The sequence below is a fragment of the Nocardioides sp. JCM 18998 genome, assembly GCF_055391535.1.
On sequence record NZ_AP043886.1, the window covers coordinates 1,070,264 to 1,125,453 of the forward strand.

Below are 55,190 nucleotides of genomic sequence, written 5' to 3' on the forward strand. Positions count from 1 at the left end.
CGCGTCGAGCTCGGAGGTGATCGCGTCGGCCTCCTGCTTGCTGACGTCGTTGAGGTGCTGGGCGGCCTTCATCGCGCCACCGAGCGAGTTGAGCCGGCCCGGGATGGCGACGACCTCGCTGCGCCGGTGGCGGGTCGCCTCGTCGCGGGCGAGCGCCTTGGCCCGGCCGATGTGGCCCTGGCTGGCGCGAGCGGCGTAGGAGGCGAGCGCCGGGTCGACGCCCTGGCGGCTCACCAGGAAGCCGGCGACGTCCTCGGCGGTCGGCGTGGCGAGGGTGACCAGCCGACAGCGGCTGCGGATCGTGGGCAGGACGTCCTCGACGGACGGGGCGCAGAGCATCCAGACGGTCCGTGCGCCGGGCTCCTCGATCGCCTTGAGCAGCGCGTTGTTGGCCTGCTCGGTGAGCCGGTCGGCGTCCTCGACCACGAGGATCTGCCAGCGGTCGCCCACCGGGCTGAGCGCCGAGGTGCGGACCAGTTCGCGGACGTCGTCGACGCCGAGGGTGAGCTTCTCCGTACGGACGATCTTCACGTCGGCGTGGCTGCTCGCCATCACGGTGTGGCACTCGTGGCACACCCCGCAGCCGCCCTCGGCGCACTGCAGCGCGGCGGCGAACGCGATCGCGGCGTTGGAGCGGCCCGATCCGGGCGGCCCGACGAAGAGCCAGGACTGGGTCATGCCCTTGCCCCCGGCCGCCGCCCGCAGGGTGTCGATGACGTGGCGCTGTCCTACCAGCGCATCCCACACGGTCACCGGGCGGCCTGGGCGAGCAGCGGCTCGAGGCGCGTACGGATCGCGTCGTGGATCTCGGCGATCGGCGCCCGGGCGTCCAGGACGAGGTAGTGCTCGGGGTCGTCCTTCGCCATCGCGACGAACGCGTCCCGTACGCGCTGGTGGAACTCCAGCGACTCCCCCTCGATCCGGTCGCGGCCCTCGAAGCGCCCCAGCCCGGCGGCGGGCTCGAGGTCGAGGACGACGGTCAGGTGCGGGCGCAGGTCGCCGGTCGCCCAGCGGGCCACCCGCTCGACCTCCTCGACGGCCAGCGAACGGCCGGCACCCTGGTAGGCGAGCGTGGAGTCGACATAGCGGTCGGTGATCACGACCTCCCCGCGCACGAGCGCCGGGAGGACGAGGGTCTCGACGTGCTCGGCCTTGTCGGCGGCGTAGAGCAGGACCTCGGTCTTGTCGGCGAGCGCGCCCGTCTCCGGCGAGAGGACGATGCGGCGCAGCTCCTTGCCGACGCTGGTGTCGCCGGGCTCGAAGGTGAGCACCACGGTGTAGCCGGCGTCGGTCAGCGCCTCGTGCAGCAGCCGCGACTGGGTCGACTTGCCCGACCCCTCGCCGCCCTCGAGGCAGACGAAGACCCCGCGCTCGGCGTAGACCCCTTCGAAGCTCATGCGGGCAACCCTACGGGGCGCGGTCTGGTGGGCTCGTAGTCGTGTGGGGTGTCCGGGGACGGGCCGGGGCGTCGGTCGGTCGAGGTATGCAGATCAACCTGCACTTCCCGTGCGGAACGCACCGTGGGAAGCGTCGGTTCGGCTGCATACCTCGACGAACCAGCGCCCGCTCAGATCGTGCGCAGCCAGTCGGTGATCAGCGGTACGACCGGGTCGGTCTGCCGCGCCCAGCGGAAGTGGTCGATGCCGTGCTCGTCGACGTGCACGCGGGTCACCGTGGCGCCCGGGAGCTTGGCGACCAGGGCGTCGATCGAGGAGATCGGGGCGAGCCAGTCGTCCTCGATCGAGACCGCCAGCACCGGGAGGCGGACATCGGCCAGGCCGTCCTCGCCGCCGGCGAATCGGCCCGTACGGGCGAGGTGTCCCCAGTCGCGCATCAGCCCGCGGGCCTCGCGGCCGGCGAAGCGGAACCGCTCGCCGGGGAAGTGGCCGAGCAGCCGCGCCGCGAGCGGGAAGCCGTACCCCGCGATCAGCAGCTTCCGGCTGAACTCGCGCCAGTGCGGCGTGCCCGAGCCGACCAGGACCAGCCCGGCCAGCGAATCGGGATGACGGGCCAGGTGGAGCGCGGCGATCTGGCCACCGAGGCTGTGACCGAGTACGACGACGGGAGTCTCCGGGAGCTCCACCCGAACGGCGTCGACAGCCGCGCCGAGATCGTCCACGAGATCGGCGTACCGGAAGTCGTAGTCCCGTCCCGGGACGCGACCACCCGTCGCCTCGTGGCCGCGCTGCTCGCTCACCGCGGCGTGGACGCCCACGGCGGCGAGTGCCTCCAGCAGCTGCAGGTAGTAGCGGGCCCTCATGCCCATCGCGGGCTGGACGAGGACCGCCGGCGCGCCCGGTGCGGCATCGGGTGCGCGCACCAGCGTCACGGTGAACGAGGTGCCCTCCTCCCGCTCGAGGACGATCTCGGTGTGGCTCGTCGGCCCGGTGCTGGCGGGTGTGCCGGTCATGCCTTCTTCGCAGCAGCCTTCTTGGTGGTCTTCGCCGCCGTCTTCTTGGCCGCCGTCTTCTTGGCCGCCGTCTTCTTGGTGGTGGTCTTCTTGGCGGCCTTCTTCGCGGTCTTCTTGGCCGGGCCCTTCGCCCGCTTCTCCGCGAGCAGCTCGGCGGCGCGCTCGATCGTCATCGTCTCGATGGCGTCGTCCTTGCGCAGGGTCGCGTTGTACTCACCGTCGGTGACGTAGGCGCCGAAGCGACCGTCCTTGATCACGACCGGCTGGCCGGAGACCGGGTCCGGGCCGAGCTCCTTGAGCGGCGCCGCGGCGGCCGCACGACCGCGCTGCTTGGGCTGGGCGTAGATCGCCAGCGCCTCCTCCAGCGTGACCGTGAGGAGCTGGTCCTCGGAGGTCAGCGAGCGCGAGTCGGTGCCCTTCTTCAGGTAGGGGCCGTAGCGACCGTTCTGGGCGGTGATCTCCTCGCCGTCCTCGCCGGCGCCGACGACGCGCGGCAGGCTGAGCAGCTTGACCGCGTCCTCGAGGGTGATCGTGTCCAGGGTCATCGTCTTGAAGAGCGAGCCCGTACGGGCCTTCGCCTTCTTCGGCGCGTCCTCGGGCAGCAGCTCGGTGACGTAGGGGCCGTAGCGACCGGACTTGGCGACGACCTCGAGGCCGCTCTCCGGGTGCTTGCCGAGGTGGATCTCCTCGCCGGCCGGGTTGGCGAAGAGCTCCTTGGCCTTCTCCAGGGTCAGCTCGTCGGGCGGCAGGTCGTCGGGGACGTTGGCGCGCTTGCCGGCCGGAGCACCGTCGTCACCGGGGCCCTCGATGTAGGGGCCGTAGCGGCCGACGCGCAGCGCGACGCCGCTGTCCTCGCCACCGATCGGGAAGGTGGCCAGCTCGCGGGCGTCGATCTCGCCGAGCTCGTCGACGAGGCGCTTGAGCCCGTCGACCTTGTCGGAGCCGTAGTAGAACTCGGCCAGCTCGCCGACCCGGCTGCTGCGGCCGCCGGCGACCTCGTCGAGCGCACGCTCCATCTGGGCGGTGAAGTCGTAGTCGATGAGCCGCTCGAAGTGCTCCTGCAGCAGGCGCACCACCGAGAAGGCGATCCAGGCCGGCACCAGGGCCGTGCCCTTCTTGTAGACGTAGCCGCGGTTGAGGATCGTCCCGATGATCGAGGCGTACGTGGAGGGGCGGCCGATCTCCCGCTCCTCGAGCTCCTTGATCAGGGTGGCCTCGGTGTAGCGGGCCGGCGGGCGGGTCTCGTGGCCCTCGGCCGTCAGGCTCGCGGCGGTGACCGGGTCGCCCTGGGCGACGTTGGGCAGGCGGGTCTCGGCGTCGTCACGCTCGGCGTCGGCGGCGTCGGTGCCCTCCACGTACGCCTTGAGGAAGCCGTGGAACGTGATCGTGCGACCGCTCGTGGAGAAGACGACGTCCTCGCCGGTGGTCGCGGCCCCGCCGAGGCGGATCGTGACCGAGTTGCCGACCGCGTCCTTCATCTGCGAGGCGACGGTGCGCATCCAGATCAGCTCGTAGAGCCGGAACTGGTCGCCGGTCAGGCCGGTCTGCGCCGGGGTGCGGAAACTGTCTCCCGCCGGGCGGATCGCCTCGTGCGCCTCCTGGGCGTTCTTCACCTTGGAGGCGTAGACGCGGGGGCTGTCGGGCAGGTACTCGGCGCCGTAGAGCTCGCGGACCTGGCTGCGCGCGGCGTCGATCGCCGCGCCGGACAGCGTGGTGCTGTCGGTACGCATGTAGGTGATGTAGCCGTTCTCGTACAGGCGCTGGGCGACGCTCATCGTCACCGAGGCGCTCATGCCGAGCTTGCGGCTCGCCTCCTGCTGGAGGGTGGTGGTGCGGAACGGCGCGTACGGGCTGCGGCGGTAGGGCTTGGACTCGACCGAGCGGATGTCGAAGCTGGTGCTGTCCAGCGCGGCGACGAGCGCCTCGGCGCGGGTGCGGTCGACGTGGACGATGTCGCCCTTCGCCTTCAGCGCGCCGGTGTTGTCGAAGTCGGCTCCGCGGGCGATGCGGGCGCCGTCGATGCTGTGCAGCTTCGCCGGGAACATCCGCTGGTCCTGCTTGGCGCCGGCGTCGAAGGTGCCCTCGAGGTCCCAGTAGGAGGCCTGGCGGAACGCCATCCGCTCCCGCTCCCGGTCGACGACCAGGCGGGTGGCGACGGACTGGACGCGGCCGGCGGAGAGGCCGGACATGACCTTCTTCCACAGCACCGGGGAGACCTCGTAGCCGTAGAGCCGGTCGAGGATGCGGCGCGCCTCCTGGGCCTCGACGAGGTCCATGTCGAGCTCGCGCGGGTTGGCCGCGGCGGCGAGGATCGCCGGCTCAGTGATCTCGTGGAAGACCATCCGCTTGACCGGGATGTCCTTCTTCGGCTTCAGCTCGTCGAGGAGGTGCCAGGCGATCGCCTCTCCCTCGCGGTCCTCATCGGTGGCGAGGAAGAGCTCGTCGGCGTCCTTCAGCAGCGACTTGAGCTTGGTCATGTGGCTCTTCTTGTCGCGAGGAACCACGTAGTAGGGCTCGAAGCCGTTCTCCACGTCGACGCCGAGGCGGCCCCACGGCTTGTCCTTGATCTTCGCCGGTGTGTCGGCGGCGCTCTGCGGCAGGTCGCGGACGTGTCCGATCGAGGCCTCGACGACGTATCCCTTGCCGAGGTAGTCGCCGATCTTGCGGGCCTTGGCAGGGGACTCGACGATCACCAGCTTGTGTGCCACTTGGTCTTCGCTCCGTCCGCTGCTGCTGCTCTGTGAGGTGTGAGCCCGCCCGAGACGGCCCACGGCGAGACACGGTAGCGCGTGCTGTCCAGTCCACCGTCCGCGTGGGGCGGGCGAACGGGCCGGCTGTGACCCGGCGCACGTCGCCGCCCCGAAACTGTCGGTGCCCCCTGGCAACCTCTTCCTCGGACGGCGAGACCCACCCATCGAGCACCACCGGAGGTCTTGCAGATGCACTACTACGACTGCCCCTGCGACGAGTGTCGCCAGGCGGGCGACGGCGTTCTCTACGAGCGTTTGATCACCCTCGTCGAGCGACTCGAGCAGGAGCTCGAGCGTCCACGGGTCAAGGAGCACGACCGGGCGCTGTCCTGGCTCGCGTGCGTGTGCGGCGGGCACCGGGCGGTGCTGGCCCTGGACACGACACCGCTGCGCGGCGAGGTGCCGCTGCCCGCGGGCGCACGCGTCGCCGAGGTGGCGGCGCTGCTGCGCACGCTGGCCGCCGACCACTTCGATGCGGAGACGGAGGTGGCGTTCCTGTACGGCCTGACCCGGGTGTGGGAGGTCGACCAGGGCCTGGTGCTGGCGCCGGTCGCAGCGGCCTACGTCGCGGCCGGCGTCGCCTGGGCGGTCGGCGAGGCCAACGGGATCGTCGGGCCCGATCGCCCGATGACGTCCTCGCGGGTGCGGCGCGCGCTCGACACGCCGGGTGCGCCGGCGACGTACGCCCGGCCGATCCGGCGGGCGCTGATCGGGGTGTGGGCGTGGCGGGTGGAGTCAGCGGAGTGGGCGACCACGCTGCCCGCTCTTGCCGCGCTCGGCGACCCGGGCCTGCTCACCTCGCGCACCCGGCGGGCGCTGATCCGGGTGCGCGAGCACGCGCTCGCCGCGCGGGAGCTGGACCGGGCGGCGGCATGAGCGTCAGGCGCGGTGGAGGAAGCCCTCGCGGACGAGCTCCTGCGCGATTGGCAGGTAGGTCGCGCGCGTCTCCTCCGGGTCGCTGTCGAGGATGTCGGCGAGCGCGTCCAGGATCTGGCCGAGGGTGAGGTCGCCGTCGCTGGCGCCCACGAGGGCGGCCTCGACGGTGTCGGCCTGGCGGGCGCGGCGCAGGCCGCGCTGCTGGCGCAGCACGACGGCGGACGGGTCCTCCGCGCCGGGGGCGCCCACCGTCTCCTGCTGGATGTCGTCGGGCCGGAGCAGCCGGTCGCCGAGGCCGACCTCGGCGTGAGCGACCTCGCCCCAGGCTCCGATCGCCGGAGCGATCGGCTGCTCGACGTCGTAGGGCCACTCGAGGAAGTCCTGGCGCGGGGTCGCGGCACCGCTCTTGTGCAGGTTGATCCAGCCGAAGCCGACCGCCTCGATGCCCTGCCGCTCGAACCAGTCGAGCCACGTCTCGTAGCGGTGCCGGTAGTCGTCGATATGCGCGGCGCCGGTCGAGGGGTGGTGCCCGGCGTCCTTGAGCCAGAGCTCGACGTAGGCGGCCGGGTCGAGGATCTCGCGCTGCACGACGAAGGCGTCGGCCTCCTCCTCGTTGCCCGCGAGCCAACCGGCGAGACGCTCGTCCCACGGGGTGTCCTTGGCGATGATCCAGTTGGCCAGGATCTGGCACCAGCCGCCGTCGGCGAGCAGGCTGGGCGCGGCCCGGACGATGTCCTCGACGACCCGGTCGCCCGGGAGGCCGGAGTCCCGGTAGACCAGCCGCTCGCCGGTGGCCGGCGAGATCACGAACGGCGGGTTGGTGGCGATCAGGTCGAAGCGCTCGTCGGCGACCGGCTCGAAGAAGGAGCCGTCGCGGACGTCGACCTTGTCGGCGACGCCGTTGAGCGCGGCGTTGAAGCGGGTCACCCACAGGGCGCGACGGTTGACGTCGGTGGCGACGACCTGGTCGCTGTGGGTGGCTAGGTGGAGCGCCTGGACGCCACAGCCGGTGCCGAGGTCGAGGGATCGGCCGACCCGGTGGCGCAGGGTGAGCTGGGCCAGCGAGGTGGAGGCGGGGCTGATGCCGAGGACGTGATCGGAGCCGACGCGCTGCGGCAGGCCGTCGAGGCCGGGGGTGAGGTCGGAGACGACCCACAGGTGGGTGTCGTCCGCGGCATAGGGACGGACGTCGAGGCGGGCGGCGACCTCGCCGACGGACTGGGCCAGGATGCCCTCCACCGAGAGCTGGTCGACCAGGCCCGGCAGGGCGGCCTCGGCCTGCTCGTGGCTGACCGGCGCCTGGAGCAGGAAGAGCCGGACGAGCGTCTCCAGCGGGGAGCCGCCGCGGGTGCGGACCAGACCCGGAACCGTCTCGTTGCGGCCCAGCGCGGTGTGCGCGAGCGGGCCGAGCAGCTCGGCGACGCCGTCGTAGGTGAAGCCGGCGCGCTCGAGCGCCTCGCGAAGGCGGAGGGGAAGGTCGGTCAGGTCGCTCACCCGACCGAGCCTAGGGGACCAAGCGAGTAGCGGCTCAGCCGGCGGCGACGGCGGCGTCGGCGCTCTGGTGGATGTCGAAGACCTTGGCCAGGCCGGTGATCCGGAAGATCTTGAGCAGCCGGTCCTGGGTGCAGACCAGGCGCAGCGAGCCGTCGTGGGCGCGCACCTTCTTCAGCCCGCCGACGATGACGCCCAGGCCGGTGGAGTCGAGGAACTCGACGGCCTCGAGGTCGATGACGATGTCGTAGACGCCCGCGCCGACCAGCTCGGTGATCTTGTCGCGCAGCTTCGGCGCCGTGTACACGTCGATCTCACCGCCGACGGCGACCACGGTCGTCTCGCCGACCTCCCGGGTGGCAAGCGTCAGATCCACGTGAGCACTCCCTCGATGAGTCGTCGGCTGTCCTCAGCCGCGAGGTTTATGTAACCACGCAACGGCCGTGAGCGGGTAAAGGTACGAAATACTGCTCGGTAGCTGTGGAAAACCCGATACGACCCGCTGTTTGGCACAATTTCTGAGTGCCAACCCCTTCCACGCTGCCCGCCCAGGGCATGGGCGTGCTGCTCGACCGGCTGTCGGCGGTGCCCGGTCGCGAGGGCCGGCTCACCCACGTGGAGACGCTGCCCCCGCGCGAAGCGGTGGGTGCGGCCTGGCCGCAGTGGGCTCCGGTCGAGGTCGTCGAGGCGTTCGCAGCACAGGGCGTGACGGCCCCGTGGCAGCACCAGGTGGTCGCGGCCGAGGCGGCGCACGAGGGCCGGCACGTGGTCCTGGCGACCGGGACGGCCTCAGGCAAGTCGCTCGGCTACCAGCTACCGGGACTGAGCGCGATCCTCGCGGGCCGAGGCCCGCGCGGCGAGCGTGGCGCTTCTGTTCTCTATGTCGCTCCGACCAAGGCGCTGGCCCAGGACCAGCTCAGCCGGATCCGCGGCCTCGGCCTGGACGTGCGGGCGACTACCCATGACGGCGACAGCAGCCGCGAGCAGCGCGACTGGACCCGCGACCACGGCGAGTACGTGCTGACCAACCCCGACATGCTGCACCGCTCGATGCTTCCGGCGCACGAGCGGTGGGCGCCGTTCTTCGGGTCGCTGCGCTGCGTGGTGATCGACGAGTGCCACCACTACCGCGGCGTCTTCGGCGCGCACGTCGCGCACGTGCTGCGCCGGCTCCGCCGGATCTGTGCCTCGTACGGCGCCTCCCCCACCTTCGTGCTCGCCTCCGCGACCGTCGCCGAGCCGGAGGTGGCCGGCGAGCGCCTGACCGGCCTGCCGGTCCTGCCGGTGACCGCCGACGCGTCACCGCGGGGCACCGTCAGCCTGGCGCTGTGGCAGCCGCCCCTGACCAGCCATGCCGGCGAGAACGGCGCATCCGTGCGGCGCGCCGCATCCTCCGAGGCGGCCGACCTGCTCGCCGATCTGGTGTCGAGCGACGTGCGCACCCTGGTCTTCGTCCGATCCCGGGTGGGAGCAGAGCAGGTCGCGATGACCGCCGCCGCCCTGCTCGCCGACGTCGACCCGTCGCTGCCCGGACGGGTCGCGTCCTACCGCGGCGGCTACCTGCCCGAGGAGCGTCGCGAGATCGAGGAGCGGCTGCGGACCGGCGAGCTGCTCGGCCTGGCCGCCACCAACGCCCTCGAGCTGGGCGTCGACGTCAGCGGGCTGGACGCGGTCGTCCTCGCCGGCTACCCGGGCCGCCGGGCGGCGCTGTGGCAACAGATCGGCCGCGCCGGGCGCGGGGCGGGCGATGCCCTCGGCCTGATGGTCGCGCGCGACGATCCGCTGGACACCTACCTCGTCACCCACCCCGACGCCCTGCTCGGGGCGCCGGTGGAGGCCACTGTCTTCGACCCGGCCAACCCGTACGTGCTGGCGCCGCAGCTGTGCGCCGCGGCGCAGGAGATCCCGCTGACCGAGGACGACCTGCCGCTCTTCGGCGCGACGGCACGCGAGGTCGTCGCCTCGCTGGAGAGCAGCGGGCTGCTCCGCAAGCGGCCACGCGGCTGGTACTGGACCGACCGTCGCCGAGCCGCCGACCTGGCCGACATCCGCTCCGCCGGCGGCTCGCCGGTGCAGCTGGTCGAGGCCGAGACCGGACGGGTGGTCGGCACCGTCGACGGGGGCAGCGCCCACGGCACCGCCCACCGGGGCGCGGTCTACCTGCACCGCGGGGAGACCTACCTGGTGCACGAGCTCGACCTCGAGGAGAACGTCGCGGTGATCGGCCGGGCCGAGCCGGGCTACACCACCTCGGCCCGCGAGGTCACCGACATCAACATCGTCGCCGAGCACCAGCAGCAGCGCTGGGGCGACTGCCGGCTCGCCTTCGGCGAGGTCGACGTCAGCCATCAGGTCGTCGCCTTCCTCAAGCGCCGCCAGCCCGGTGGCGAGGTGATCGGCGAGGAGCCGCTCGACCTGCCCGAGCGGACGCTGCGCACCCGCGCCGTGTGGTGGACCGTCCCGGACGCCGTCCTGGAGGACGCCGGGCTGGCAGCCACCGACCTGCCGGGTGCCGCGCACGCCGCCGAGCACTGCTCGATCGGCCTGCTGCCGCTGATCGCGACCTGCGACCGGTGGGACATCGGCGGCGTCAGCACCGCACGTCATCCCGACACCGGCGTGCTCACCGTCTTCGTCTACGACGGCCACCCGGGCGGCGCCGGCTTCGCCGAGCGAGGCTTCGAGGCTGCCCGCGAGTGGCTCACCGCGACGCTCGAGACGATCGAGGCCTGCGAGTGCGACGAGGGCTGTCCCTCGTGCATCCAGTCGCCCAAGTGCGGCAACCAGAACAACCCGCTCGACAAGCATGGGGCGGCGCTTCTGCTCCGCGTCCTGCTCGGGGCGTCGTCAGCAGCAGGGCTCTAGACTCCGAGCGCGGTGGCCCTGGGCCTGGATCCTCGGCATCCACCCGGCGAGGAGCCGTGAGCCTCATCCCGGACCGGCCCGTGCCTCGGCGGTGAGGTCGCCACGGGCGCCCAGCCAGCGCGGCCCGGTGACCTGTGCACTGATCGTCACGTCGTCGCCGTCGACCGCGCACTGCGTCACGGCGGCGCCGTTGGCCGCGGCGACCGACGACGCGGCGCCGCACGGGTCCCGCGCCTGCTGGATCGCCTGGGCGCCGGCGAGCGCGGCCAGGTCCGCAGCCGCCTGCGCCCGGCGGTGCGCCACCACCATCGCCTCGCCGACAGCGATCGCCGCTGCGACCAGGAGCAGCAACCCGAGCATCGCGACCGCGAGCACGGTGATGGCGCCGCGGTCCTCGCGGCGGCTCACGGTGCTGCGCCCAGCTCGTCGGCAGCCGTCGCCGCCGCGTGCAGGTGGGCGCCGGGCAGGAAGCCGAGCAGACCGCCGGGGCCGTGCATCTCCACGGAGGCGGTCGCGATCACCTCGCCGTCGTCGTGCGTGATGACGATTGAGGTGCCGGCCGGGCCGACCTGCTGGCCCCGGCCGACGGCGGTGGCCGGGTCGTCGCCCCGGGCGATCGCCCGGGCTGCCTCGCGCGCCGCGTCGACCGTACGGGCCTGGGCGATGCCGAGACTCAGCAGCCACACCAGCGCCAGCACCACCGCGACCAGCCCCGGCAGGACCGTCACCAGCTCGGCCGTCGCGGCACCTCGATCGCGTCGCATCGGCCGGCTCAGATCCCGAGCAGCGACATCACGTGGTCGAAGAGCTTGTGCAGCAGCTCGTCGCCCAGGCCGCCGGTGAGCAGCTTGTAGAGCAACCCGGCCAGGCCGGCGCCCGCGGCCGTGCCGACGGCGTACTCGGCAGTGGTGATCCCGCGCTCGGACGGCGGACGGTGGCGGTGCGGGCGGTGGGTCGGGAACGTCACGGGGTTCTCCTATCGTCGGGCCGCGGCGCGGCGTCATGACTCCAGACTCGGGATGCAGGCGGATCGCCGCGACCGTCCTCGGAGGCGCTGTGGAGAGTCCGTCAGCGGCTGGGACCTGTGGACGAAAAGTGGCCTGCTCATCACCAGGCGAGGGTGCTGAGCAGGCCACCGACGAGCGGGACGATCCCGATCAGCAGGAACGCGGGGAGCAGGCAGAGCCCGAGTGGCACGGCGGCCTTCACGCCGACCGCCCGCGCCCGCTGCTCGACATCGGCACGCTCCTGCCGGGCCAGGTCGTCGGCGAGCCGCGCGATCGCGGCGGCAACCGAGAGACCGCCGTCCTCGGCCCGCCCGAGGGCGCGACCGAGCGGCGCGAGCACGGGGTCGGCGCGCAGCGCCGCCCAACCGGCTGCCGGATCGGCGCCGAGACGCAGCCGGGTCGCAACCGGCCGGAGCCGATCGCTCGCCGGTCCGGGCATCGCCTCGGCGACGATCTCGAGCGCCGTCGCCGGCGGCGCTCCCGAGGTCAGCGCCACGGCGAGCAGGCGGACGAGGTGGGGCAACTCGCGGGCGACCTGCTCGCGGGTCCGCCGGGCGTCTGCCGGCTCGATCCGGCCGACCGCGAACCAGGTCGCGAGCCCGGCGATCGGCGCGCCGATCACCCCCGCGGCGCCACCGAGGAAGGTGAGCGCCCCGACGGCGGCGGAGACGGCGAGAAGCCCGCGCCAGCGCCGCATCCACCCGGGATCGCCGCTGGAGACAGCCATCCCGGCGGCACCGGGCGGGTCCCACGCCTCGATCACCGGCTCGGCGCGCAGAGCCAGAGCGGCGGCGGCCGCGGCGCACAGCCCGGCCGCCCACAGCACCGGGCTCACGGCACGACTCCGGCAGCGATCCGCTCGATCCAGGCGAGCCCGACCCAGCCGAACAGCAGCCCCAGCGCGAGTGCTCCCAGACCGATCGGCGTACCGAGGAGGAAGGACCACGGGTGCCCGCCGACGCCCGAGCCCATCGCCAGCGCGGCCACCGGGAGCAGAGCGACCATCCGCGCCGTGGCGCGCGCCGAGGCCAGCTCGCCGGCGACCACCTGACGGGTGCCGGCGGCGGCACGGAGGTCGAGTGCGACCCGGTCGACGGCGTCGGCCAGCCCCTGACCGGTCCGGGTCGAGACCTGCCACGCCGCCGCGACCAGCCGCAGGTCGCCCGCGCCCGGCACGCTCCCGGCCAGGGCACGCCAGGCCGTCGGTACGTCGGCGCCGACACGGAACGCCTCGGCCACCGGCGCCAGCAGGGGCCACTCGCCAGCGCACCGGTCGAGCGCGACCCCGGGGGGCTGCCCGGAGGCCAGCTCGGCGGCCGCCTGCTCGCAGATCTCGACCACCCGTGCGGCGACCGCCGCCGCCTCGAGCCGCGCGCGGCGCGCCCGCCACAGCCGGACACCGCCGAGCACGGCTCCGGCGGCGATCACGCCCACCGGCCACCACCGCACCGGAAGCTGCCCGGCAAGGCAGACGACGACGGCGGGCACCAGCCACCGCCTGCCCGCCGGGCGGCGACCCGCGATCGACGGCGCAGGGGCGAACATCAGCGCCACCGCGCCGGCGGCGAGCAGGCCGGCCCACAGCACGGCGCCCGACGGCATCACGACAGCAGCTCCAGCAGCGCGCCGGCCGCCGGCCCCTCACGCCCACGGCCCTGCGCCCACGAGACGGCCGTCTCCATCACCACCAGCCCGGACGGCTCGCGGCGCGGGACCGCGATCTCGACGAGCCGCCGCTGCCCACCGGAACGCTCGAGATGGAGCACGACGTCGAGCGCGGAGGCGAGCTGGCTGTGCGCCGCCTCGCGCCCGAGGCCGGCAGCGAGGGCGAGGGCCTCGATCCGAGCCGGGACGTCCGCGGCCGAGTTGGCGTGGAGGGTGCCGCAGCCGCCCTCGTGGCCCGTGTTGAGCGCCGCGAGCAGGTCGACCACCTCGGCCCCACGCACCTCGCCGACGACGAGTCGATCCGGCCGCATCCGCAGCGCCTGGCGTACGAGGGTGCGCACCTCCACCAGCCCGGCCCCCTCGATGTTGGCGGGACGCGCCTCGAGCCCGACCACATGGGGATGGCGAGGGCGCAGCTCGGAGGAGTCCTCGACCACGACCAGCCGCTCCTCGGCGGCGGCCAGGGAGAGCAGCGCATCCAGCAGGGTGGTCTTCCCGCTGCCGGTCCCACCGGTCACCAGGAACGCGAGTCGCCGGGCCACCAGCCGGGTCAGCAGCTCCGCGCCCTGGGTTGTCACCATCCCGCTCGCCACCAGCTCGTGCAGCTCGAACGCGCGCTGCCGGGGCACCCGCAGGGAGATCGTGGTTCCAGGCCGCGCCAGTGGGGCGAGCACGGCGTGGAACCGGGTGCCGTCCGCGAGGCGTACGTCGGCGTAGGGCGCGGCGTCGTCGAGCCGGCGCCCGGCCGCGGCGGCCAGACGCTGCGCGAGGCGGCGGACCGAGGCCTCGTCGGGGAACGAGACGCCCGCCGGCTCCAGCCCGGCGCCGCGGTCGAGGAAGACCTGGTCGGCGCCGTTGACCAGCACATCGGTGACGCCCGGCTCCCGCAGCAGCGGCTCCAGGGGCCCGGCGCCGACGACGTCGCGCCGCAGGGTCTCGTAGGCGGCGAGCACCGTGGCATCGCCCACGGGCCGGCCCGCAGCGCGCAGCGCCTCGGCGACGCGGTGCGGGGTCAGTGGACCCGGCGTCCGGGCCAGCCACTCGCGCACCCCCTCGACGACCTCGGGCGCGAGCTCGGGTGTCCCGCAGGACCGGTTCACGCCGCCACCGACTGCACCCGGCACCGGGCCAGCACCGCCGCCGTCGCGCGGGCCAGCGGGCCGCGGCGCGAGCGCAGCGGCCCGAGCCCGAGATCGATCGCCTCCCCGAGTCCCCGCTGGTCCGGCATCGCGGCGAGCACCGGCAGGCCGACGGCCCGGGCGACGACCTCGGGATCCACCCCGGCACCGCGGACGACGAGTCCCGCCCGGGCGGTGTCGACGCCGAGGCCGACCAGGCTGTCGACGAGGCGCGCTGCCGAGGCGATGCCGGTGATGGTGGGGGCGGTGACCACGAGCACCTCGTCGCAGCGGCCGGTCAGCTCGCCTCCCTCGTCGCCGCGGGGCAGGTCGAGGACGACGCGCTGGTGGCCGCGCGCCGCGGCGGCGAGCACCTCGCGCACCGCGGCCACCGGCATCGGAGCGCTGTGCCCGGAGCCCCAGGCCAGCACGCCCAGCTGTCCGCGCCGGGGCAGCGCCTCCCGTAGCGAACGCGAGCCCAGCCGGCCCGATGTCGCGGCGAGATCGGGCCAGCGCACGCCGGGCTGCTCCTCCATGCCGAGCACCCGATCCACACCCGGCCCCCACGGATCGAGGTCGACGACGGCGGCGGGGCCCGCGAGCGCCGCGGCCTGCCCCAGGGCGCATGCGAACGTGGTCGCACCGGCACCGCCCGAGCCGCCGATCACGCCGACGATCAGCCCTCTGCCGCCCGGGTCGTCGCCGACGTCGGTGAGCAGCGAGGTGAGCCACGGCGCCGCGTCGGGAAGGTCGACGACGTGCTCGGCCCCGACCGCCAACGCGTCCCGGAAGACCGTCTCCCCCGCCGCTCCCCAGCCCGCGACGTGCACCGCCGAGCGGCGCGGCGGCCCCATCCGGGCCAGCCCGGCGAGCAGGTCCGCGCCGACCACGACGGCGGGTGCCCGTGGCCACGAGCGCATCGCGGTCGAGAGGTCGGCGGTGACCTCTGGGGTGAGCCCGGCCGCGGCGGCGAGGCGCAGCAGCTCGTCGAGGAGGAGGTCGTCGGCGGTGATCAGCAGCAGTCCGGTCATGCCTGGGAGCGTGCCCGGCCGATCGCCGGGCGAACCCGTGAGGCGTCTGCCTGTGGATCACGCCGTCAGACGCCTCAATGTGGACGGAAACGGGACGATGGTGCACTTACGATGAGGTCATGACCCCGAAGGGAGCGGCAATGATGCGCGAAGCCGCATTCTTCGATCTCGACAAGACGATCATCGCCAAGTCGAGCACGCTCGCCTTCAGCAAGCCCTTCCAAGCCGGCGGCCTGATCACCCGCAAGGCCCTGCTGCGCAGCGTCTACACGCAGTTCGTCTACGTGCTCGGCGGCGCCGACCACGACCAGATGGAGAAGATGCGGCAGATGCTCTCCGAGCTGGTGACCGGCTGGGACGTCAACACGGTGCGCGAGATCGTCGCCGACACGCTGCACAACGTCGTCGACCCGCTCGTGTACGACGAGGCCGTCCAGCTGATCGAGCAGCACCACGCCGAGGGACGCGACGTCGTCATCGTCAGCGCCAGCGGCTCCGAGGTGGTCGAGCCGATCGGCGCGATGCTCGGCGCCGACCACGTCATCGCCACCCGGATGGAGGAGGCCGACGGCCGTTACACCGGCAAGATCGGCTTCTACGCCTACGCGGAGGGCAAGGCCGAGGCGATCCACGAGCTCGCGGCCGGTCGCGGGTACGACCTGTCGCGCTCCTACGCGTACTCCGACTCCATCACCGACCTGCCGATGCTGGCAGCGGTCGGCAACCCGTTCGCGGTGAATCCCGACAAGGAGCTGCGCCGGGCCGCGCGGGAGCACGGCTGGCCGGTGCTGGTCTTCACCAAGCCGGTCGCGCTGCGCACCCAGCTGCCCGCCTCCGGTCCCACGCTCGCCGCGATCGCCGTCGGCGGCGTGGTCGCGATCGGTGGCGTGCTGTGGGCAGGGGCCCGCGCCCGACGACGCGCCGGCTGAGGTTCCGGGGGCGCCCAGCGCGATCACCGGGTCCTGGGGAAGTCAACCCTTGAAGCCCGTCGCAATGGGGCGTAGACAGGGTTCAGGACAACTCAATCCCACACGCGACCGGAGTACCCACGCGGCGACCTACCCTCCGTGAGGGCGCTTGCCAGGGCGGGAACCAGTCCCGCGGCAGCAGTTGACGATGCACGCTTGGTAGCCCCGGTTCGCGTGTTCGCGGTGGCACTCGATCAACACGATTGATCGGGTGCCACCAGCATGTCCGGCACCGGCATGTACGGCACCGGCTACGACGCCCTCAGAGCGCCTCGCGCCGCAGCGGCGAGGCCTCGGCTCCGGCGGTGAACGCCTCGGCGGCGTAGAGCAGCCAGGCGTGCATGCCCGACGGCGACCCGGAGGCGTAGCCGCGCAGGTTCGACTCGTACTCGGCGCGCAGCGCCAGATGACCGGCCTCCGGAACGACGAGCGAGGTGGGGTCGACACCGCGCGCCACCATCACCAGCCGCTCGGCGGCCCGGGCCACGATCCCGTTGTGCGAGGCGAACGGCGCCACGGTGGCGAGATCGGCGTGCACGATCGAAGCGAGGATGAGGGCGGGCGTCGACCGGTCGGCGGCGAGCAGGTCGCCCAGGCCCCGCAGGCGGGCGACCTCTTGTGGGCCGCGCGGGCGGCCGAGCTCCTCGGACGGCAGCGTCGCGGAGGCGGCGAGGGCGTGCAGCCGGGCGAACGCCTGCAGCGGCGAGCGCTTGAGCACCGGGACCAGCGAGAGCAGCTCGACCGAGACCCGTACCGAGTCCACGGCGATCGCGTCGCCCGTACCTTCCCGCACCTCGGCGAGCGTCGAGGAGGAGCCTTCGAGCACCGCCGAGGCGTGCGCGCCGCGCAGCAGCGACTCGCCGGTGGTGTCGGGGGCGGTGCGGCGCAGACCCCGGTCGCGGAGCATCGCGTCGATGCCGTCGCGGGCGGCCGCGAAGGCGGAGTTGACGCCCTCGAGCGACACGAGCCAGGCCAGTGGTTCGTCAGTCACAACCGCAGACCCTACGCGGCGATAGGCTGGGCCGGATGACCGATCCCGCCCGCTCCTTCGGAACCGTCGCCGCCTCGTACGACCGAGGTCGGCCGACCTATCCGCGCGAGGCGATCGAGTGGGCGCTCGGGTCGTCGGTGCCAGGCGCGGCGCCCCTCAAGGTCCTCGAGCTGGGCGCCGGCACCGGCAAGCTCACCGAGGTCCTGCTCGGGCTCGGCCACGATGTCTTCGCGACCGAACCCGACGAGCAGATGCTCGACATGCTCTCCGCGAAGCTCCCCGACGCCCGGGCCACCGTCGGCTCCGCCGAACAGATCCCCGTCGGCGACCGGACGTACGACGCCGTGGTCGTGGGCCAGGCCTTCCACTGGTTCGACCAGGCGCGGGCGCTGGTCGAGATCAGCCGGGTGCTCAAGCCCGAGGGCCGGCTGGTCGTGCTGTGGAACGAGCGCGACAACCGGATCCCGTGGGTGCGCAAGCTCTCGGCCCAGATCGCCAGCCAGCGCGGCGACGTCGACCCGACCCAGGTGATCGACGACTCCGCCGCCTACAGCGCGGTCGAGGAGCACGAATTCCGCTTCTGGCAGGTGGTCAACCGCGAGACGATCCAGGACCTCGTCCTGTCGAACTCGCACGTCTCGACCCTGCCCGAGGAGGAGCGCGAGGCGAAGCGCCGCGACGTGCTCGCCCTCTACGACGACTACGGCCGGGGCATGGACGGCATGCAGCTTCCCTACACCTGCCGGGTCTTCCGTACGGTCGTCCTCGAGCACGCCCGCCGTGCTCCCGAGCCGGCCCCGCACACACCCGGCACATCCGCCTCGCCGATCGTGCTCGGCGAGGCGGCCCCCAACGCGATGACCGACACCGCGATGCGGCTGCCGCGTGTGGTCGTCGACGGCGTCGGCCCGAAGCCGCCGACCGACCCCGGCGGCGACGACCTGATCCTGATCGACTTCCGCTGACCGGTCGGTTCGGCGCTCGGGTCAGGAGCCTGCGGGCTCCGTCGGCCGCTCGCCCACGATCGAGATCATCCCGCGCCGCATCGCGATCACCAGGGCCTGGCTCCGGGTGCCCGCGCCGAGCTTGGCGTAGATCCGGGCGATGCACGACTTGACCGACGAGAGCGAGAGCTCGAGGCGCGCGGCGATCTCGGCGGCACTGAGACCGTCCGCGAGCAGGATGAGCACGCCGTGCTCGCGCTCGGAGAGCCGCCCGGCCGGGTAGTCCCGCAGCCGCCCGCTCGCGACGTCGAGGTTGGCGCAGGTGAAGGCGAGCGGCTCCAGCGCGGCGTGCCTGCTCACCTGGATCACGTCGCGCGCGGGCGCGGCCTTGCTGACGAAGCCGGACGCTCCCGCGTTCATCGCGCCGAGCATCTGCTCGTCGCCATCGTGCATCGTCAGGACGACGATGCCCGTCCGCTCGCACACCTGCCGGATCGCCCGGACCACCTCGAGGCCGGTGCCGTCCGGCAGCTGCAGGTCGACGGTCACCACGTCGGGACGGAGCTCGTGGAACCGCCGGAGAGCCTCCTCGACCGTCCCCGCCTGCCCCACCACGTCCAGGTCGTCCTCGAGGGCGAACAGCGATGTCAGGCCCTCTCGTACGAGGTCGTGGTCATCCACCAACAGCACCGTCGTCGCCGTCTCGCCCACGTTCCTGCCCGCCCCCACGGTCTTTCCTGCCCAGCCGCAAATCTTGAATCGCTCAGGATTTTACTTTCAGGGGCTGTCGTCACCAAACCCGGGGGCACGGCCTTCCGCGGGGCGGGATCAGACGGCGTGCGCCCAGCGGCCCGGCAGCGCGCGCCCGGACGGCGACGTCGCCTGCGCGAACCGGGCCGCGACGAGGTCGATGACGCGCTCGTGCACGCCGATCACGTCGGCCACGAGCTCCGCGCCGGCGGCACGGCCCTCGTCGGCACAGCGGGTGGCGAAGAAGCCGTCCGCGAGGAGGTACGGCGAGACCGCGTCGCCGGGCCGGACGACGTCGGCCGGTCGCGATCCGAGGCCGCCGAGGGTGGCGAGCCGGACCGGGCCTCCCCAGGCGCCCGAGAGCAGGTCGGCGGCGCGCTGCAGGTCGGGCATCGCGGCCGGGTCACGCGATCCGGCGGCGACCATCGTGACGGGCTGACCGGGCCGGGCGCCCGCCGCCGCGAGTCGGTCGGCCTGCGCGAGCGCGAGGAGCGGGTCCGGGCCGAGCGGCACGGTCAGCGTGGTCGGGCCGAACGCGCCGGCGACGGCCTGGGGCAGGTCGACGCGGACGTGGTAGCCGGTGCTGAGCAGCAGCGGCACGACGACAGCGGGCCGCTCGTCGGGCAGGTCGAGGACCGTGCCGAGCAGCGGCTCGCACAGCTCGACGTAGGACACCTCCGCCACGGTCCCGCAGCGTTGCCCCGCGAGCCGGGCGATCGCGGCGGCGACGCGGTTGCCGACCGGGTTGCGGGTGCCGTGGGCGACCACCACCAGACGGGGATCAGTCCGCGAGGGCGATCCGGTAGCCACGCTTCACCACCGTCTGCACCACTCGGGTCCCGAGCGCGGCTCGCAGCCGTGCGACCGCCATCTCCACCGCGTGCTCCGAGCCGGCCGTCCCGCTGGGGAGCATCGCCAGCAGGGCCTGGCGTGAGACCACGTTGCCGGGCTGCGCGACCAGTGCCTGCAGCACCGCCGCGGGCGCCGGGGAGAGCCGGACCTCGATGCCGTCGAGCAGCACGTCGGAGCCGTGCAGCAGCAGGCTGTGCCCGCCTGCGAGGTCCAGCGAGAGGCCCGCGCGACGCGAGGGCAGCTCGACCTCGAGGAACTTCACCATCGCCCCGGTCCGCGATCGCTCCGGGAAGATCGTCGGCACGCCCCACATCTCGAACGCGGCGGCGGTGACCGGGCCGACACAGCAGGCGATCACGTCGGCCTGCAGCGCGGCGATCACGTCGTCGCGCCTGCCCGTGGACCCGGCCGCGTCCATGAACCCCGCGATCGCGGGGGCCGAGGTGAAGGTGATGGCGTCCAGCTCGCCGGCGGCCACCTGGTCGACCAGCCCGAAGATCGGCGTCGGGTCCAGCGCAGCGGCGAGCCGGTAGACGGTGACCGCCTCGACATCGGCCCCCTGGCGGCGCAGCGCGTGCGCCACCATCGAGAGCGACTGACCGTGCTCCTGGACCACGATCCGCTTGCCGGTGAGGTCGCGGCCACGCAGGTGGCGCAGGACGTCGTCGAACTCCTCGGACTCCGGCGTCCACAGCTCGCGCAGGCCGCGCGCCCGCAGCGCGCCGACCGACTTCGGGCCGCGCGCCAGGATCTCGGCGTCGCCGATCGCGGCGATCAGGCGATCGAGCAGGCCCCAGTCCTCCGCGGCGTCGAACCACGCCTTCATCCCGATGCCGGTGGTGGCCAGGAAGAGGTCGATCGGCTCGGCGAGCACCCGCTCGGTCGCCTCCCGCAGGGCGTCCTCGTCGACCCGGTTGGGGTCGGCCGACAGCGCCGGCGCCCACGTCACCGTAGCGCCGCGGCGCTCCAGCAGCGTCACCTGCTCCTCGGCCTTGCGGGCCGCTGTCACGCCGATGTGGAAGCCGGCGAGAGCCCGATCCTCGCTCACCCGTCCGCCCTCCTCGTTGCCCAGCTCATGGGCCCCAGGTCAGGGGCCCCAGGTCAGGGGCCCCAGCTCATGGGCCCGTCTTCGGTCCCCCGACGAGGACCATCCCATCGGTGACCGCGACGTCGTACGTCGCCACCGAGACCGCCTCGTCGTCGAGGCAGCGGCCGGTGCGCAGGTCGAACGCCTGTTTGTGCATCGGGCTGGCGACGAAGTCGACCGGCTCCCCCGCGATGGTGCGGGTGCCGACGATGCCCCGGGCGAGCACCGATGCATGTGAGAAGGGATCGTAGTTGGACAGTGCGTAGACGTCGCCGGCGTGGGTGCGGAAGATCGCGACCGCCTTGCCGTGCACCAGGGCGGTGACGCCGCTCTCGCGGGTGATCTCCTCGACCGGGCAGACCGGGACGAGCGAGGTGGTGTCCTTGGTCATCCCCGCGCACCACTCGTCGCGGTGCGGGCCGCTGCGGCGATCGCCTCCAGGTCCTCGATGGTGCGGTAGACGAAGTCGTTCTGCTTCTCCACGCCCGGCACCGGCGGCACGAGGCGCGCCGCGCCGGCGGCGAGGACCAGCTCGCCGTAGGCCAGCTCCTCGCCGACGACGATGTCGTGGGTCTCGGTCAGACCGCGCTCGATGGCGGCCTTCACGAAGCGGTGGCCGACGATGCCGTGCCCGACGACGAGTGTCTTCCGCGTGTTCATGGTGAGGAATCTAGGAACGAACTGTTCGGGTTGAGCGACGTCTCTGTTACAAGATGCGACACCGGCGCGGCGCCGGCCAGCACGACCTCGCGCTCGACACGGTCGATGTCGGCGAACCGGGTGCCGAGCCGCAGCGCGACGCCGTGGTCGGCGCACCGCCGCGATCGACAGGGCTAGCCTGACCGCCATGACACGGTGGTGGCGGCGCTCGGTCCACCTCGGCACCGAGGCTGATCGCGCGACGTTCCGCACGCTGCACACCGCCTCGCTGATGACCAGCGCGTTGCGCGAGGGGCTGACCCTGACGTCGGCCGCGGCGTCGGTCAGGCACCTGCGCGACCTGGTCGCCGCGCCCGCTGTCGCACTGACCGACACCGAGGCCCTGCTGGCCTGGGACGGCGGGGCGACCCGGCACGAGCAGCACGCCGCCCAGCTGGCACGGGCGGGCGTCGCCGACGGATCGACGACGGTGCACGACCACCGCGACTTCTCCTGCGGCGTCCCGGCCTGCGCGATCCGCCAGGCGGTGGTCTCCCCGCTGACCGTCGAGGACCGGGTGGTCGGCACGCTCCAGGTCTTCACCGGGCACACCTCGGCGATCCTGGTGCGCGCCACCACCGAGCTCGCCCAGTGGGTGAGCGGTCAGCTCGAGCTCGGCGAGCTCGACGCGTCGCGCTCGCGGCTGATGGAGGCGGAGGTACGCGCGCTGCGCGCCCAGATCAGCCCGCACTTCGTCTACAACAGCCTCAGCGCGATCGCCTCGTTCGTCCGCACCGACCCCGACCGGGCCCGAGACCTGCTGCTCGACTTCGCCGACTTCACCCGCTACTCGTTCCGCCGCCTCGGCGACTACACGACGCTGGCCGAGGAGCTCCAGTCGATCGAGCGCTACCTGGTGCTGGAGCAGGCCCGCTTCGGGGACCGGCTGGGGGTGACGCTGCGCATCGCCCCCGAGGTGCTGCCCGTGACGATCCCGGTGTTGAGCCTGCAGCCGCTGGTCGAGAACGCCGTCCGGCACGGGCTCTCCGGGCGCCCGGAGGGCGGCACCGTCGTGATCCACGCCCGCGACCTCGACCGCGAGGCCGTCATCACCATCGAGGACGACGGCGTCGGCGAGGACCCCGAGCGGATCCGTCGGATCCTGGCCGGAGACGCCTCGATCGACTCGGTCGGCCTCTTCAACGTCGACGAGCGGCTCCGCTCGACCTTCGGTGACGACTACGGCCTGGTCGTCGAGACCGCGCCCGGAGCCGGTACGAAGGTGACGGTCCGCGTTCCCAAGTACGCCCCAGGAGTCCGCCCGTGACCCCCTCCCCGAGCCCCCTCAGCGTGCTGGTCGTCGACGACGAGCAGCCGGTCCGCGACGAGCTCTCGTACCTGCTGGGCCGCGACGACCGGATCGGGTCGGTGACGTGCGCCGACTCCGGGACCGAGGCGTTGCAGGTCCTGCGCGAGCGTGAGATCGGTGCCGTCTTCCTCGACATCGCGATGCCCGGACTCTCCGGCCTCGACCTGGCCGCGGTGCTCGCCCGCTTCCGGGTGCCGCCCAGGATCGTGTTCGTCACCGCCCACGCCGAGCACGCCGTCGACGCGTTCGACCTCGACGCGGTGGACTACCTGCTCAAGCCGGTGCGCGAGGAGCGGCTGCGCGAGGCCGTGCGCCGGATCGTCGAGGCGACCTCCCCCGCGCCCGGCGCCGCGGGGCCGGCGCAGGACGACGCGATCGCCGTCGAGCTCGGCGGCGTCACCCGGCTGGTCGCCCGCTCCAGCGTGAGCTACGTCGAGGCGCAGGGCGACTACAGCCGGCTCCACACCGCGACGGGCTCCCATCTCGTACGTCTGACGATCTCCAGCCTCGAGGAGCGGTGGGGCGACACCGGCTTCATCCGGATCCACCGCTCCCTGCTGGTCGCGCTGCCGCACGTGGAGGAGATCCGCGAGGAGGAGGGCCGGGTCGCCGTGGTGGTCGGCGGGCGCGAGCTGCAGGTCAGCCGCCGCCACACCCCCGCGCTGCGCGAGCAGCTGCGCCGGACCCGGCGCGGCGACCCGTGAGCGAGCGGACCCCTCCGGCGCGGGTGCGGGTGAGCGCGCCAGTCGCCGGCCGCCGACGCCGGACCACCGTCTCGCGCGAGATCGACGCCCAGAGCGCGGTCGGCGAGATCTACATGCGCTCCCTGGTCCGCAGCCAGCTGCGGCTCGCGCTCGGCATCGCCCTCATCCTGCTGGTCACCGTCGGAGCGCTGCCGCTGCTCTTCGTGCTGGTGCCGTGGCTCCAGCACGGGCGCGTCCTCGGCGTGCCGCTCGCCTGGCTGATCCTCGGGGCGGGCTGCTACCCGGTGATCCTCGTGCTCGGCTGGGTCTACGTCCGCCGGGCGGAGCGCAACGAGCGGGCGTTCCAGGACCTGGTCGGTCCTCGATGAGCGCGGACGCGATCGCCGCGATCGCCGCGCTGCTGGTCTGCGCTCTCACGCTCGGCGTGGGTGCGTTCGGGCTGCGACTGGCCCGGACGACGAGCGACTTCTACGTCGCCTCCCGGACGGTCGGCCCGGCCACCAACGCGGCAGCGATCAGCGGCGAGTACCTGTCCGCGGCCTCCTTCCTGGGCGTCGCCGGACTCATCGCGGCACGCGGCGTCGACATGCTCTGGTATCCGGTCGGCTGGACCGCCGGCTACCTGCTCCTGCTGCTCTTCGTGGCCGCTCCCCTGCGCCGCAGCCGCGCGTACACGCTGCCCGACTTCGCCGAGTTCCGCCTCGAGTCGCAGCGCGCCCGACGGCTGGCCAGCACCCTGGGCGTGCTGATCGCCGTCCTCTACCTCATCCCGCAGTTCCAGGGCGCCGGCCTGACCGTGCACACCCTCACCGGCGCACCGCCGTGGGTCGGCTCCACGTCGGTCGCCGCGGTGGTGCTGTTCAGCGTGGTGGCGGGCGGCATGCGCAGCATCACCCTCGTCCAGGCGATGCAGTACTGGCTCAAGCTGGCGGCGCTGCTGATCCCGCTCGCCTTCCTCCTCGTCCATCGTCACGGCGGTGCGGCCGGCGCCACCGAGCGGCTGCACCGGACCGACTGGCTCGAGCCGATGCACGGCCAGCACAGCCTCTACCTGACGTACTCGCTGATCCTGGCGACGTTCCTCGGCACCATGGGGTTGCCGCATGTTGCGGTGCGCTTCTACACCAACCGGGACGGCTTCGCCGCACGCCGTACGACCGTCTCCGTCCTCGCCCTGCTCAGCGCCTTCTACCTGCTGCCGCCGGTGTACGGCGTGCTCGGACGCCGCTTCCTCACCAACCTGTCGGCCGCGGACGCCACCGACACCGCCGTGCTGGACCTGCCGGCCCACGTCGTCGGCGGCACCACCGCCGACCTCCTCACCGCGGTGCTGGCCGCCGGGGCGTTCGGGGCGTTCCTGTCGACCTCGTCGGGCCTGGTGCTCTCCATCGCGGGAGTGATCGGGCAGGACCTGATCGGACGTCGTGTCGGCGGGGTCGCGGCGTTCCGCATCTCGGCGGCGATCGGGGCGCTGGCCACCCTCGCCCTGACCCTGCTCTCGACCGGGCTCGCCGTGGCCCACACCGTCGAGCTCGCCTTCGCCGTCGCCGCCTCGACGTTCGCCCCGATGCTGCTGCTCGGGATCTGGTGGCCACGCCTCACCGCGCCGGGCGCGATCGCCGGGATGGCACTCGGCGGTGGGCTCGCGACCGCCGCCGTGGCGGTCGGCCTCACCGGCCACAGCTATCCCGGGCTGGGAGGAGCGATCCTCTCCCAGCCCGCCCTGGTGACCGTCCCGCTCGCCTTCGCCACGATGGTCGGCGTCTCGCTCGCCACCGCCCGGCCGGCCCACGTCGCGCGGACGATGGTGCGCCTCCATACCCCGGAGGCGGTGGCGGTCGACCGCGGCGGGTTCCGCCCGCGCGGGGCCGACTGACCGACTCCGGAACGCCCCCGTACGGTGCCGCTCGTCGCGCCGGAGGGACCGCTCGTCGCGTGTGACCCGGCGCACATCGCAGCCCCGGTCGCGTCGGGCGACGACCTGTCTGTGACCCCTGCCACAGTGACCGGCGGCCTCCCTAGCGTGGACTCGTTCGCACAGCTCTCGCCTGGAGGAGACCCATGTCCGCCATCAACACGTCCGATGCCACGCCCGCGCAGAGCAGCGGCGCCGGCATCGCCGACCCGGGCCCGCTCGGGCTCGCCGCGTTCGCGCTGACCACGTTCGTGCTGAGCTTCACCAACACCGGCATCTTCAAGGCCGAGCCGGTCGTCTTCGGCCTGGCGCTCGCGTACGGCGGCGCCGCGCAGATCCTGGCGGGGATGTGGGAGTTCAAGAAGGGCAACACCTTCGGCGCGACCGCGTTCACCTCGTACGGCGCCTTCTGGATCTCGTTCTGGTACCTCACCGGCCACACCGACCTGAGCGGCGTCACCAACGCCGACGACCTCGCCCACGGCATCGGCCTGTTCCTGCTGGCGTGGTTCATCTTCACCGCCTACATGCTGGTCGCCTCGCTCGGCACCAACATCAAGCTGATCGCCGTCTTCGCGCTGCTGACCATCACGTTCGGGTTCCTGGCGCTGGCCGACCTGACCACCACCGACGGGCTGACCAAGGTCGGCGGCTGGTTCGGCCTGGCGACAGCGGTGGCGGCCTGGTTCGCGTCGTTCACCGGCGTTGCCGCGACCACCCGGAAGTAGCGCTATTCGCTCTGCCCTAGTGTGGCGTGGGCCACGTTCATCGACTCGCACCCGGGAAGTGATCACACGTGAGTGACGAAACCATCTCCAACCTGCTCCACGAGAACCGCCGATTCGACCCGCCGGCCGAGCTCGCCGCCACGGCGAACGTGAAGGCCGACGCGTACGCAGAGGCCGCCGCCGACCGCCTGGCGTTCTGGGCCAAGGCCGCCGAGCGCCTGACCTGGGCGCAGCCGTGGACACGGATCCTCGACGACGACGAAGCGCCGTTCTACCGGTGGTTCACCGGCGGGAAGCTCAACGCCGCGTACAACTGCGTGGACCGCCACGTCGAGGCCGGCAACGGCGACCGGGTCGCGATCCACTGGGTGGGCGAGCCGATCGACGACAAGCGGTCACTGACCTACGCCGACCTGCAGCGCGAGGTCTCCCAGGCCGCCAACGCGTACCTGGCGATGGGCGTCGGCACCGGCGACTGCGTCGCGATCTACATGCCGATGATCCCGGAGGCGATCGTCGCGATGCTGGCCGCGGCCCGGATCGGCGCGATCCACACCGTCGTCTTCGGGGGCTTCTCGGCCGAGGCGCTGGCCGCCCGCGTCGAGGACTGCGGCGCCAAGCTGATCGTCACCGCCGACGGCGGCTATCGCCGCGGCACCCCCTCGGCGCTCAAGCCGATGGTGGACGAGGCGGTCGGCAAGCTGCCGAACCCGGCCCAGGTCGAGAACGTCCTGGTGGTGCGGCGCACCGGCCAGGAGGTCGACTGGAACGAGGGCGTCGACCGGTGGTGGCACGAGACCGTGGCGACCGCGTCGACCGAGCACACGCCCGAGGCGTTCGACGCCGAGCAGCCGCTCTACGTCATGTACACCTCCGGCACGACCGGCAAGCCGAAGGGGATCAAGCACACCACCGGCGGCTACCTGACCCAGGCGGCGTACACGCACTGGGCGCAGTTCGACCTGAAGACCGAATCTGACGGCGACGGACCGGCTGACGTGTATTGGTGCACGGCCGACATCGGCTGGGTGACCGGGCACTCGTACATCGCGTACGGGCCGCTCGCGAACGGCGCCACCCAGGTCCTCTACGAGGGCACGCCCGACGCTCCCGAGCGCGGCCGCTGGTGGAAGATCATCGAGGAGTACAAGGTCTCGCTGTTCTACACCGCGCCGACCGCGATCCGCTCCTTCATGAAGCAGGGGGACGCGATCCCGTCGGCCTCGGACCTGTCCTCGCTGCGGGTGCTCGGCTCGGTCGGTGAGCCGATCAACCCGGAGGCCTACGTCTGGTACAAGACCGTCATCGGCGGCGGTGCCCCCGTCGTCGACACGTGGTGGCAGACCGAGACCGGCGCAACCATGATGACGCCGCTGCCGGGCGTGACCTCGGCCAAGCCGGGATCGGCGATGGGCGCGATCCCGGGCATCGAGGTCGACGTGGTCGACGACGACGGCAACTCGGTCCCGAACGGCTCGGGCGGCTACCTCGTGGTGACCTCGCCGTGGCCCTCGATGCTGCGCACGATCTGGGGCGACGACCAGCGCTACGTCGACACCTACTGGGCGCGGTTCCGCGACAAGGGCTACTACTTCGCCGGCGACGGCGCGAAGAAGGACGAGGACGGCGACATCTGGGTCCTCGGCCGGGTCGACGACGTGATGAACGTGTCGGGCCACCGCCTCTCGACCACCGAGATCGAGTCGGCGCTGGTGTCGCACCCCTACGTCGCCGAGGCGGCGGTCGTGGGCGCCACCGACCCGGACACCGGCCAGGCCGTGGTCGCGTACGTCATCCTGCGCGACGGCGCCCCGGGCGAGTGCGAGAAGGAGCTCTCCGACCACGTCCGCAAGGAGATCGGCCCGATCGCCAAGCCCAAGCGGATCATGGTCGTGCCGGAGCTGCCCAAGACCCGCTCCGGCAAGATCATGCGGCGCCTGCTGCGCGACCTCGCCGAGGGCCGCGGCGTCGGCGACACCACCACCCTGGCCGACGCCTCGATCATGGAGCTGATCGCCGCCGGCAAGGCCGCCTCCACCGACGAGTAGGGCTCCCTTCCGACCAACGGGGAGTGTTGTGCACATCGGGTGCGCACAACACTCCCCGTTGTCGTCGCCCGACGGCGCGAGTGCCTGCCGTTAGGATCGACGCCAGGTGTGCCGGGAAGTCTGGTCGGCGTCGTGTTCGACGTGCCCCGAGGAGAGATCCATTGAGCAGCCCCCGCAACCTGTTCGCCCGAGGCAGCTGGCTCGAGACGTCGCGGACCGCCGAGATCCTGCGCGCCGAGTCCACGGGTGGCCTGCTGCTGATCGCGGCCGCCGCGGTCGCGCTGGTCTGGGCGAACAGCCCGTGGAAGGGGTCGTACGCGGACCTGCACGACTTCGCGTTCGGGCCTCACTGGGGCCACCTCCACCTGACCTTGTCGGACTGGGCGGCCGACGGCCTGCTCGCGATCTTCTTCTTCGTCGCGGGCCTGGAGCTCAAGCGCGAGTTCGTCGCCGGCGACCTGCGCGATCCGCGGCGAGCGGCGCTCCCGGTGGCCGCCGCGGTGGGCGGCATGGTGGCGCCGGCGCTGATCTATGCCGCGATCAACCTCACCGCCAGCAGCGGAGAGCCGAGCGGCTGGGCGATCCCGACCGCCACCGACATCGCCTTCGCGGTTGCCGTGCTGGCCACCATCTCGACCCATCTGCCCAGCGGGCTGCGGACCTTCCTGCTCACCCTCGCGGTGGTCGACGACCTGCTGGCGATCATGGTGATCGCGATCTTCTACACCTCCTCGCTGCACCTCGCCTGGCTCGCTCTCGCGGTGGTGCCGATCGCGGTCTTCGGATTCCTGGTGCAGCGGCGGATCTGGAGCGCCTACCTGTTGATCCCGCTCGCGGTGGCCGCTTGGGTCTGTGTGCATGCCAGCGGCATCCACGCCACCGTCGCCGGGGTGGTGCTGGCGTTCACGGTGCCGGTCAAGCGTCGCGACCAGGCGCCCGGCAAGGGTCTGGCCGAGCATCTCGAGCACCTCATCCGGCCGATCAGCGCAGGCGTCGCCGTGCCGATCTTCGCCTTCTTCGCCGCCGGCGTGACCATCGGCGGCTGGACGGGGATCAAGGAGGCGTTCGAGGACCCGGTGACCCTCGGCGTGGTCTTCGGCCTGGTGGTGGGCAAGTGCGTGGGCATCACCCTGGCGACCTATCTGCTGGCGCGGTTCACCGCCGCCCAGCTCGACGACGAGCTGGCCTGGATCGACGTGGTCGGGATGGCGATGCTGGGGGGCATCGGCTTCACGGTCTCGCTGCTGATCGGCGAGCTCGCCTTCGGCCGCTCGCCGCACGGTGAGCACACCAAGGTCGGGGTACTGCTGGGGTCCCTGGCCGCTGCGGGGATCGCGACCGTGCTGCTGCGGGCCCGCAACCGCGTCTACCGCCGTATATGGTCAGCAGAGCAAGCAGAAGAGCGCACACCGGACACGACCGAGCACGAAGGATCCGCATGGCCACCGAACCCGTGAAGGCAGACGAGCCCACCATCGGCAAGCTGGTCGCCGACGCCAGCCGCGACATCTCCACCCTGATCTCCAAGGAGATCGAGCTGGCGAAGTCCGAGCTCAAGGTGAGCCTCACCGCGGGCGGCGTGGGCGTCGGTCTCTTCGCGGCGGCGGCGTTCATCCTGGTGCTGGCCGTGATCATGTTCTCGGTGGCGCTCGCCTACTTCATCAACTGGAACGGCAAGGGCCTCGCCCTGCACTGGGCGTTCCTCATCGTCTTCGCCGTCTACGTCCTGCTCGCCGCCCTGCTGGCGTTCATCGGCGTGAAGAGCGTCAAGAAGGTCAAGGCGCCCGAGCGCGCGATCGCGCAGGGCAAGGAGATCCCGAAGGCGCTCAAGCCCAGCAAGTAGCCCGACTTTGCACGGAGGACCGCCGAGTTTGCACCTGGTGCAGCTCGGCGGTCGTCATTTCCGGCCACTTCTCGCCCACAGCCCGAGGACGGGGGCCGGGTTTCCACAGGGGCGCGGCCGCCGGCAGCGGAGGCGTCGCCGGTACGGCGAGTCTCGACGGATGAGCATCGACACATCCCCCGCTCCGGCATTCCCAGCGCGACCGTTCTCCCACGGCGAGCTGCCCGACCTGGCGATTCCGCGGTCAGCGCTGCGGGCCGCTCTCGCCGATGGCAGCCTCCGCTCGCCCTGGCGCGGCGTCTACGTCCATGCCGCGCTCCCCGATTCACATGAGGTGCGAGCCGCCGCCCTCGCGTTGATCGTCAGCGAGCACCACGTGATCTGCGACCGTACGGCCGCATGGCTGCACGGCATCGACACGTTCTCCCTGGCAGAGTGGGCCGGCCCGCCGAGCGTTGAGGCGTGCGCGTTGCGCGGCCACACGCCGACACGCCTCAAGCAGACGGACGGGCGCACCCGCGACCTCTCTGCGGAGGACGCGATGGAGCTGTACGGCGTCACCGTGACGACACCGCTGCGCACCGCTCTCGATCTGGCCTGCAACCTGCGGCGACGTGAGGCGATGGCGGCCGTCAATGCGTTCGCGCGCAGCCATGGCGTGACGGCCGAGCAGATGGGCGCCGAGCTGCGACGATTCCGTGGACGACGCGGCGTCCGACAGCTCCGCGACCTGATCTCGCTGCTCGAGCCGCTCATCGAGTCGCAGCGCGAGTCGTGGTTGTGGCTGGAGATCCACGACCACGGCCTGCCGCTGCCCGTGCCGCAGCACTGGATCGACATCGACGGCGTACCCACGTACCGTCTCGACTTCGCCTATCCGCACGCCCGCATCTGCGTGGAGTACGACGGGGTCGAGTTCCACGACATGACGACCGAGCAGCGGGAGAGCGACGCCGCCCGGCGGCGGTGGCTCCGCGAGCACAACTGGACCGTCATCGTCGTCCGGAACGGGGACTTCACCGGCGATGCCCTCCTTCGCTGGATCGGGGAGCTGCGGTGCGAGCTCGCCGCGGGCTACACGATCCGCCGCTTCTGACCGCCTCTGCAAACTCGACGGTTCCAGGTGCGAACTCGACGATCCTAGGTGCAAAGTCGGGGTTAGGAGGCGCAGCCGCCGGTCGAGACCGCAGCCGTCAGACCCACGCTCTTGGCCGCCGTGTTCCGGACCTGGCTTGCGGTGAGCGCGTAGCCGGTGTCGGTGTCGGTGACCGAGGCGGCGAAGACGACGCCCGCGACCTTGCCCTCGGCGTCCACGATCGGGCCGCCGGAGTTGCCGGGCCGGATCAGGCCGCGCAGGGAGTAGACATCGCGGATGACGGTGCCGCTGCCGTAGATGTTCGGCGAGCGGAGCCGCTGCTCGGCCCGCACGCGGGCGGGCTCGAGGTCGAACGGACCGTCCTGCGGGTAGCCGAGGATCGCGACGCCGGCGCGCGGCTTGACGCCGTTGTCGAAGCCGAGCGCGGGCAGCGAGCCGGTGTCGACGTGGAGCACGGCGAGGTCGAGCGAGGGGTCGTAGGAGACCACCGTGGCATCGACGGTGTCGCTGCCGATGAGCACGCCCGGGTGGGCGACGCCCGCGACGACGTGCGCGTTGGTCATCAGGTAGTCCGGCGCGATCAGGAAGCCGCTGCCCTCGACGCCACGCCCGCACGAGCTGGCGCCGCGCACCTTGAGCACGCTGTCCGACGCCCGTACGACGTCGACGTCGTGCCGCAGCGCCGCCGGCCCGGGGCCCACGTCGACGATCCGCTCGGGCGCGAACGGCTCGAGGTAGCGCGGGAAGAAGCTGGTCCCGACGACGTTGTTGAACGTCTGCAGGCCGCGGGCGGCCGCGCCCGGCAGCACCTCGTTGACGTGACTCAGCACGGTCGATCCGCGGACCATGGAGGTGATCCCGCTGATCCGGGTGCCCGTGACGGCCACGCCGAGCGCCCACGCGACGATCAGGACGGCCGCTGCCGAGAGGGCGGCACCGCCGACGGCGTCGACGAAGCGCACCGGCCGCCAGGTGATGTGGTCACGGACGCGCGCGCCGGCGTACTGCAGCAGTCCCTGCCCGATCGAGGCGGACAGGATGACGATGAAGAGCGCGCCGAGCGAGACCCAGACCGAGGGGTTGGCGTTGCCGAGCGCCTTGGGTGCCAGCCAGACGCCGATGAAGCCACCGAGCAGCAGCCCGGCGGTGGCGAAGGCTCCGGTGACGAAGCCCTGCCAGTAGCCGGAGAGCGCGTAGACGCCGACCAGGAGGAGGAGCAGCCAGTCAAGGACGTTCATCCCTGGTCCTCCCCTGCAGCATGTAGTCGGGCAGATCGATGAGCCGGGCGTCCCGGACCTCCTCGATCCAGCCGACGAACTCGAAGAGCCGCGCCACGATGCCGCCGGTGAAGCCCCAGAGGATGACGTCCTTCTCGGGCCCGATCATGAAGCCCGGCCCGATCATGCCGGGAACGCGCGGGGAGCGCACCCGGACCCGGTGCGCCGGGTCGCGCAGCTCGGCGATGGGCACGCGGTAGATCGCGTGCACCTCCTCCAGGCTCTTCACGCTCACCGGGGACGGGTCGCGCCACCAGCCGACGATGGGGGTGACCACGTTGTTGGACGGCGGGATCCAGAGCTCGGGGAGCTCGCCGATCACCTCGACGCCGGCCGGGTCGAGCCCGGTCTCCTCCCACGCCTCGCGCAGGGCGGCGTCCCGCGGGCCCTCGCCCGGGTCGATCCCGCCACCGGGGAACGACACCTGGCCGGGGTGGGACCGCATCGTGTGCGAGCGCTCGGTGAGCAGCAGGTCGGGGCCCTGCTCGCCCTCGCCGAAGAGGATCAGCACCGCCGACTGGCGCGCGTCGTGGTCCTCCGGCGGGAGGAAGGCGGTCAGGTCGTTGCCGCTGATCGTGTCGAGGCCGCGACGGATCGGGTCGAGCCAGGCCGGCGCTGTCACAGGCTGATCCCGAGCTGCTTCTCGACCATCGCCTTGACGTCGTCGACCGAGTTCAGGCCGCCCTCGACGGGACCGGTGAGCTTGCCGTCAGCGGAGAGGAAGAAGAACGACGGGTAGTACTTGATGGTGAGCTTGGTGCCCTGCAGGTCACCGCCGGGGTCACCGACCAGGGGGAACGTGACGCCCCACTTGACCGCCTTCTTCAGCGCGACGCCCGGGTAGACGTCGGTGGAGTCGACGCCGAGGATCGGCACCTGGTCGCCGTACTGCTTGTAGAAGGACGCCAGCGCCGGCATCTCCTTCTGACACGGCACGCAGCCGTTCCACCAGAAGTTGAGCACCAGCGGGCCCTTGAGGGTGGACAGATCGACCGCGCGACCGCCGCCGAGGCACTGGATCTCGAACTTCGGCAGGGCACCCGAGCCGCTCGGGATCTGGGGCTTGGGGCAGTCCTCGATCTGCGACTTCTGCTTGATCGCGACCATGTCGGGCGCGTCGAGGTTGATCTGCGAGGGCGGCGTCGGGGTGAGGTGCGGGGCGCCGCAGGCGGCGAGCAGGACGAGGAGAGCGGCCACGAGGGCCGCGACAGGACGGCGGATCAATTGCGCCCCTCGGTGCGGACCAGCTTGGCGGCGACGGCGGGATCGGTCGGTCCCTCGCCGTACGCGGGGCACAGCTTGGCGACCGGGCAGGCACCGCAGGCGGGCTTCTGCGCGTGGCAGATGCGCCTGCCGTGCCAGATCAGGTGGTGGCTCAGCATCGTCCAGTCCCGCTTGGGGAAGAGCGTGGCGACCTCGTGCTCGACCTTCACCGGGTCGGTCTGCTCGGTGAAGCCGAAGCGGCGGGCGAGGCGGCCGAAGTGGGTGTCGACGGTGATCCCCGGGACGCCGAACGCGTTGCCGAGGACCACGTTGGCCGTCTTGCGCCCGACGCCGGGCAGCTTCACCAGCTGCTCCAGCTTGCCGGGCACCTCGCCGCCGTACTCCTCCACGAGCGTCGCGCTCAACCGCAGCAGGCTGTCGGCCTTGGCGCGGAAGAAGCCCAGCGGGCCGACGATCCCCTCGAGGATCTCGCGGTCGGCGGCGGCCATCGCCTTCGCGTCCGGGTAGGCGGCGAAGAGCGTGGGACGTACGGCGTTGACCCGCTTGTCGGTGGTCTGGGCGGAGAGCACCGTGACGACGAGGCACTCGAAGGCGTTGTCGAAGTCGAGCTCCGCCTTGGCGTCCGGATAGGTCTCGGCCAGGATCCGGTCGATCTTGCGAGCACGCCTCACCAGCCCGACGGGGGGCGGCGGTAGGACGGGCGCGACAGGCACGCCGCCAAGGGTACGGCGCGCCACCGACAGCCCGCTCATCGAGCACCGGGGACGACACCGCTAGGGTGTCAAGAGCAGGACCTCCACAGAATGTGACTTTTTCCACCGATAGGATGCGCGAGACCGCGCATCGGCCGCGGGGGGATCCCGAGAAGGAGATGGGCGTGGACCTCGACGTACTTCGCCAGGCGCCGCTGTTCAGTGCACTCGACGACGAGTCGATGACGGCGCTGCACGCCTCGATGTCGGAGACCAAGCTCCGCCGAGGCGACGTGCTCTTCCACGAGGGCGACGCGGGCGACAAGCTCTATGTCGTGCTTGAGGGCAAGGTGAAGCTCGGCCGCACCTCCTCGGACGGCCGGGAGAACCTCCTCGCGATCATGGGCCCCGGCCAGATGTTCGGCGAGCTCTCGCTCTTCGACCCGGGCCCGCGCTCGGCGACGGTCACCGCCGTCACCGACGCCGCGTTCGCCTCGCTGTCGCACGAAGACCTGCTCAAGTGGCTCGACGGCCGTCCGGTCGTCGCCCGTGGTCTGCTCGCCCAGCTCGCCGGACGGCTGCGCAAGGCCAACGACGTCGTGGCCGACCTGGTCTTCTCCGACGTCCCGGGTCGCGTCGCCAAGGCGCTGCTCGACCTGGCCGACCGCTTCGGTCGTACGGCCGACGACGGCGTGCACGTCCACCACGACCTCACCCAGGAGGAGCTCGCCCAGCTGGTCGGCGCCTCCCGCGAGACGGTCAACAAGGCGCTCGCCGACTTCGCCGCCCGCGGCTGGCTGCGTCTCGAGCCGCGCTCGGTCGTGATCATGGACGTTGAGCGGATGGCTCGCCGCGCCCGCTGAATCCGGCGCCACGGCACGCACTCCGCTGCGTTGTCGTCGCTCGGCGGCCGCTTCGCGCCCCAGGCCGCCGTCGCTCCTCCGCCTTGCGGAGCACGCACCCTGACACCGGATCCGGTGTCAGGGTGCGTGCTTCGTCCTGCCCGAGACAGGCCGGCTCGGCGACCCGGCCCCAAAGTGTCACGGTGATAGTTCACAACTGTCACCGTGATAGTTCGCGGCACCCGTGACAGTTTCAGCTGTCACCCATGCCGCAAAGTGTCACGGTGACACTTTGGCCGGCTCGCAGCTAGCGCCCGAGGTACGCCAGCTGCGCGCGGACGGACAGCTCGGCGGCGCCCCAGAGCACCTCGTCGACATCCGCGTACACGACCTCGACGACCCGGCGCGGCAGCGCGTCGGGGGCGATCTCCTCGCCGCCCAGCGCACCGAGCGCAGCCTCGACCTGCTCGAGGCGCGAGCGGCGGTGGGCGATGTAGTAGTCCAGCGCCCCCAGCGCGTCGGAGATGACCGGGCCGTGGCCGGGCCAGATCGCGGCCGCCCCATGCTCCAGAGCCAGCGCGTGCAGCCGGTCCAGCGAGTCGAGGTAGGCGCCCAGCTGACCGTCGGGATGGGCGACCACGGTGGTACCGCGGCCGAGGACGGTGTCGCCGGTCAGCAGCGCTGCGTCGGCGGGCACCCAGAACGACAGCGAGTCCGAGGTGTGCCCGGGCGTGCCGACGACGTGCACCTCGAGGTCTCCAGCGGTGACGACGTCCCCGTCGGCGAGACCCTCCGACCCGAGCCGCTGCGTCGGGTCGAGTGCTCTCACCGGCGCGTCGACGCGCTCCGCGAACGCGCGGGCGGCCTCGGCGTGATCGGCGTGGTGGTGCGTGAGGAGGACGACGGCGACCTCACCGGCCGCCGCGGCGACCGCGTCGAGGTGGGCGCCGTCCAGCGGTCCGGGATCGACCACGATCGAGCGCGCGGCACCCGGCTCGCGGAGCACCCAGGTGTTGGTGCCGTCGAGCGTCATGATCCCGGGGTTGGATGCGAGCACGCACTGCCCGCGGTCCCCGAACGTCCCGCCCGCCCACTGTTCCGCGCTCACAGGCGGCCTCGCGCCCGCAGCAGCTCGCGGTGATGCGCCATCAGGGTCAGCTGACCGTCCCGGAGCTCCGGGGTGAACATCTCGATCCGACGGGTGGCGGCCTCGGCCAGCAGCGCGTCGGGGTCGGCGAAGCGGGAGACCTCGAGGCAGGTGAGGTACGTGGGCGGCATCAGCGCCAGCGCGTCCTCCTCGGCGGCCTCCACCGCGTCGGCGGCCGGCATCCAGGTCACCGACACCGACTCCGAGGAGACGTCGCGGGTGAGCTGTCCCGACGGCAGCGCGGCGACGAAGAACCAGGTGCGGTAGCGCTTCGCCTCGAAGGCGGGGGTGGTCCAGCCCGCCCAGGCGCCGAGCAGGTCGGAGCGCAGCACCAGGCCGCGCCGGGCCAGCAGCTCGGACAGCGAAAGAGTGCGCGTCTCGAGGGCGACCCGATCGGCCTCCCAGTCGTCGCCGCTGACATCGCCGACGACCTCGTCCGCGGACGCACCCGCCAGCAGGACGCCGCACTCCTCGAAGGTCTCCCGTACGGCCGCGCACACCAGCGCTCGGGCCTCGGCCTCCGAGCAGCCGAGCCGGCCGGCCCAGACCTCCGCGGAGGGGCCCACCCACGGCGTCGACTCGGCCGCATCCCGCGGATCCACCCCGCCACCGGGGAAGACCGCCATCCCGGCGGCGAACGCCATCGAGCGCTGCCGGCTCAGCAGGTAGACCTCCGGGCCCGACGGGCCGGGCCGGGTGAGCACGACGGTCGCGGCATCACGCGGCTCGACCGGGGTCCGCAGCCCGTCGGCGTACTCCTGCGCGAGCGCCGCCGCCTCGGGCGGCATGGCCACCGGAGGCAGCGGGATCCGCACCTCAGCCGACCTCGACGATGATCTCGACCTCGACCGGTGAGTCCAGCGGCAGCACCGGTGCGGCCACCGCCGAGCGGGCGTGCACCCCGGCATCGCCGAACGCGGCCCCGAGGAGCTCGGAGGCGCCGTTGGCTACGCCCGGCTGGCCGGTGAAGTCAGGCGTCGACGCGACGAACGCGACCACCTTCACGACGCGGGTCACCTTCGACAGGTCGCCGATCTCGGCCTTGACCGCCGCGATCGCGTTGAGGGCGCACTGGCGCGCGCACTCGTACGCCTCCTCGGCGGTGACCTCGGCGCCGACCTTGCCGGTCGCCATCAGGGTGCCGTCGCGCATCGGCAGCTGGCCCGACGTGTAGACGAGCGAGCCGGTGCGCACCGCCGGGACGTAGACGGCCACCGGAGGCACGACCTCCGGGACGCTCAGACCGAGCTCGGCGAGGCGCTCGTCGGGCGTGCTCACGCCGCGACCGGACGCTTGAAGTAGCCCACCAGGTTGCCGGAGCCGTTGTCGCTGATGGTGATCAGCTCCCAGCCGTCCTGGCCGAAGTTGTTGAGGATCTGCGTGGCGGCGTGGTTGAGGATCGGCGCCACCTGGTACTCCCACTTGGTCATGGCTCCGACCCTACTGCCGCTCGCGGGCCTAGTGTCTGGGGGCATGACGGATCTCCAGCAGTACGTCGACACGTGGTGGGTCTCGGTCGGCGACCTCGTCGAGCTCGCCGCCTCCCTCGCGGACGAGGAGTGGGACGCCCCGACCGACCTGCCCGGCTGGGATGTGCGCGCGGTGCTCTCGCACATCGCGCACCTCGAGGGGGTGCTCGGCGGCGCACCGCACGAGCATGCCGACGTCCCGGAGGAGCTCGCCCACGTGAGCGGGCCGATGGGCCAGTTCACGGAGATCGGCGTGATCACCCGGCGCGACGCCGAGCCGGCGGCGATCGTGGAGGAGATCCGGCGCTACACCGCCGTCCGCTTCGACGACCTGCTCGCCGACCCGCCGACGGACCCCGAGGCCCTGGCGGCCGGCATCTTCGGCGCGATCGGCTGGCCGACCCGGACGCTGCTGCGCAACCGTCCGCTCGACGTGTGGATGCACGAGCAGGACGTACGGCGCGCCACCGGGCGTCCCGGCAACCTCGACAGCGCGGGTGCCCGGCACAGCGCCGGCTATCTCCTGGAGAGCCTCGGCTTCGTGCTCGGCAAGCGGGTCAAGCCGGCACCCGGCACCACCCTGGTGGCGTACGTCGACGGCCATGCACCGACCGCCGTCACGATCGACGACTCCGGCCGTGGACGGACCCTCGACGAGGTCCCGGACAGCCCGACGGTCACGCTGCGGATGGACCGCGAGACCTTCATCCTGCTCGCCGGAGGCCGCCGACCCGCGGCGGCCGAGAGTGTCACGGTCGAGGGCGACGAGGAGCTCGCCGCCCGATTCCTCACCGCGCTCGCTGTCACCCCTTGATCACGAAGGCGTAGGCCGCCGCTTCTGGGGGTGCGGTGTCTCCCCACGCGCCAGCATGTCCACGAACGACTCGATCCGCCGGGCGCGGGCCTCCTCGCCCTTGATCGCCGTCAGCCGGTGGTAGAGCGCGTAGCGGTTCTGCGAGGTGAGCGCGTCGTACGTCGCCTGCGCGGCCGGCACCGCCGCGATCGCCGCCAGCAGGTCGGGTGGGGTCTCGGCGGCGGCCGGTCCCTCGTACGCGGCATCCCAGCGCCCGTCGCCCCGGGCCGCCTCCACGGCGGCGAGCCCTGCCGGCGTCATCAGACCCGCCTCGGTGAGTCGCTCGACGTGGCCGACGTTGCGCAGGGACCAGCGCGACCGCGGCCCGCGAGGGGTCCACCGCTGGAACGTCGACTGCTCGTCACGCCTCTTCACCTGCCCGTCGATCCAGCCGAAGCAGAGCGCCTCGTCGAGGGCGCCGGCGTACGCCAGGTCGGTCACGGTGCCGCCCTTGCGGGTGAGCACCAGCCACACGCCGGGCGAGGTGGCGTGATGCGTCACCAGCCAGGATCGCCACGCCGCCGCGTCGGGCACCAGCAGCTCGGGCAGCTCGATCGGCACGGCTCAGCTCTCCGGCACGAAGACGCAGAACTCGTTGCCCTCGGGGTCGGCCATCACCGTCCAGCGGATCTCGTGGTCCGGCTCCCGCAGCACGCGCGCGCCCGCCGCCGCCAGGTCGGCGACCGAGCCGTAGACGTCCCAGTGGATCCGGTTCTTCACCGTCTTGGTTTCAGGGACCGGCACGAAGACGAGGCACTCGAACGGATTCCCCGGGATGTCCTCGACCGAGGCCCAGTCATCCTCCTCGTCGACCCGCGCGCCGAGCACCGTGCCCCACCAGCGCGCCATCGCGATCGCGTCGTCGGAGGCGACGACGACCTCGTAGAGCCGTTGCCTCGGAACCTGCTCGCGCTCGAAGACGCACAGCTCGCCGCCCTCCGGGTCGCGGAGCACCTTCCAGCCGAACGAGTCGAGGTCCAGGGGCGTGGCACCGAGCGCGAGCACGTCGTCGACCGAGGCCGCGTGCACGTCGAGGTGCACGCGCTGCTTGACCGTCACCGGCTCGGGAACCCGGCAGATCCAGATCGTCTCCTCGGGCCGGTCCCCGCTGAGCCGGACCTCGTCGTCGAGGACCTCGGCTGTGAGGCCCAGCACGCCCCGCCAGAAGGCGCCCATCGCCTCGTGGTCCACCGCGTCGATGCACAGAGCCTTGAACGTCGCCAGAGCCATATGAGCAACCTAGCCTTGGCCACCGACAGTTCCTGGCTAAAGTCCTACTCATGAGTTCGGACTGGCCACGCGCGCGACTCCACGTGGTCACCGGCAAGGGTGGCACCGGCAAGTCGACGGTCGCCGCCGCCCTCGCGCTGGCGTTGGCCAGCGAGGGCGGCAACGTCCTGCTCTGCGAGGTCGAGGGCCGTCAGGGCGTCGCCCGGATGTTCGACGTCGATCCGCTCCCCTACGCCGAGACCCGGATCGCCACCGGCCTGCGGGACGGCGGCAGCGAGCCCGGCTCGGTGTACGCGCTGCACATCGACGCCGAGTCGGCGCTGCTGGAGTACCTCAAGATGTACTACAAGCTCGGCCCGGCCGGCCGGGCGCTCGACCGCTTCGGCGTGATCGAGTTCGCGACCACCGTCGCGCCGGGCGTACGCGACGTGCTCCTGACCGGCAAGCTCTTCGAGGCCGTGCAGCGCAACAGCCGCAACAAGGGCGCCCGGCAGTACGACGCGGTGGTGCTCGACGCGCCGCCGACCGGCCGGATCACCCAGTTCCTCAACGTCTCCGAGTCGGTCGCCGGGCTCGCGAAGGTCGGCCCGATCAAGAACCAGGCCGACACGATGATGACCCTCTTCCGCTCGCCGCGGACCGCCGTCCACCTGGTCACGCTGTTGGAGGAGATGCCTGTCCAGGAGACCTCCGACGGCATCGACGATCTGCGCCGCAACCACCTGCCCGTCGGCGGCGTCATCGTCAACCAGGTGCGTCCGCGCGACCTGCCCGACGAGGCGCTCGCGGCGGCCCGTACGGGCTCGCTCGACCGGTCGGTGATCGCGGCCGATCTCAAGTCGGCCGGCATCGACGTCACCGACGCCCTGATCGACGGGCTCCTCGCCGAGGCGTCCGAGCATGCCGAGCGCCGGGCGCTGGAGGACGCGCAGCGCACGCTGGTCGGCGGCCTCGGCGTGCCGACCTACGAGCTGGAGCGGATCGCCGGCGGGATCGACCTGGGCGGGCTGCACGACCTGGCCGTGGAGCTGAAGCGGCAGGGGATGGCATGACGAGCGCTCCGAGCCGCGACGGCCGCCTCGACATCGACGCCCTGATCGACGATCACGACACCCGGATCATCGTCTGCTGCGGCTCCGGCGGCGTCGGCAAGACCACCACCAGCGCCGCGATCGCGCTGCGCGCCGCCGAGCGGGGCCGCAAGGTCGTCGTGCTGACCATCGACCCGGCCCGCCGGCTGGCGCAGAGCATGGGGATCGAGCAGCTCGACAACACCCCGCGTCCGGTGCCGGGGATCGGGGTCTCGACAGGCTCGACCTCCGACGGCCCGGTCTCGACAGGCTCGACCTCCGACGGCCCGGTCTCGACAGGCTCGACCTCCGACGGCCCGGTCGCGACAGGCTCGACCTCCGGGAGCTCGACCTCCGAGGGCGGCAGCCTCGACGCGATGATGCTCGACATGAAGCGCACCTTCGACGAGGTGGTGCTCAGCCAGGCCTCCCCGGAGAAGGCGCAGCAGATCCTGCAGAACCCCTTCTACATCGCGCTCAGCTCCAGCTTCGCCGGCACGCAGGAGTACATGGCGATGGAGAAGCTCGGCCAGCTCCACCGCGACGCGCGGGCCAGCGGCGCGTACGACCTGATCGTGGTCGACACCCCGCCATCGCGCAGCGCGCTCGACTTCCTCGACGCCCCCGAGCGGCTCTCCAGCTTCCTCGACGGCCGCTTCATCCGCACCATGCTCGCCCCCGCCCGCGGGCCGGCGCGGCTGATGAGCGCCGGCATCGGCATGGTCACCGGGGCGCTCAGCAAGGTGCTCGGCGGGCAGTTCCTCAAGGACCTGCAGACCTTCGTGACGGCGCTCGACACCGTCTTCGGCGGCTTCCGCCAGCGCGCGCAGCAGACCTACGCCCTCCTGCAGGCGCACGGTACGGCCTTCCTGGTGGTCGCGGCCCCGGAGGAGGACGCGCTGCGCGAGGCGGCGTACTTCGTCCAACGCCTCCAGGGCGACCGGATGCCGCTCGCCGGTCTGGTCGTCAACAGGGCGGCGCTCTCCGATCACGCCGACCTCTCCCCGGCCGCCGCGATGGCGGCCACCGAGCGGATGGCGAGCGACAGCGTCACGGCGGGCCTGCTGCGGCTGCACGCCGACCGCGAGCGGCTGGTCGCGCGGCAGCGGACGCTGCGCGAGCGCTTCGCCGCCGCCCACCCGCAGGTGGCCAGCGCCGTCGTACCGGCGCTCGCCGGCGACGTGCACGACTTGGACGGACTGCGCGCGGTCGGCGATCTGCTCGCCGGCTCGGAGGCTGCGGACTAGCCGCAGCGCCCGGGCGATCAGACGGTCGCGGAGTCCTTGGTGCGTGCCGACTCGAGCACCGTGCGCCACGACGAGCTCGGCTTGCGCCGCAGCAGCGCGCGACGCTCCCGCTCGGTCATGCCGCCCCACACGCCCCACTCGATCTGATTGTCGAGGGCCTCGGCGAGGCATTCGGTGCGCACCGGGCAGCTGCTACAGACCTGCTTGGCCTTGTTCTGCTCGGCGCCGCGTACGAACAACGCGTCAGGCTGCTCTGCCTTGCAGGCCGCCTTGGGCGTCCAGTCTTCAACCCACATGTGTGTCCCCAGATGAAAAAGTGTTCACCGATTGTGTGAGTCCCCACGACCACACCACCGGACTTACCCGTTCGGCCAACCTAAGCGTTACCTGAACGTGGAAGCCAGACTCGTTCGACTCAGCCGCAATAGTCCGATGTGACTAGGCTCCTAGGCACTGTGGTGACCGGGTTCGCACCCGTGACCGTGCTTCGGGAAGCAGAGGCCTCATGGTCTCCCAGGTACCCTGAGCGACATGTCGCAGCAGGTTCCGCCGTCACGCATCCTCAGTCACCTGGGGGTGATGGCGGCGATCTCCGCCGTCCTCGGCGTGGTCGTGGCCGGCATCGCCATCCCGTTCGCCGGGGTGGTCGGCATCGGCGCCCGCGAGGTCGCCAAGACCGTCGACGACCTGCCGGCCGCGTTCGACACCGGCACACTCCCGCAGACGACGCGCATCCTCGATGCCGACGGCAACCTCATCACCACGCTCTACGACCAGAACCGGGTCTACCGGCCGCTGGACCAGATCTCGCGCAACATGACCTCGGCGATCGTGTCGATCGAGGACTACCGCTTCTACCAGCACGGCGCCATCGACCTCAAGGGCACACTGCGCGCGTTCGTCACCAACCAGGCGAACAGCGGCACCGTCCAGGGTGGCTCCTCGATCACCCAGCAGCTGGTCAAGCAGACCCTGCTGACCCAGGCGCAGGCGTCCGGCGACAAGGCCGCGATGAAGGCCGCCACCGCCGACACGTACTCGCGCAAGCTCAAGGAGCTGCGCTACGCGATCGCGCTGGAGCAGGCGCACTCCAAGGACTGGATCCTGGAGCGCTACCTCAACACCGCGTACTTCGGCGACGGCGCGTACGGCGTGCAGGCCGCGGCCCGGCACTACTTCGACGTCAACGCCAACCAGCTCAACCTGAAGCAGAGCGCCCTGCTGGCCGGCCTGGTGAAGAACCCCACCGGCTACGACCCGACCAACTACCCCGACGCCGCGATCGCGCGTCGCAACGTCGTGCTGGACCGTGAGGCCCAGCTGCACGTCATCACCAGCGACCAGGCCGACGAGCTCAAGCAGCAGAAGCTCGGGCTGAAGGTGCAGAAGTCGCAGAACGGCTGCGTGAACGCGACCGCACCGTTCTTCTGCGACTACGTCATCAACACGCTCAAGCAGGACCCCGACCTCGGCGCCACTGTCGCCGACCGGATGAAGTTGCTCACCTCGGGCGGACTCACGATCAAGACCACGCTGGAGACGCCGAACCAGAAGGCCGCCGACGCATCGGTCGCCGACCACGTATATCCCACCGACCCCGCGATCGGCGCGATCGCCGAGGTCGAGCCGGGCACCGGCAAGGTGCTCGCGCTGGCCCAGTCGCGCCCGATGGGCAACGACGCCAAGCACGGCGAGACGTACCTCAACTACACGATCCCCCATGAGCTCGGCGGCGCGGCCGGCTACCAGGCCGGGTCGACCTTCAAGCTCTTCGTGCTGGCGAGCGCCATCGAGGACCACATCCCGACCTCGACCAAGTTCAACTCCCAGTCGCCGATGACCTTCAACCAGGCCGACTACGCGAACTGTGACGGCGCACCGCAGTGGAGCGGCCCCTGGACGGTGCACAACGAGACCGGCACCGGCATCTACGACATGTACACCGGCACCCAGAAGTCGATCAATACCTACTTCACCCAGCTGGAGCAGCTCACCGGCATCTGCCAGCCGTTCGCGCTCGCGAGGCAGATGGGCGTCGACCTGACCAACCCCAACGGGACCGGAGCCGGGAGGCTCGGCGCGGAGCGCACCCCCTCCTTCACCCTCGGCATCGCCGGCGTCAGCCCACTGGAGATGGCGGGCGCGTACGCAACCTTCGCTGCGCGTGGGAAGTTCTGCGAGCCGCAGCCGGTCGCCGAGATCGACGACTCGGCCGGCACCGTGCTGAAGAAGTACACGCCCTCCTGCAAGCAGGTCATGCCCGACTGGGTCGCCGACCAGGTCAACGACATCACCCGTGGCGTCCAGGAGCCGGGCGGCTTCGGCTACGAGCTGGGCCAGACGAATCTCTCCACGGCCGACGGCCGGGTCATCCCGTCCGGCGGCAAGACCGGAACGACCAACGGTGACGCCTCGGTGTGGTTCGACGCGTACACCCCGCAGATCTCGACAGTCGCGATGATCGCCGGCGCGAACAGCTCCGGCCACCCCGACACCCTCGACAACAAGACCGTCGGCGGTCACTTCACCGGATATGAGGCGTCCGGTTCCGGCTTCGCCGGCCCGATGTGGGCCGATGCGATGCATCCGATCCAAGACACGCTTGACCCGATCGACTTCCATCCGATCGACCCCGCAGCCGAGGTCGGGGCCGAGAGCGACGTCCCGAGTGTCAGCGGGCTGAGCGTCACCAAGGCGAAGAACGTCCTCGAGGCGGCGGGCTTCCACGCGACGACGGGCCCTCAGGTCGACTCCGGCTACTCCGAGGGCACCGTGGCCTACGGCTCGCCGTCGGGAACTGCGCCCACCGGCTCCGTGATCATGCTGTATCTCTCCACGGGCCACGAGGCCCCGCCGCCGAAGCAGCCCAGCAAGAGTGGCGCCAGCCACGACAATGGTCGCGGCAACGGCGGCAGCCACGGGCGATAGCTCGCCCGGCCCGGCCGGGCCCTCCTGATCCACGCGACGTCATACGTCCCGCACCGTCGATCGGTGCGGGACGTATGACGTTGTGGACTAGGCGCCGAGTTGGCGGCGTACCTCCGCGGCGACGGCGCCGCCGTCCGCCTTGCCCTTGACCTGCGGGGTGACCACGCCCATCACCTTGCCCATCTCGCGGGGCTCGCTCGCGCCGGTCTGCTGGATCGCCGCGGTGACGATGGCCACGATCTCCTCGGCGGTGAGCTGGGCCGGCAGGTAGTCGGCGATGACCGCCGCCTCGGCGGTCTCCTTGGCGGCCTGCTCGGCACGGCCGCCGTCGGCGAACGCGGTCGCGGCCTCGCGCCGCTTCTTCGCCTCGCTGGACAGCACGGTGATGATCTCGTCGTCGGAGAGCTCGCGGGCGGCCTTGCCGGCGACCTCGGCGTTGGTGATGGCGGTGAGGACCATCCGCAGCGTGCTCGAGCGGATCTCGTCGCGCGCCTTCATCGCCGTGGTCAGGTCGGTACGGATCGTCTCCTTGAGGGTCATGTGTCTCAGTGTGACAGGCTGACGCCATGCGGCTCCGCTCGGTTTTCGGCACGACCCTGGGTGCCGGCGCGCTCGCCGGAGCCGCGCTCACCGTCTACGGCCTGTGGGAGGCGCGGCAGTACACGCTGCGCGAGGTGACCGTGCCGGTGCTGCCGCCCGGCGCCGAGCCGCTGCGGGTGCTGCACCTCTCCGACATCCACCTGGTGCCGAACCAGCGGCGCAAGCGCGACTGGCTGGCCGGGCTGATGCTGCTGCGTCCGGACCTCGTGGTCGACACCGGCGACAACCTGGCCCACCAGGGCTCGGTGGAGCCGCTGGTCGACGCCTTCGGCGCCCTGCTCGACGTGCCGGGGGTGTTCGTACACGGCTCCAACGACTACTTCGAGCCGCGGCTGCGCAACCCGTTGCGCTACCTGCTGCCCGACGACGGCAAGCGGCACACCGACGTGCCGCAGCTGCCGTGGCGCGACCTGTCGGCGCGCTTCACGGAGGCGGGCTGGACCGATCTCACCAACACCCGCGCGCGCCTGACCGTGAAGGGCATCGACATCGCGTTCGCCGGCGTCGACGACCCGCACCTGCGCTACGACCGGCTGGATGCGGTGGCCGGCCCCGCACCGGCCGACGCGGACCTGCGACTGGGGGTCACCCACGCGCCGTACCTGCGTGTCCTCGACCAGTTCGAGAGCGACGGGTACGACGCCATCCTGGCCGGGCACACCCACGGCGGGCAGGTCTGCCTGCCCCAGCTGCACGGGCGGGGTCGAGCCCTCACCACCAACTGCGACCTCGACCCGGCCCGGGCCCGTGGGCTGCACCATCACGGCGACGCCTGGCTGCACGTCTCGGCCGGCCTCGGGAGCTCGCCGTACACGCGGGTCCGGGTGGCCTGCCGGCCCGAGGCGACCCTCCTGACGTTGACCCCGCGCCCGGATTAGAGGTCCGGCCACCGGCTCGGCTATGCTCACGTCTCGTTGCTCGGCGGTTCGCCGCAGAGGAACGGATCGGGATGTGGCGCAGCTTGGTAGCGCGCTTCGTTCGGGACGAAGAGGCCGCAGGTTCAAATCCTGTCATCCCGACCACTTCACTTCAGCCGCGGAGATCTCCGCGGCTGAAGTCATTTCCGGGTCCCGGCGCGAATTCAGGGCAGAGTGTCCCGCGTGACGTACGACGAACCGCTCCCGCACGAGACCGCGCTGGGCGCCGTGCTCGACGACGGCCGCCCCGACGCGGTCGCGAAGCAGCACGCCCGCGGCAAGCTGACCGCCCGCGAGCGGATCACGGCGCTGGTGGACGCGGACACGTTCCGCGAGATCGGCGCGCTGACCGCGGGGACAGGGCCGGACGGGAGGCCGGTGCCGGCCGACGGCGTGGTGTGCGGCACCGGCGACATCGACGAGCGACCGGTCGTGGTGATCGCCAGCGACTTCACCGCCGCGGGCGGATCCAGCGGTGCGGTCGGCAACCAGAAGATCGAGCGGGTGTGCACGATCGCCGCCACGCGAGGCATCCCGGTGGTGATGCTGATGGACGGCGGCGGGCACCGCATCCACGAGGGCCTGGACGCCAAGGAGTTCGCGATCGGCGTCGACGTGCAGCACCTGCACACCCGGTTGTCGGGCTGGGTGCCGATGGTCGCGGCGATCCTCGGGCCGGGCTTCGGCGCCCCGACGCTGACCGCGTCGCTGTGCGACTACGTCGTCGCGGTGCGCGGCATCGCCACCCTCGGGATGGCGCCACCACCGCTGGTGAAGGCGGCGACCGGCGAGCTCCTCGGCGACGACGTCAGCGGCCCGGACGCGCAGGCCGCGTTCGGCAACCTGGACGCAGCGGTGGACAGCGAGGCGGAGGCGTTCGACGCGATCCGGATCTACCTCGACGCCCTGCCGAGCAACGCCGCGGCGCCGCTGCCGATCCGTACGGCGGAGCGACCGGCTCCTCGGGCCGCCGCCGCGCTCGACGCCACCGTGAGCGCGGACCCGCGCGCCGCCTACGACATGTACGACGTCCTCGCCGGCCTGGTCGACGAGGACAGCGAGGTCGACCTGCGGCCCGCGTACGCGCCGAACATGGTGACGATGCTGGCCCGCGTCGAGGGTCATCCGATCGGGATCGTGGCCAGCCAGCCGGCCATGCGCGCCGGCCAGCTCGACGCGGCGGCGTGCGCGAAGGCGTCGCGGCTGATCTCGCTGTGCGACGCGTACGGCATCCCGGTCCTCACCGTCATCGACCTGCCCGGCCTCGCGGTCGGCATCGAGGCCGAGCGCTCCGGGCTGGGCCGGGCGAGCATCCGGCTCGCGGCCGCGTACGGCGCCGCCACCGTGCCCTTGCTGACCGTGGTCGCGCGCAAGGGGTACGGCGGCGGCTACGTGATGCTCTCGGGCGGGCGGACCTTCTCCCCCGAGCTGGTCGTCGGCTGGCCGCACGCGGAGACGGCGGTGATGGCGGCCGAGACCGCCGTCGAGCTGGTCTTCAAGCGCGACCTGGAGGCCACCGCCGACCACGCGGAGCGCGCGGCGCGGAAGCAGGAGATCGTGGCCGCGTTCGACGACCGGGCGAGTGCGGTGCGCGGCGCCGAGGGCTTCGGCTACGACGCCGTCATCCGGCCCTCGCAGACCCGGGCATGGCTCGCCGACCTGCTGCCCCAGCTGCCGCGACACCGGCTGATGGAGACGCTCACCCCGCGGCGCCACGGTGTGGAGCCGCTGTAGCCGGGTGCTGGTCCATCGAGGTATGTAGTCGAACCGACACTTCCCACGGTGAGTTCCGCACGGGAAGTGCCGGTTGGCCTGCATACCTCGACGAACCGACACCGACCGGCGTCAGCCCTTGAGCTTGTCCTGGAACTGCACCGCGCGGCGCCGGGCAAGGCCGGCCAAGGCGTCGTCGAGCGAGTCGGCGACGACCGCGTCGTCGATCACGTCCTGGCGCAGGAAGCCGGCCGCGACCATGCCCTGGAGGGCGGCCAGGAGGGGACGCCAGAAGCCGCCGACGTCGAGGAAGCAGACGGGGTCGTCGTTGAAGCCGATCTGGCGCCAACTCCAGACCTCGACGATCTCCTCGAGGGTGCCGAGCCCGCCGGGCAGCGCGATGAAGGCGTCGCAGAGCTCGGCCATCAGCGCCTTGCGCTCGTGCATCGTCTCCACGACGTGCAGCTCGGTCAGGTCGTCGCGGCCCCACTCGCGCTCCACCATCGAGCGCGGGATCACACCGACCACCTCGCCGCCGGCGCTGAGGGCGCCGTCCGCGACGGCGCCCATCAGGCCATAGCCCCCGGCGCCGTAGACGAGCCCGATCCCGCGCTCGGCGAGCCCGCGACCGATGTCGTACGCGGTGCGCATCATCGCCTCGTCGTGACCTGGCGAGGAGCCGCAGAAGACGGCGACGCGGCGGAGCTCGGCTGGCATGTGGGAAGAGTAGCCAACTGCGCGTCGCCGGAGCGTCTGAGGCGTTCGGCTCACCTGTACGGGGACGTCCGCCGATGCAGACAGGGTGAGAATCCGCATCACCGCCCTCGTCGTCGCCCTGCTCGCGCTGGCCGCGTGCCTCGCCGGCACCCTCGGGACCGGCGGCGGAGCCGGCGCGGCGCAACCCCTCGGCGCCCGGGTGAAGGCGACCACGACGTACGACGTGGACATGAGCGGCACGCCGTTGGCGCAGAACCCCAGCAACCCGCTGGCCGGCGGCACATGGAGCGTGAACGAGGGCTACTGGGACCAGGGACTCTTCTCCGCATGGGAGCGCGCCACCGGCACCGCGAAGGCCTACCTGGCCAAGTCGGCGCTGCAGCCCAAGGCGCTGTGGTTCACCCTCGGCAACTCGGGCCGCAGCTCGACGGCGGTGGCCGACTACATCGCCACCGAGCAGCACGGCGACCCGAATGTGCTGGTGCAGCTCGCCGTCTTCGGCATCTGGGGCTACCGGGGCGAGGCGCAGCGGCTCAAGACCCGGTTGAGCGCCCAGGAGGTCGCCGGGTACCGGGCCTGGATCCGCTCGATCTCGAGCCAGATCGGCGACGCCCGGGTCGCGATGATCCTCGAACCCGACCTGGCCCTCGCGGTGAACCGGCGCGACCTGCCGAAGAACCAGCGGACCAAGGGCTGGAAGGCCCGCCAGCTGCTCGCCGCGTACGCCGCGAAGACGTTCCACGACAACAACCCCCGCGCGGCCGTCTACCTCGACGCGGGCGACGCGGACTGGCTCACCACCGCCCAGGCGGTCGACCTGCTCGAGCGCTCGGGCATCCAGTACGCCCGCGGCTTCGCGCTCGGCGCCACCCACTACTCCTCGACCCAGTCCGACATCGCCCGTAGCGCCGTCCTGGCCGGCGCGCTCGCCGCGCAGGGGATCAGGAGCCACGCGGTCATCGACACGGCCGACAACGGCCGCGCGTTCACCTATCAGCAGTTCTACGCCGCGCACCCGGCGTCCCTCTTCGACAACTCCTACCCCTGCGCCGGCCCGCGGTCCACGGTGTGCAACGCCCTCGGCGTCCCGCCGACGTGGAAGGTCGCCACCACGGCCCTGCCGCTGACGGGCTCGGAGAAGGCGACCGCGGCGACCTACGTCGACGGATACCTCTGGTTCGGGCGGCCGTGGCTCAAGGACCAGGCCACGCCGTTCCAGAAGCGGAAGGCGATCCTGGCGGGTAAGTACTCGCCGTTCTGATCCGACGCACTGCGCCACGAGGCACTTCACCACCTAGAACGCGTTCTCGATGCAACACTGTCCGAATGAACGACGACGCCGAGTCCAAGCTCGCCGCGCCGAAGCTCTTCGGGCGCAAGAAGCGAGCCGGTACGCCCCTTGCGGCGCCCGAGCCGGAGCCGGCTGCCGAGCCGGCTGCCGAGCCGGTTGCTGAGCCGGTTGCCGAGCCGGTGACCGAGTCCGCCGCTGAGCCCGACCAGGCAGCGGCGGCCGAGCCCGTCACCGTGCCGGCGCGCGAGCCGGAGATCGTCGGCGAACCCGCGCCGCGGGAGGCGTCCAAGCCACCCGAGGTCGCGGGGCCGGCGAAGGCCGCGAAGCAGCCCGAGCCCGCGAAGCCCGCTCCGGCTCCGAAGCCGCCGCGCGAGCGCCCGACCCTGCCCGCCGTGAGCGGGATGCAGATCGCCGGGATCGCCGGGATCCTGGTCGGCCTGTTCCTGGTCCTGGCCTCGTACGGCTCGCTGCACGCCTGCGCGGCGGTCCGCGGCACGGACACCTGCGGGGGCAAGGCCGGCTTCCCCCTGCTGCTCGCGATCGGCGTGGTGGCCGTGGTCGGCGGCGGTACGCTGCTGCGCCTCTTCGGGGTCCGCTCCCCGATGGGCGACAGCTTCCTCGCGGTCGCGCTCATCGCCGTCGTGACGGTGCTCTTCCTCAACGACCACTACGAGGCGTGGTGGATGCTGATCGCCATCCCGGTGCTCGGCCTCGTCGCCTTCCTGCTGTCGCACTGGGTGAGCGTCACCTACATCGACCCCGCAGAGGACCCTGCCGACGACGGCGAATGAGAAGCAAAGAACCGCCGAGTCGGCGCATCTTGTGCAGACTCGGCGGTTCTCCGTGCAAAGTCGACTCAGAGCTGCGCGGCGACGATCTCCGCGAGCTGGACGGTGTTGAGCGCCGCACCCTTGCGCAGGTTGTCGCCCGAGACGAACAGCGCGAGACCGCGCTTGCCGGGGACGCCCTCGTCCTGACGGATGCGCCCGACGTACGACGGGTCCTTCCCGGCGGCCTGGAGCGGGTTCGGGATCTCCGAGACCTCGACGCCCTCGGCGCCCCGCAGGATCTCGATCGCCCTCTCCGGCGTCATCTCGGCGCCGAACTCGGCGTTGATCGACAGCGAGTGGCCGGTGAAGACCGGGACGCGGACGTTCGTCGCCGAGACGAGCAGCTCGGGCAGGCCGAGGATCTTGCGGGACTCGTTGCGGAGCTTCTGCTCCTCGTCGGTCTCGTTGAGGCCGTCCTCGACGAGGTTGCCGGCGAACGGCAGCACGTTGTACGCGATGGTGCGCTTGTAGACGCCCGGCTCCGGGAAGGCCACGGCCTCGCCGTCGTACGCGAGCTCACGCGCCTTGTCGCCCGCGAAGGCGACGCCGTCGGCCAGCTCGGCCACACCGGCGATGCCGGAGCCGGAGACGGCCTGGTAGGTCGAGACGATGAGGCGCTGGAGGCCGGCCGCGTCGTGCAGCGGCTTCAGCACCGGCATCGCGGCCATGGTGGTGCAGTTGGGGTTGGCGATGATGCCTCGCCCGGCGGCGATGACCTCGGCGGCGGCCTCCGGGTTGACCTCGGAGACGACCAGCGGGATCGACGGGTCCTTGCGGAAGGCACTCGAGTTGTCGATCACGATGACGCCGGCCTCGACGAACTTCGGGGCGAGCGCGCGCGAGGCGGTGGCGCCGGCGCTGAAGAGCGCGATGTCCAGCCCGGCCAAGGACTCGGCGTCGGCGACGTTCGCATCCTCGACCACGACGTCGCGGCCCTCGTAGACCAGCGTGGTGCCGGCCGACTTCGGCGAGGAGAAGAGCCGGATCTCGCCGACCGGGAAGCTGCGCTCGGCGAGGATCTGGCGCATCGCGACGCCGACCTGACCGGTCGCGCCGACGATGCCGATGTTGATGGGCCGGTTGGAGCCGCCGCCCTGAGCCTGTCGAAGGGTCATCGGCCGGTACCTCCGTAGACGACGGCCTCGATCTCGTCGGAGCCGAGGTCGAAGGCGGCGTGCGCGGCGTTGACCGCGTCCGCGACCTGCGTCTCGGTGACGACGACCGAGACACGGATCTCCGAGGTGGAGATCATCTCGATGTTCACACCGGCGTCGGAGAGCGCCTGGAAGAACCGGGCGCTGATGCCGGGGGCCGACGACATGCCGGCGCCGACGATGGAGACCTTGCCGACCGAGTCGTCGTACTGCAGGCGGTCGTAGCCGACGGTGTCCTGGAGCCGGGCGAGCGCGGTCATCGCGGCCTGCCCCTCGCCGCGCGGCAGCGTGAAGGAGATGTCGGTCAGGCCGGTGGCCGCGGCCGACACGTTCTGGACGATCATGTCGATGTTGGCCTGGGCGTCGGCCAGCGCGCGGAAGATCGAGGCCGCCTCGCCCGGCTTGTCCGGCACGCCGACGATCGTGATCTTCGCCTGGCTGCGGTCGTGCGCGACGCCGGTGATGATGGCAGCTTCCATGGATGTCTCCGTGTCTCCGTGTGCGACGTCCTCGGCCTTGACGACCCAGGTCCCCTCCTTGTCGGAGAAGGAGGACCGGACGTGAATCGGCATGTCGTAGCGGCGCGCGTACTCGACGCAGCGCAGGTGCAGGATCTTGGCGCCCTGGGCGGCCATCTCGAGCGTCTCCTCGTACGAGATGCGCGGGACCTTGCGGGCGCGCGGCTCGATGCGGGGGTCGGCGGTGAAGATGCCGTCCACGTCGGAGTAGATCTCGCAGACGTCGGCCTTCAGCGCGACCGCGAGCGCGACGGCGGTCGTATCGGAGCCGCCGCGGCCCAGCGTGGTGATGTCCTTGGTGGTCTGCGAGACGCCCTGGAAGCCGGCGACGATCGCGATCGCGCCCTCCGCGAGAGCGGCCTCGAGCCGGCCCGGGGTGATGTCGATGATCTTGGCGCGGCCGTGCTCGGCGTCGGTGATGACGCCTGCCTGGGAGCCGGTGAAGGAGCGCGCCTCGTGACCGAGGTCGTGGATCGCCATCGCCAGGACGGCCATCGAGATGCGCTCGCCCGCGGTGAGGAGCATGTCGAGCTCGCGGGCCGGCGGCAGGGGCGAGACCTCGTTGGCGAGGTCGATCAGCTCGTCGGTCGTGTCACCCATCGCGGAGACGACGACCACCACCTGGTGGCCCTGCTTCTTCGTGTTGACGATCCGCTGCGCGACGCGCTTGACGCCTTCGGCGTTAGCGACGGACGAGCCACCGAACTTCTGGACGACGATACCCACGTAAAAGATCCTCGGGGATGTGCAAGGGGAAGGGCCACCGAATTCTATCGGGCGCCGTCCCCCAGCATCTCATCCGCAGCGGCGAGGTCCTCGTCCTCGCCCGTGAACGGCTCGGCGTCGAGGCGGTCGTGGGCGATCACGGTGAGCAGCGCGTTGAGCACCGCGCCGGCCAGGTTGCCCCAGTTGTTGACGTAGCTGAACTGCCACCACCACAGCGCCTCGGCGACGTCACCGAGGCGGTGGTGACGCAGCCCGTTCTCGAGGTCGGTGACGATGCTGGCGACGTCGTCGGAGATCTGGCTGACCACGATCTCCGGCTCGTAGGGGTCGAAGACGAAGCTGTACGTGTCGACGCTGTCCAGGATCGTGGCCAGGCCCATCCGCAGTTCGTCGACGTCGGCCTCCTCGCCCACGTCGGGCTGGAACTCCTCGCGCGGCTGGAAGTCGCTCTGGGCGCCCAGGCGCGCACCGGTCAGGAGGACCTGGCTCACCTCGAGCAGGAGCAGCGGTACGGCGCTGCCACCCTCGCCCGACGCGGCGATGGCGCGGACGGCGAGCAGGAAGCTCTCCACCGAGTCAGCGATCTGGGTCGAGAACTCCTCGCCCTCGCTGGTGACGACACTGGTCATGCCTGGGTCCGCCTTCCTCCGCTGTGCCCGTTCATTCCGCCGTCCTTCGCCCGACGAACGCCCGCCCGAGCGTGACCTCGTCGGCGTACTCCAAGTCTCCGCCCACGGGCAGGCCGCTGGCCAGCCTCGTCACCCGAAGACCGAACGGGCTGAGCTGCCGGGTCAGGTAGGTGGCGGTCGCCTCCCCCTCCAGGTTGGGGTCGGTGGCGAGGATGATCTCGTTGATCTGCGTGTCGGTCAGCCGGCTCATCAGCTCGCGGATGCGGAGCTGGTCGGGGCCGATGCCGTCGATCGGGCTGATCGCGCCGCCGAGCACGTGGTAGCGGCCCTTGAACTCGCGGGTGCGCTCGATCGCGACGACGTCCTTGTACTCCTCCACGACGCAGAGGACGCTCGGGTCGCGCCGAGGATCCCGGCAGATCCGGCAGGTCTCCTCCTCGGAGACGTTGAAGCAGATCGAGCAGAACTTCACCCGCTGCTTGACCTCCACGAGGACGCGCGCGAGCCGCTCCACGTCGGCCGGGTCGGCCTGGAGCAGGTGGAACGCGATCCGCTGCGCACTCTTGGGACCCACGCCCGGCAGCTGACCGAGCTCGTCGATCAGGTCCTGGACGACGCCTTCGTACAAGTGAGTGTCCTTAGAAGCCGAGCTGGCCGGGGGCGCCGGCGCCCGGACCGTCACCCATGCCCGGGAGGCCGGCGGCCAGCGGGCCGAGCTGCTGCTGGGCGAGGGCATCGGCTCGGGACTTGGCGTCGCGGTAGGCGGCGACGATGACCGAGGCGAGGTCCTCGAGCTCGTCGGGGTCGTTGCCGTCGAACTCGCCCTGGCGGATCTCGAGGCCGACGAGCTCGCCGACGCCGCTGACCTTGACCTTGACCGCGCCGCCGGCGACGGTGCCCTCGACGACGGTCTCGGCGAGCTGCTGCTGCGCCGAGGCGATCTGCTGCTGCATCTGCTGGGCCTGCTCC

Annotated in this window: 59 protein-coding genes and 1 tRNA gene (2 of these 60 running past the window's edge); 23 read left to right on the forward strand and 37 right to left on the reverse strand. The window is 72.0% G+C overall.

From position 1 onward, the window contains the following. From ACZ5L9_RS05080 to topA, 4 genes are all read right to left on the reverse strand, one after another. Positions 1 to 753, reverse strand: the 5' portion of a protein-coding gene (locus ACZ5L9_RS05080) for a DNA polymerase III subunit delta' (protein ID WP_464534483.1). Its footprint begins 384 nt before the window's first position; only the first 753 of its 1,137 coding nucleotides appear in the window; the start codon lies at positions 751 to 753; its stop codon lies off the left edge, out of view. Next, on the reverse strand, positions 750 to 1,397 hold the full coding sequence (tmk, locus tag ACZ5L9_RS05085; protein WP_464534485.1) for a dTMP kinase: 648 nt from the start codon (positions 1,395 to 1,397) through the stop codon (positions 750 to 752). The genes ACZ5L9_RS05080 and tmk overlap by 4 nt, the downstream gene beginning before the upstream one ends. 170 nt (positions 1,398 to 1,567) lie before the next feature. Further along, a complete protein-coding gene (locus ACZ5L9_RS05090; RefSeq protein ID WP_464534487.1) occupies positions 1,568 to 2,410 on the reverse strand; it encodes an alpha/beta hydrolase family protein in 843 nt (280 codons plus the stop codon). After that, complete coding sequence (topA, locus tag ACZ5L9_RS05095) at positions 2,407 to 5,118, reverse strand: type I DNA topoisomerase (RefSeq protein ID WP_464534491.1); 2,712 nt, start codon at positions 5,116 to 5,118, stop codon at positions 2,407 to 2,409. Before topA ends, ACZ5L9_RS05090 begins: the two co-directional genes overlap by 4 nt. Before the next feature lie 231 nt (positions 5,119 to 5,349). Between topA and ACZ5L9_RS05100 the strand changes: the two genes are divergently transcribed. After that, positions 5,350 to 6,036, forward strand: a complete 687-nt coding sequence (locus ACZ5L9_RS05100) for a hypothetical protein (protein ID WP_464534496.1) — start codon at positions 5,350 to 5,352, stop codon at positions 6,034 to 6,036. A 3-nt stretch (positions 6,037 to 6,039) separates the two neighbouring features. Here the strand turns inward: ACZ5L9_RS05100 and ACZ5L9_RS05105 are convergent, their stop codons facing one another. Then, positions 6,040 to 7,530, reverse strand: a complete 1,491-nt coding sequence (locus ACZ5L9_RS05105) for a DUF7059 domain-containing protein (RefSeq protein WP_464534499.1) — start codon at positions 7,528 to 7,530, stop codon at positions 6,040 to 6,042. Positions 7,531 to 7,564: 34 nt separating this feature from the next. Next, positions 7,565 to 7,903 carry an anti-sigma factor antagonist gene (locus ACZ5L9_RS05110; protein ID WP_225283177.1) on the reverse strand — a complete coding sequence of 113 codons (339 nt, stop codon included), beginning with the start codon at positions 7,901 to 7,903 and terminating at the stop codon, positions 7,565 to 7,567. Between the two features lie 179 nt (positions 7,904 to 8,082). On the opposite strand from ACZ5L9_RS05110, the gene ACZ5L9_RS05115 reads away from it, so the two are divergent. Further along, positions 8,083 to 10,392 (forward strand): DEAD/DEAH box helicase, encoded by a 2,310-nt coding sequence (locus ACZ5L9_RS05115; RefSeq protein ID WP_464536803.1) that lies wholly within the window; start codon positions 8,083 to 8,085, stop codon positions 10,390 to 10,392. Between the two features lie 63 nt (positions 10,393 to 10,455). Here ACZ5L9_RS05115 and ACZ5L9_RS05120 read toward each other — a convergent pair whose 3' ends face one another. The 7 genes from ACZ5L9_RS05120 to ssd form a co-directional block, all read right to left on the reverse strand. Then, a complete protein-coding gene (locus ACZ5L9_RS05120) occupies positions 10,456 to 10,800 on the reverse strand; it encodes an Rv3654c family TadE-like protein (RefSeq protein ID WP_464534503.1) in 345 nt (114 codons plus the stop codon). Beyond that, complete coding sequence (locus ACZ5L9_RS05125) at positions 10,797 to 11,156, reverse strand: TadE family type IV pilus minor pilin (RefSeq protein WP_464534508.1); 360 nt, start codon at positions 11,154 to 11,156, stop codon at positions 10,797 to 10,799. Before ACZ5L9_RS05125 ends, ACZ5L9_RS05120 begins: the two co-directional genes overlap by 4 nt. 8 nt (positions 11,157 to 11,164) lie before the next feature. Beyond that, positions 11,165 to 11,359 (reverse strand): DUF4244 domain-containing protein, encoded by a 195-nt coding sequence (locus ACZ5L9_RS05130; RefSeq protein ID WP_464534512.1) that lies wholly within the window; start codon positions 11,357 to 11,359, stop codon positions 11,165 to 11,167. 140 nt (positions 11,360 to 11,499) lie between these two features. Next, complete coding sequence (locus tag ACZ5L9_RS05135; protein WP_464534514.1) at positions 11,500 to 12,234, reverse strand: type II secretion system F family protein; 735 nt, start codon at positions 12,232 to 12,234, stop codon at positions 11,500 to 11,502. Further along, positions 12,231 to 13,001 (reverse strand): type II secretion system F family protein, encoded by a 771-nt coding sequence (locus tag ACZ5L9_RS05140; protein WP_464534517.1) that lies wholly within the window; start codon positions 12,999 to 13,001, stop codon positions 12,231 to 12,233. Before ACZ5L9_RS05140 ends, ACZ5L9_RS05135 begins: the two co-directional genes overlap by 4 nt. Beyond that, positions 13,001 to 14,164, reverse strand: coding sequence for a TadA family conjugal transfer-associated ATPase (locus tag ACZ5L9_RS05145; protein WP_464534519.1), 1,164 nt, complete (start codon positions 14,162 to 14,164; stop codon positions 13,001 to 13,003). The genes ACZ5L9_RS05140 and ACZ5L9_RS05145 overlap by 1 nt, the downstream gene beginning before the upstream one ends. Next, positions 14,161 to 15,213 (reverse strand): septum site-determining protein Ssd, encoded by a 1,053-nt coding sequence (gene ssd, locus ACZ5L9_RS05150; RefSeq protein WP_464534523.1) that lies wholly within the window; start codon positions 15,211 to 15,213, stop codon positions 14,161 to 14,163. Before ssd ends, ACZ5L9_RS05145 begins: the two co-directional genes overlap by 4 nt. Before the next feature lie 119 nt (positions 15,214 to 15,332). Between ssd and ACZ5L9_RS05155 the strand changes: the two genes are divergently transcribed. Beyond that, the gene (locus ACZ5L9_RS05155) at positions 15,333 to 16,142 is read left to right on the forward strand and encodes an HAD family hydrolase (RefSeq protein ID WP_464534526.1); all 810 of its coding nucleotides are present in this window, start codon (positions 15,333 to 15,335) and stop codon (positions 16,140 to 16,142) included. Positions 16,143 to 16,443: 301 nt separating this feature from the next. On the opposite strand, the gene ACZ5L9_RS05160 is transcribed toward ACZ5L9_RS05155, so the two are convergent. Further along, positions 16,444 to 17,172, reverse strand: coding sequence for a Fic family protein (locus tag ACZ5L9_RS05160; RefSeq protein WP_464534530.1), 729 nt, complete (start codon positions 17,170 to 17,172; stop codon positions 16,444 to 16,446). A 35-nt stretch (positions 17,173 to 17,207) separates the two neighbouring features. On the opposite strand from ACZ5L9_RS05160, the gene ACZ5L9_RS05165 reads away from it, so the two are divergent. Further along, on the forward strand, positions 17,208 to 18,137 hold the full coding sequence (locus tag ACZ5L9_RS05165; RefSeq protein ID WP_464534535.1) for a class I SAM-dependent methyltransferase: 930 nt from the start codon (positions 17,208 to 17,210) through the stop codon (positions 18,135 to 18,137). A 21-nt stretch (positions 18,138 to 18,158) separates the two neighbouring features. Here the strand turns inward: ACZ5L9_RS05165 and ACZ5L9_RS05170 are convergent, their stop codons facing one another. The 5 genes from ACZ5L9_RS05170 to ACZ5L9_RS05190 form a co-directional block, all read right to left on the reverse strand. Continuing rightward, entirely contained in the window at positions 18,159 to 18,845 is a 687-nt protein-coding gene (locus ACZ5L9_RS05170) for a response regulator (RefSeq protein ID WP_464534538.1), read from the reverse strand. Positions 18,846 to 18,944: 99 nt separating this feature from the next. Beyond that, positions 18,945 to 19,637, reverse strand: a complete 693-nt coding sequence (locus ACZ5L9_RS05175; protein ID WP_464534541.1) for a sirohydrochlorin chelatase — start codon at positions 19,635 to 19,637, stop codon at positions 18,945 to 18,947. A gap of 10 nt (positions 19,638 to 19,647) precedes the next feature. Beyond that, positions 19,648 to 20,766, reverse strand: coding sequence for a uroporphyrinogen-III synthase (locus ACZ5L9_RS05180; protein ID WP_464534543.1), 1,119 nt, complete (start codon positions 20,764 to 20,766; stop codon positions 19,648 to 19,650). Between the two features lie 67 nt (positions 20,767 to 20,833). Next, the gene (gene nirD, locus ACZ5L9_RS05185) at positions 20,834 to 21,196 is read right to left on the reverse strand and encodes a nitrite reductase small subunit NirD (RefSeq protein WP_464534547.1); all 363 of its coding nucleotides are present in this window, start codon (positions 21,194 to 21,196) and stop codon (positions 20,834 to 20,836) included. Further along, positions 21,193 to 21,465 carry an FAD-dependent oxidoreductase gene (locus ACZ5L9_RS05190; RefSeq protein WP_464534551.1) on the reverse strand — a complete coding sequence of 91 codons (273 nt, stop codon included), beginning with the start codon at positions 21,463 to 21,465 and terminating at the stop codon, positions 21,193 to 21,195. The genes nirD and ACZ5L9_RS05190 overlap by 4 nt, the downstream gene beginning before the upstream one ends. A gap of 187 nt (positions 21,466 to 21,652) precedes the next feature. On the opposite strand from ACZ5L9_RS05190, the gene ACZ5L9_RS05195 reads away from it, so the two are divergent. From ACZ5L9_RS05195 to ACZ5L9_RS05235, 9 genes are all read left to right on the forward strand, one after another. Next, complete coding sequence (locus ACZ5L9_RS05195) at positions 21,653 to 22,771, forward strand: sensor histidine kinase (RefSeq protein WP_464534556.1); 1,119 nt, start codon at positions 21,653 to 21,655, stop codon at positions 22,769 to 22,771. Then, positions 22,768 to 23,517: a LytR/AlgR family response regulator transcription factor gene (locus ACZ5L9_RS05200; RefSeq protein WP_464534560.1), complete on the forward strand. Its 750-nt coding sequence runs from the start codon at positions 22,768 to 22,770 to the stop codon at positions 23,515 to 23,517. Before ACZ5L9_RS05195 ends, ACZ5L9_RS05200 begins: the two co-directional genes overlap by 4 nt. Before the next feature lie 29 nt (positions 23,518 to 23,546). Further along, the gene (locus ACZ5L9_RS05205) at positions 23,547 to 23,885 is read left to right on the forward strand and encodes a hypothetical protein (RefSeq protein ID WP_464534564.1); all 339 of its coding nucleotides are present in this window, start codon (positions 23,547 to 23,549) and stop codon (positions 23,883 to 23,885) included. Beyond that, positions 23,882 to 25,393: a sodium/solute symporter gene (locus ACZ5L9_RS05210; RefSeq protein ID WP_464534567.1), complete on the forward strand. Its 1,512-nt coding sequence runs from the start codon at positions 23,882 to 23,884 to the stop codon at positions 25,391 to 25,393. The genes ACZ5L9_RS05205 and ACZ5L9_RS05210 overlap by 4 nt, the downstream gene beginning before the upstream one ends. Positions 25,394 to 25,578: 185 nt before the next feature. Next, positions 25,579 to 26,160 carry an acetate uptake transporter gene (locus ACZ5L9_RS05215; RefSeq protein ID WP_464534572.1) on the forward strand — a complete coding sequence of 194 codons (582 nt, stop codon included), beginning with the start codon at positions 25,579 to 25,581 and terminating at the stop codon, positions 26,158 to 26,160. 68 nt (positions 26,161 to 26,228) lie between these two features. After that, positions 26,229 to 28,208 carry an acetate--CoA ligase gene (acs, locus tag ACZ5L9_RS05220; protein WP_464534576.1) on the forward strand — a complete coding sequence of 660 codons (1,980 nt, stop codon included), beginning with the start codon at positions 26,229 to 26,231 and terminating at the stop codon, positions 28,206 to 28,208. Positions 28,209 to 28,369: 161 nt separating this feature from the next. Further along, positions 28,370 to 29,665, forward strand: coding sequence for a Na+/H+ antiporter NhaA (gene nhaA, locus ACZ5L9_RS05225; protein WP_464534579.1), 1,296 nt, complete (start codon positions 28,370 to 28,372; stop codon positions 29,663 to 29,665). Then, a complete protein-coding gene (locus ACZ5L9_RS05230; RefSeq protein ID WP_464534583.1) occupies positions 29,647 to 30,051 on the forward strand; it encodes a phage holin family protein in 405 nt (134 codons plus the stop codon). The genes nhaA and ACZ5L9_RS05230 overlap by 19 nt, the downstream gene beginning before the upstream one ends. 160 nt (positions 30,052 to 30,211) lie before the next feature. Next, positions 30,212 to 31,147: a DUF559 domain-containing protein gene (locus tag ACZ5L9_RS05235; protein ID WP_464534587.1), complete on the forward strand. Its 936-nt coding sequence runs from the start codon at positions 30,212 to 30,214 to the stop codon at positions 31,145 to 31,147. A 62-nt stretch (positions 31,148 to 31,209) separates the two neighbouring features. On the opposite strand, the gene ACZ5L9_RS05240 is transcribed toward ACZ5L9_RS05235, so the two are convergent. The 4 genes from ACZ5L9_RS05240 to nth are packed head-to-tail and all read right to left on the reverse strand — an operon-like array spanning position 31,210 to position 34,400. Then, on the reverse strand, positions 31,210 to 32,385 hold the full coding sequence (locus ACZ5L9_RS05240) for a MarP family serine protease (RefSeq protein WP_464534590.1): 1,176 nt from the start codon (positions 32,383 to 32,385) through the stop codon (positions 31,210 to 31,212). Next, on the reverse strand, positions 32,372 to 33,046 hold the full coding sequence (locus ACZ5L9_RS05245) for an NUDIX hydrolase (protein ID WP_464534594.1): 675 nt from the start codon (positions 33,044 to 33,046) through the stop codon (positions 32,372 to 32,374). The genes ACZ5L9_RS05240 and ACZ5L9_RS05245 overlap by 14 nt, the downstream gene beginning before the upstream one ends. Beyond that, positions 33,043 to 33,648, reverse strand: coding sequence for a TlpA family protein disulfide reductase (locus tag ACZ5L9_RS05250; protein ID WP_464534598.1), 606 nt, complete (start codon positions 33,646 to 33,648; stop codon positions 33,043 to 33,045). Before ACZ5L9_RS05250 ends, ACZ5L9_RS05245 begins: the two co-directional genes overlap by 4 nt. Continuing rightward, positions 33,645 to 34,400 (reverse strand): endonuclease III, encoded by a 756-nt coding sequence (nth, locus tag ACZ5L9_RS05255; RefSeq protein ID WP_464534601.1) that lies wholly within the window; start codon positions 34,398 to 34,400, stop codon positions 33,645 to 33,647. Before nth ends, ACZ5L9_RS05250 begins: the two co-directional genes overlap by 4 nt. A 125-nt stretch (positions 34,401 to 34,525) precedes the next feature. Between nth and ACZ5L9_RS05260 the strand changes: the two genes are divergently transcribed. Further along, entirely contained in the window at positions 34,526 to 35,203 is a 678-nt protein-coding gene (locus ACZ5L9_RS05260; protein ID WP_464534604.1) for a Crp/Fnr family transcriptional regulator, read from the forward strand. 286 nt (positions 35,204 to 35,489) lie between these two features. On the opposite strand, the gene ACZ5L9_RS05265 is transcribed toward ACZ5L9_RS05260, so the two are convergent. From ACZ5L9_RS05265 to ACZ5L9_RS05280, 4 genes are all read right to left on the reverse strand, one after another. Further along, a complete protein-coding gene (locus ACZ5L9_RS05265; RefSeq protein WP_464536805.1) occupies positions 35,490 to 36,215 on the reverse strand; it encodes an MBL fold metallo-hydrolase in 726 nt (241 codons plus the stop codon). 71 nt (positions 36,216 to 36,286) lie between these two features. Beyond that, a complete protein-coding gene (locus tag ACZ5L9_RS05270; protein WP_464534608.1) occupies positions 36,287 to 37,144 on the reverse strand; it encodes an NUDIX hydrolase in 858 nt (285 codons plus the stop codon). 1 nt (position 37,145) lies between these two features. Next, positions 37,146 to 37,607 carry a RidA family protein gene (locus ACZ5L9_RS05275; protein WP_464534611.1) on the reverse strand — a complete coding sequence of 154 codons (462 nt, stop codon included), beginning with the start codon at positions 37,605 to 37,607 and terminating at the stop codon, positions 37,146 to 37,148. Then, the gene (locus ACZ5L9_RS05280) at positions 37,604 to 37,759 is read right to left on the reverse strand and encodes a DUF4177 domain-containing protein (protein WP_464534614.1); all 156 of its coding nucleotides are present in this window, start codon (positions 37,757 to 37,759) and stop codon (positions 37,604 to 37,606) included. Before ACZ5L9_RS05280 ends, ACZ5L9_RS05275 begins: the two co-directional genes overlap by 4 nt. 43 nt (positions 37,760 to 37,802) lie before the next feature. On the opposite strand from ACZ5L9_RS05280, the gene ACZ5L9_RS05285 reads away from it, so the two are divergent. After that, positions 37,803 to 38,612: a maleylpyruvate isomerase family mycothiol-dependent enzyme gene (locus ACZ5L9_RS05285; protein WP_464534616.1), complete on the forward strand. Its 810-nt coding sequence runs from the start codon at positions 37,803 to 37,805 to the stop codon at positions 38,610 to 38,612. On the opposite strand, the gene ACZ5L9_RS05290 is transcribed toward ACZ5L9_RS05285, so the two are convergent. Further along, positions 38,613 to 39,212 (reverse strand): YdeI/OmpD-associated family protein, encoded by a 600-nt coding sequence (locus tag ACZ5L9_RS05290; RefSeq protein ID WP_464534618.1) that lies wholly within the window; start codon positions 39,210 to 39,212, stop codon positions 38,613 to 38,615. 3 nt (positions 39,213 to 39,215) lie between these two features. Beyond that, positions 39,216 to 39,881 carry a VOC family protein gene (locus tag ACZ5L9_RS05295; RefSeq protein WP_464534621.1) on the reverse strand — a complete coding sequence of 222 codons (666 nt, stop codon included), beginning with the start codon at positions 39,879 to 39,881 and terminating at the stop codon, positions 39,216 to 39,218. A gap of 50 nt (positions 39,882 to 39,931) precedes the next feature. Here ACZ5L9_RS05295 and bagA point away from each other — a divergent pair, with 50 nt between their 5' ends. Next, on the forward strand, positions 39,932 to 40,933 hold the full coding sequence (gene bagA / locus ACZ5L9_RS05300; protein ID WP_464534624.1) for an ATPase BagA: 1,002 nt from the start codon (positions 39,932 to 39,934) through the stop codon (positions 40,931 to 40,933). Beyond that, complete coding sequence (locus ACZ5L9_RS05305) at positions 40,930 to 42,198, forward strand: ArsA family ATPase (protein WP_464534627.1); 1,269 nt, start codon at positions 40,930 to 40,932, stop codon at positions 42,196 to 42,198. The genes bagA and ACZ5L9_RS05305 overlap by 4 nt, the downstream gene beginning before the upstream one ends. Positions 42,199 to 42,215: 17 nt before the next feature. On the opposite strand, the gene ACZ5L9_RS05310 is transcribed toward ACZ5L9_RS05305, so the two are convergent. Then, positions 42,216 to 42,494: a WhiB family transcriptional regulator gene (locus ACZ5L9_RS05310; protein WP_464534630.1), complete on the reverse strand. Its 279-nt coding sequence runs from the start codon at positions 42,492 to 42,494 to the stop codon at positions 42,216 to 42,218. Between the two features lie 235 nt (positions 42,495 to 42,729). Here ACZ5L9_RS05310 and ACZ5L9_RS05315 point away from each other — a divergent pair, with 235 nt between their 5' ends. Then, a complete protein-coding gene (locus ACZ5L9_RS05315; protein ID WP_464534633.1) occupies positions 42,730 to 45,126 on the forward strand; it encodes a transglycosylase domain-containing protein in 2,397 nt (798 codons plus the stop codon). Between the two features lie 87 nt (positions 45,127 to 45,213). Here the strand turns inward: ACZ5L9_RS05315 and ACZ5L9_RS05320 are convergent, their stop codons facing one another. After that, entirely contained in the window at positions 45,214 to 45,666 is a 453-nt protein-coding gene (locus ACZ5L9_RS05320) for a GatB/YqeY domain-containing protein (protein ID WP_464534636.1), read from the reverse strand. Positions 45,667 to 45,692: 26 nt separating this feature from the next. On the opposite strand from ACZ5L9_RS05320, the gene ACZ5L9_RS05325 reads away from it, so the two are divergent. From ACZ5L9_RS05325 to ACZ5L9_RS05335, 3 genes are all read left to right on the forward strand, one after another. After that, positions 45,693 to 46,604, forward strand: coding sequence for a metallophosphoesterase (locus tag ACZ5L9_RS05325; RefSeq protein WP_464534638.1), 912 nt, complete (start codon positions 45,693 to 45,695; stop codon positions 46,602 to 46,604). Positions 46,605 to 46,671: 67 nt separating this feature from the next. Further along, positions 46,672 to 46,748: transfer RNA gene (locus ACZ5L9_RS05330), tRNA-Pro, on the forward strand. 78 nt (positions 46,749 to 46,826) lie between these two features. Next, the gene (locus ACZ5L9_RS05335; RefSeq protein ID WP_464534641.1) at positions 46,827 to 48,377 is read left to right on the forward strand and encodes an acyl-CoA carboxylase subunit beta; all 1,551 of its coding nucleotides are present in this window, start codon (positions 46,827 to 46,829) and stop codon (positions 48,375 to 48,377) included. Between the two features lie 111 nt (positions 48,378 to 48,488). Here ACZ5L9_RS05335 and ACZ5L9_RS05340 read toward each other — a convergent pair whose 3' ends face one another. After that, positions 48,489 to 49,073, reverse strand: a complete 585-nt coding sequence (locus tag ACZ5L9_RS05340; RefSeq protein ID WP_464534643.1) for an LOG family protein — start codon at positions 49,071 to 49,073, stop codon at positions 48,489 to 48,491. 85 nt (positions 49,074 to 49,158) lie between these two features. Here ACZ5L9_RS05340 and ACZ5L9_RS05345 point away from each other — a divergent pair, with 85 nt between their 5' ends. Further along, positions 49,159 to 50,334, forward strand: coding sequence for a glycoside hydrolase family 6 protein (locus ACZ5L9_RS05345; RefSeq protein ID WP_464534646.1), 1,176 nt, complete (start codon positions 49,159 to 49,161; stop codon positions 50,332 to 50,334). Between the two features lie 65 nt (positions 50,335 to 50,399). Next, positions 50,400 to 51,155 carry a hypothetical protein gene (locus ACZ5L9_RS05350; RefSeq protein WP_464534649.1) on the forward strand — a complete coding sequence of 252 codons (756 nt, stop codon included), beginning with the start codon at positions 50,400 to 50,402 and terminating at the stop codon, positions 51,153 to 51,155. A gap of 65 nt (positions 51,156 to 51,220) precedes the next feature. On the opposite strand, the gene ACZ5L9_RS05355 is transcribed toward ACZ5L9_RS05350, so the two are convergent. The 5 genes in view from ACZ5L9_RS05355 to ACZ5L9_RS05375 are tightly spaced (at most 44 nt apart) and all read right to left on the reverse strand, a layout consistent with a single transcriptional unit that may run on beyond the window. Then, on the reverse strand, positions 51,221 to 52,309 hold the full coding sequence (locus ACZ5L9_RS05355) for an aspartate-semialdehyde dehydrogenase (RefSeq protein ID WP_464534651.1): 1,089 nt from the start codon (positions 52,307 to 52,309) through the stop codon (positions 51,221 to 51,223). After that, positions 52,306 to 53,592 carry an aspartate kinase gene (locus ACZ5L9_RS05360; RefSeq protein ID WP_464534654.1) on the reverse strand — a complete coding sequence of 429 codons (1,287 nt, stop codon included), beginning with the start codon at positions 53,590 to 53,592 and terminating at the stop codon, positions 52,306 to 52,308. Before ACZ5L9_RS05360 ends, ACZ5L9_RS05355 begins: the two co-directional genes overlap by 4 nt. A 44-nt stretch (positions 53,593 to 53,636) precedes the next feature. Beyond that, entirely contained in the window at positions 53,637 to 54,221 is a 585-nt protein-coding gene (locus ACZ5L9_RS05365; RefSeq protein WP_464534657.1) for a DUF5063 domain-containing protein, read from the reverse strand. 31 nt (positions 54,222 to 54,252) lie between these two features. Then, complete coding sequence (gene recR, locus ACZ5L9_RS05370; RefSeq protein WP_464534659.1) at positions 54,253 to 54,849, reverse strand: recombination mediator RecR; 597 nt, start codon at positions 54,847 to 54,849, stop codon at positions 54,253 to 54,255. A 10-nt stretch (positions 54,850 to 54,859) separates the two neighbouring features. Then, on the reverse strand, positions 54,860 to 55,190 hold the 3' portion of the coding sequence (locus ACZ5L9_RS05375; RefSeq protein WP_464534662.1) for a YbaB/EbfC family nucleoid-associated protein. The gene runs 59 nt beyond the window's last position; only the last 331 of its 390 coding nucleotides appear in the window; its start codon lies beyond the right edge, outside the window — the gene reads right to left on this strand; its stop codon occupies positions 54,860 to 54,862.

Bases quoted from the DNA above. Each gene is read 5' to 3' on its own strand.
- tmk (WP_464534485.1), bottom strand. From the start codon at position 1,397: ATGAGCTTCGAAGGGGTCTACGCCGAGCGCGGGGTCTTCGTCTGCCTC.
- ACZ5L9_RS05090 (WP_464534487.1), bottom strand. From the start codon at position 2,410: ATGACCGGCACACCCGCCAGCACCGGGCCGACGAGCCACACCGAGATC.
- ACZ5L9_RS05100 (WP_464534496.1), top strand. From the start codon at position 5,350: ATGCACTACTACGACTGCCCCTGCGACGAGTGTCGCCAGGCGGGCGAC.
- ACZ5L9_RS05115 (WP_464536803.1), top strand. From the start codon at position 8,083: ATGGGCGTGCTGCTCGACCGGCTGTCGGCGGTGCCCGGTCGCGAGGGC.
- ACZ5L9_RS05125 (WP_464534508.1), bottom strand. From the start codon at position 11,156: ATGCGACGCGATCGAGGTGCCGCGACGGCCGAGCTGGTGACGGTCCTG.
- ACZ5L9_RS05140 (WP_464534517.1), bottom strand. From the start codon at position 13,001: ATGCCGTCGGGCGCCGTGCTGTGGGCCGGCCTGCTCGCCGCCGGCGCG.
- ssd (WP_464534523.1), bottom strand. From the start codon at position 15,213: ATGACCGGACTGCTGCTGATCACCGCCGACGACCTCCTCCTCGACGAG.
- ACZ5L9_RS05155 (WP_464534526.1), top strand. From the start codon at position 15,333: ATGACCCCGAAGGGAGCGGCAATGATGCGCGAAGCCGCATTCTTCGAT.
- ACZ5L9_RS05165 (WP_464534535.1), top strand. From the start codon at position 17,208: ATGACCGATCCCGCCCGCTCCTTCGGAACCGTCGCCGCCTCGTACGAC.
- nirD (WP_464534547.1), bottom strand. From the start codon at position 21,196: ATGACCAAGGACACCACCTCGCTCGTCCCGGTCTGCCCGGTCGAGGAG.
- ACZ5L9_RS05190 (WP_464534551.1), bottom strand. From the start codon at position 21,465: ATGAACACGCGGAAGACACTCGTCGTCGGGCACGGCATCGTCGGCCAC.
- ACZ5L9_RS05195 (WP_464534556.1), top strand. From the start codon at position 21,653: ATGACACGGTGGTGGCGGCGCTCGGTCCACCTCGGCACCGAGGCTGAT.
- ACZ5L9_RS05210 (WP_464534567.1), top strand. From the start codon at position 23,882: ATGAGCGCGGACGCGATCGCCGCGATCGCCGCGCTGCTGGTCTGCGCT.
- ACZ5L9_RS05215 (WP_464534572.1), top strand. From the start codon at position 25,579: ATGTCCGCCATCAACACGTCCGATGCCACGCCCGCGCAGAGCAGCGGC.
- ACZ5L9_RS05230 (WP_464534583.1), top strand. From the start codon at position 29,647: ATGGCCACCGAACCCGTGAAGGCAGACGAGCCCACCATCGGCAAGCTG.
- ACZ5L9_RS05235 (WP_464534587.1), top strand. From the start codon at position 30,212: ATGAGCATCGACACATCCCCCGCTCCGGCATTCCCAGCGCGACCGTTC.
- ACZ5L9_RS05240 (WP_464534590.1), bottom strand. From the start codon at position 32,385: ATGAACGTCCTTGACTGGCTGCTCCTCCTCCTGGTCGGCGTCTACGCG.
- nth (WP_464534601.1), bottom strand. From the start codon at position 34,400: ATGAGCGGGCTGTCGGTGGCGCGCCGTACCCTTGGCGGCGTGCCTGTC.
- ACZ5L9_RS05265 (WP_464536805.1), bottom strand. From the start codon at position 36,215: ATGACGCTCGACGGCACCAACACCTGGGTGCTCCGCGAGCCGGGTGCC.
- ACZ5L9_RS05280 (WP_464534614.1), bottom strand. From the start codon at position 37,759: ATGACCAAGTGGGAGTACCAGGTGGCGCCGATCCTCAACCACGCCGCC.
- ACZ5L9_RS05285 (WP_464534616.1), top strand. From the start codon at position 37,803: ATGACGGATCTCCAGCAGTACGTCGACACGTGGTGGGTCTCGGTCGGC.
- ACZ5L9_RS05295 (WP_464534621.1), bottom strand. From the start codon at position 39,881: ATGGCTCTGGCGACGTTCAAGGCTCTGTGCATCGACGCGGTGGACCAC.
- bagA (WP_464534624.1), top strand. From the start codon at position 39,932: ATGAGTTCGGACTGGCCACGCGCGCGACTCCACGTGGTCACCGGCAAG.
- ACZ5L9_RS05305 (WP_464534627.1), top strand. From the start codon at position 40,930: ATGACGAGCGCTCCGAGCCGCGACGGCCGCCTCGACATCGACGCCCTG.
- ACZ5L9_RS05310 (WP_464534630.1), bottom strand. From the start codon at position 42,494: ATGTGGGTTGAAGACTGGACGCCCAAGGCGGCCTGCAAGGCAGAGCAG.
- ACZ5L9_RS05315 (WP_464534633.1), top strand. From the start codon at position 42,730: ATGTCGCAGCAGGTTCCGCCGTCACGCATCCTCAGTCACCTGGGGGTG.
- ACZ5L9_RS05320 (WP_464534636.1), bottom strand. From the start codon at position 45,666: ATGACCCTCAAGGAGACGATCCGTACCGACCTGACCACGGCGATGAAG.
- ACZ5L9_RS05325 (WP_464534638.1), top strand. From the start codon at position 45,693: ATGCGGCTCCGCTCGGTTTTCGGCACGACCCTGGGTGCCGGCGCGCTC.
- ACZ5L9_RS05340 (WP_464534643.1), bottom strand. From the start codon at position 49,073: ATGCCAGCCGAGCTCCGCCGCGTCGCCGTCTTCTGCGGCTCCTCGCCA.
- ACZ5L9_RS05350 (WP_464534649.1), top strand. From the start codon at position 50,400: ATGAACGACGACGCCGAGTCCAAGCTCGCCGCGCCGAAGCTCTTCGGG.
- ACZ5L9_RS05355 (WP_464534651.1), bottom strand. From the start codon at position 52,309: ATGACCCTTCGACAGGCTCAGGGCGGCGGCTCCAACCGGCCCATCAAC.
- ACZ5L9_RS05365 (WP_464534657.1), bottom strand. From the start codon at position 54,221: ATGACCAGTGTCGTCACCAGCGAGGGCGAGGAGTTCTCGACCCAGATC.